Source organism: Nostoc sp. XA010, from assembly GCF_020829625.1.
GTDB lineage: Bacteria > Cyanobacteriota > Cyanobacteriia > Cyanobacteriales > Nostocaceae > Nostoc.
The window spans coordinates 1-57671 of the sequence record NZ_JAIVFX010000032.1 but is presented as its reverse complement, the minus strand read 5'-3'; the positions used below and the strand labels follow the sequence as shown (position 1 = coordinate 57671).

The 57671-nt window shown below is 41.8% G+C and carries 51 protein-coding genes and 3 pseudogenes (1 of these 54 running past the window's edge); 21 read left to right on the top strand and 33 right to left on the bottom strand.

The genetic code is table 11. The features are described from left to right. Positions 1-2356: the 5' portion of a DNA topoisomerase (ATP-hydrolyzing) subunit A gene (gene gyrA, locus LC608_RS29125; RefSeq protein WP_229556902.1), read on the bottom strand. It extends 269 nt beyond the left edge of the window; only the first 2356 of its 2625 coding nucleotides appear in the window; its start codon is at positions 2354-2356; the stop codon falls past the left edge of the window. A 597-nt stretch (positions 2357-2953) separates the two neighbouring features. On the opposite strand from gyrA, the gene trmB reads away from it, so the two are divergent. The 7 genes from trmB to LC608_RS29085 all read left to right on the top strand — a co-directional run bounded on the left by trmB (position 2954) and on the right by LC608_RS29085 (position 7215). Beyond that, the gene (gene trmB / locus LC608_RS29115; protein ID WP_229556900.1) at positions 2954-3607 is read left to right on the top strand and encodes a tRNA (guanosine(46)-N7)-methyltransferase TrmB; all 654 of its coding nucleotides are present in this window, start codon (positions 2954-2956) and stop codon (positions 3605-3607) included. Between the two features lie 474 nt (positions 3608-4081). Further along, a complete protein-coding gene (locus tag LC608_RS29110) occupies positions 4082-4303 on the top strand; it encodes a hypothetical protein (protein ID WP_229556899.1) in 222 nt (73 codons plus the stop codon). A 27-nt stretch (positions 4304-4330) separates the two neighbouring features. Continuing rightward, positions 4331-4768 (top strand): nitrogen fixation protein, encoded by a 438-nt coding sequence (locus LC608_RS29105; RefSeq protein ID WP_229556898.1) that lies wholly within the window; start codon positions 4331-4333, stop codon positions 4766-4768. A 134-nt stretch (positions 4769-4902) separates the two neighbouring features. Continuing rightward, a complete protein-coding gene (locus LC608_RS29100; protein WP_229556897.1) occupies positions 4903-5253 on the top strand; it encodes a Nif11-like leader peptide family natural product precursor in 351 nt (116 codons plus the stop codon). 50 nt (positions 5254-5303) lie between these two features. After that, on the top strand, positions 5304-5672 hold the full coding sequence (locus LC608_RS29095; RefSeq protein WP_229556896.1) for a Nif11-like leader peptide family natural product precursor: 369 nt from the start codon (positions 5304-5306) through the stop codon (positions 5670-5672). A gap of 79 nt (positions 5673-5751) precedes the next feature. Continuing rightward, entirely contained in the window at positions 5752-7014 is a 1263-nt protein-coding gene (locus LC608_RS29090) for a nif11-class peptide radical SAM maturase 3 (RefSeq protein ID WP_229556895.1), read from the top strand. A gap of 21 nt (positions 7015-7035) precedes the next feature. Continuing rightward, positions 7036-7215, top strand: coding sequence for a hypothetical protein (locus LC608_RS29085; protein ID WP_229556894.1), 180 nt, complete (start codon positions 7036-7038; stop codon positions 7213-7215). 803 nt (positions 7216-8018) lie between these two features. Here the strand turns inward: LC608_RS29085 and LC608_RS29080 are convergent. Both LC608_RS29080 and LC608_RS29075 read right to left on the bottom strand, forming a co-directional pair. Further along, complete coding sequence (locus tag LC608_RS29080) at positions 8019-8204, bottom strand: hypothetical protein (protein ID WP_229556893.1); 186 nt, start codon at positions 8202-8204, stop codon at positions 8019-8021. Between the two features lie 52 nt (positions 8205-8256). Then, positions 8257-8436, bottom strand: a complete 180-nt coding sequence (locus LC608_RS29075) for a hypothetical protein (protein ID WP_229556892.1) — start codon at positions 8434-8436, stop codon at positions 8257-8259. An 808-nt stretch (positions 8437-9244) separates the two neighbouring features. Here LC608_RS29075 and LC608_RS29070 point away from each other — a divergent pair. Then, a complete protein-coding gene (locus tag LC608_RS29070) occupies positions 9245-9382 on the top strand; it encodes a hypothetical protein (protein WP_229556891.1) in 138 nt (45 codons plus the stop codon). A 211-nt stretch (positions 9383-9593) separates the two neighbouring features. Here the strand turns inward: LC608_RS29070 and LC608_RS29065 are convergent, their stop codons facing one another. The 9 genes and pseudogenes from LC608_RS29065 to ppsA all read right to left on the bottom strand — a co-directional run bounded on the left by LC608_RS29065 (position 9594) and on the right by ppsA (position 21247). Further along, entirely contained in the window at positions 9594-10373 is a 780-nt protein-coding gene (locus tag LC608_RS29065; RefSeq protein WP_229556890.1) for a peptidylprolyl isomerase, read from the bottom strand. A 124-nt stretch (positions 10374-10497) separates the two neighbouring features. Further along, positions 10498-12021 carry an HlyD family efflux transporter periplasmic adaptor subunit gene (locus LC608_RS29060; protein WP_229556889.1) on the bottom strand — a complete coding sequence of 508 codons (1524 nt, stop codon included), beginning with the start codon at positions 12019-12021 and terminating at the stop codon, positions 10498-10500. A 65-nt stretch (positions 12022-12086) separates the two neighbouring features. Next, positions 12087-14816, bottom strand: a complete 2730-nt coding sequence (locus LC608_RS29055) for a peptidase domain-containing ABC transporter (RefSeq protein WP_229556888.1) — start codon at positions 14814-14816, stop codon at positions 12087-12089. Continuing rightward, positions 14710-15435: a helix-turn-helix domain-containing protein gene (locus LC608_RS29050; RefSeq protein WP_229556887.1), complete on the bottom strand. Its 726-nt coding sequence runs from the start codon at positions 15433-15435 to the stop codon at positions 14710-14712. The genes LC608_RS29055 and LC608_RS29050 overlap by 107 nt, the downstream gene beginning before the upstream one ends. A gap of 392 nt (positions 15436-15827) precedes the next feature. Then, positions 15828-15978: pseudogene (locus tag LC608_RS29045) on the bottom strand (ATP-binding protein); the annotation flags it as partial. Positions 15979-16007: 29 nt separating this feature from the next. Further along, positions 16008-17513, bottom strand: coding sequence for a dolichyl-phosphate-mannose--protein mannosyltransferase (locus tag LC608_RS29040; protein WP_229556886.1), 1506 nt, complete (start codon positions 17511-17513; stop codon positions 16008-16010). Positions 17514-17972: 459 nt separating this feature from the next. After that, entirely contained in the window at positions 17973-18332 is a 360-nt protein-coding gene (locus LC608_RS29035; protein ID WP_229556885.1) for a XisI protein, read from the bottom strand. After that, positions 18302-18736 carry an element excision factor XisH family protein gene (locus LC608_RS29030; protein ID WP_229556884.1) on the bottom strand — a complete coding sequence of 145 codons (435 nt, stop codon included), beginning with the start codon at positions 18734-18736 and terminating at the stop codon, positions 18302-18304. Before LC608_RS29030 ends, LC608_RS29035 begins: the two co-directional genes overlap by 31 nt. A gap of 12 nt (positions 18737-18748) precedes the next feature. After that, positions 18749-21247, bottom strand: a complete 2499-nt coding sequence (gene ppsA / locus LC608_RS29025; RefSeq protein ID WP_229556883.1) for a phosphoenolpyruvate synthase — start codon at positions 21245-21247, stop codon at positions 18749-18751. Between the two features lie 274 nt (positions 21248-21521). Between ppsA and LC608_RS29020 the strand changes: the two genes are divergently transcribed. Continuing rightward, positions 21522-21929 (top strand): hypothetical protein, encoded by a 408-nt coding sequence (locus LC608_RS29020; protein WP_229556882.1) that lies wholly within the window; start codon positions 21522-21524, stop codon positions 21927-21929. A gap of 463 nt (positions 21930-22392) precedes the next feature. On the opposite strand, the gene LC608_RS29015 is transcribed toward LC608_RS29020, so the two are convergent. Together LC608_RS29015 and LC608_RS29010 are read right to left on the bottom strand one after the other, a co-directional pair. Then, positions 22393-23139 (bottom strand): hypothetical protein, encoded by a 747-nt coding sequence (locus LC608_RS29015; RefSeq protein ID WP_229556881.1) that lies wholly within the window; start codon positions 23137-23139, stop codon positions 22393-22395. A 372-nt stretch (positions 23140-23511) separates the two neighbouring features. Next, positions 23512-25440: an alpha-amylase family glycosyl hydrolase gene (locus tag LC608_RS29010; protein ID WP_229556880.1), complete on the bottom strand. Its 1929-nt coding sequence runs from the start codon at positions 25438-25440 to the stop codon at positions 23512-23514. Between the two features lie 474 nt (positions 25441-25914). Here LC608_RS29010 and LC608_RS29005 point away from each other — a divergent pair, with 474 nt between their 5' ends. From LC608_RS29005 to LC608_RS28990, 4 genes are all read left to right on the top strand, one after another. Then, a complete protein-coding gene (locus tag LC608_RS29005) occupies positions 25915-26964 on the top strand; it encodes a hypothetical protein (RefSeq protein ID WP_229556879.1) in 1050 nt (349 codons plus the stop codon). A gap of 199 nt (positions 26965-27163) precedes the next feature. Further along, positions 27164-27334, top strand: a complete 171-nt coding sequence (locus LC608_RS29000; protein WP_229556878.1) for a hypothetical protein — start codon at positions 27164-27166, stop codon at positions 27332-27334. Between the two features lie 244 nt (positions 27335-27578). After that, positions 27579-29447 carry a serine/threonine-protein kinase gene (locus tag LC608_RS28995; protein WP_229556877.1) on the top strand — a complete coding sequence of 623 codons (1869 nt, stop codon included), beginning with the start codon at positions 27579-27581 and terminating at the stop codon, positions 29445-29447. A gap of 430 nt (positions 29448-29877) precedes the next feature. Next, positions 29878-30096, top strand: a complete 219-nt coding sequence (locus LC608_RS28990; RefSeq protein ID WP_229556876.1) for a hypothetical protein — start codon at positions 29878-29880, stop codon at positions 30094-30096. Between the two features lie 29 nt (positions 30097-30125). Here LC608_RS28990 and ribD read toward each other — a convergent pair whose 3' ends face one another. The 5 genes from ribD to LC608_RS28965 form a co-directional block, all read right to left on the bottom strand. After that, positions 30126-31376, bottom strand: coding sequence for a bifunctional diaminohydroxyphosphoribosylaminopyrimidine deaminase/5-amino-6-(5-phosphoribosylamino)uracil reductase RibD (gene ribD, locus LC608_RS28985; protein WP_229556919.1), 1251 nt, complete (start codon positions 31374-31376; stop codon positions 30126-30128). A gap of 602 nt (positions 31377-31978) precedes the next feature. Continuing rightward, positions 31979-32524: a GNAT family N-acetyltransferase gene (locus LC608_RS28980; protein ID WP_229556875.1), complete on the bottom strand. Its 546-nt coding sequence runs from the start codon at positions 32522-32524 to the stop codon at positions 31979-31981. Positions 32525-32628: 104 nt separating this feature from the next. Beyond that, positions 32629-33228, bottom strand: a complete 600-nt coding sequence (locus LC608_RS28975; RefSeq protein WP_229556874.1) for an MBL fold metallo-hydrolase — start codon at positions 33226-33228, stop codon at positions 32629-32631. 277 nt (positions 33229-33505) lie between these two features. Continuing rightward, positions 33506-35314: a molybdate ABC transporter permease subunit gene (gene modB, locus LC608_RS28970; RefSeq protein ID WP_229556873.1), complete on the bottom strand. Its 1809-nt coding sequence runs from the start codon at positions 35312-35314 to the stop codon at positions 33506-33508. Positions 35315-35477: 163 nt separating this feature from the next. Next, on the bottom strand, positions 35478-36380 hold the full coding sequence (locus LC608_RS28965; RefSeq protein WP_229556872.1) for a class I SAM-dependent methyltransferase: 903 nt from the start codon (positions 36378-36380) through the stop codon (positions 35478-35480). 277 nt (positions 36381-36657) lie between these two features. On the opposite strand from LC608_RS28965, the gene LC608_RS28960 reads away from it, so the two are divergent. Beyond that, positions 36658-38169, top strand: coding sequence for an FAD-dependent oxidoreductase (locus LC608_RS28960; RefSeq protein WP_229556871.1), 1512 nt, complete (start codon positions 36658-36660; stop codon positions 38167-38169). A 105-nt stretch (positions 38170-38274) separates the two neighbouring features. Next, the gene (locus tag LC608_RS28955; protein ID WP_229556870.1) at positions 38275-38640 is read left to right on the top strand and encodes a DUF6464 family protein; all 366 of its coding nucleotides are present in this window, start codon (positions 38275-38277) and stop codon (positions 38638-38640) included. Between the two features lie 68 nt (positions 38641-38708). On the opposite strand, the gene LC608_RS28950 is transcribed toward LC608_RS28955, so the two are convergent. After that, a complete protein-coding gene (locus LC608_RS28950) occupies positions 38709-39563 on the bottom strand; it encodes a fatty acid desaturase (protein WP_229556869.1) in 855 nt (284 codons plus the stop codon). 361 nt (positions 39564-39924) lie between these two features. Between LC608_RS28950 and LC608_RS28945 the strand changes: the two genes are divergently transcribed. Together LC608_RS28945 and LC608_RS28940 are read left to right on the top strand one after the other, a co-directional pair. Then, complete coding sequence (locus LC608_RS28945; RefSeq protein WP_229556868.1) at positions 39925-40116, top strand: hypothetical protein; 192 nt, start codon at positions 39925-39927, stop codon at positions 40114-40116. Continuing rightward, positions 40109-40369: pseudogene (locus LC608_RS28940) on the top strand (zinc ribbon domain-containing protein); the annotation flags it as partial. The gene LC608_RS28945 and the pseudogene LC608_RS28940, both read left to right, overlap by 8 nt. A gap of 115 nt (positions 40370-40484) precedes the next feature. Here LC608_RS28940 and fmt read toward each other — a convergent pair. Continuing rightward, positions 40485-41516: a methionyl-tRNA formyltransferase gene (gene fmt, locus LC608_RS28935; protein ID WP_229556866.1), complete on the bottom strand. Its 1032-nt coding sequence runs from the start codon at positions 41514-41516 to the stop codon at positions 40485-40487. A gap of 852 nt (positions 41517-42368) precedes the next feature. Between fmt and LC608_RS28930 the strand changes: the two genes are divergently transcribed. Then, the gene (locus LC608_RS28930; RefSeq protein WP_229556865.1) at positions 42369-43694 is read left to right on the top strand and encodes a hypothetical protein; all 1326 of its coding nucleotides are present in this window, start codon (positions 42369-42371) and stop codon (positions 43692-43694) included. A 146-nt stretch (positions 43695-43840) separates the two neighbouring features. Here LC608_RS28930 and minE read toward each other — a convergent pair whose 3' ends face one another. The 5 genes from minE to LC608_RS28905 form a co-directional block, all read right to left on the bottom strand. Beyond that, positions 43841-44128, bottom strand: coding sequence for a cell division topological specificity factor MinE (minE, locus tag LC608_RS28925; protein WP_229556864.1), 288 nt, complete (start codon positions 44126-44128; stop codon positions 43841-43843). Between the two features lie 36 nt (positions 44129-44164). Beyond that, the gene (gene minD / locus LC608_RS28920) at positions 44165-44971 is read right to left on the bottom strand and encodes a septum site-determining protein MinD (protein WP_229556863.1); all 807 of its coding nucleotides are present in this window, start codon (positions 44969-44971) and stop codon (positions 44165-44167) included. Positions 44972-45139: 168 nt separating this feature from the next. Continuing rightward, on the bottom strand, positions 45140-46180 hold the full coding sequence (minC, locus tag LC608_RS28915; protein WP_229556862.1) for a septum site-determining protein MinC: 1041 nt from the start codon (positions 46178-46180) through the stop codon (positions 45140-45142). A 148-nt stretch (positions 46181-46328) separates the two neighbouring features. Further along, positions 46329-47651, bottom strand: coding sequence for a four-carbon acid sugar kinase family protein (locus LC608_RS28910; protein ID WP_229556861.1), 1323 nt, complete (start codon positions 47649-47651; stop codon positions 46329-46331). A gap of 176 nt (positions 47652-47827) precedes the next feature. Beyond that, positions 47828-48490 (bottom strand): hypothetical protein, encoded by a 663-nt coding sequence (locus tag LC608_RS28905; RefSeq protein ID WP_229556860.1) that lies wholly within the window; start codon positions 48488-48490, stop codon positions 47828-47830. Positions 48491-48708: 218 nt separating this feature from the next. Between LC608_RS28905 and LC608_RS28900 the strand changes: the two genes are divergently transcribed. Next, complete coding sequence (locus LC608_RS28900; protein WP_229556859.1) at positions 48709-49617, top strand: hypothetical protein; 909 nt, start codon at positions 48709-48711, stop codon at positions 49615-49617. Between the two features lie 28 nt (positions 49618-49645). On the opposite strand, the gene LC608_RS28895 is transcribed toward LC608_RS28900, so the two are convergent. After that, a complete protein-coding gene (locus tag LC608_RS28895; protein ID WP_229556858.1) occupies positions 49646-50113 on the bottom strand; it encodes a DUF29 domain-containing protein in 468 nt (155 codons plus the stop codon). Between the two features lie 132 nt (positions 50114-50245). Next, complete coding sequence (locus LC608_RS28890) at positions 50246-50392, bottom strand: hypothetical protein (protein WP_229556857.1); 147 nt, start codon at positions 50390-50392, stop codon at positions 50246-50248. Positions 50393-50934: 542 nt separating this feature from the next. Here LC608_RS28890 and LC608_RS28885 point away from each other — a divergent pair. Next, on the top strand, positions 50935-52053 hold the full coding sequence (locus LC608_RS28885) for a Gfo/Idh/MocA family protein (RefSeq protein ID WP_229556856.1): 1119 nt from the start codon (positions 50935-50937) through the stop codon (positions 52051-52053). 222 nt (positions 52054-52275) lie between these two features. Here the strand turns inward: LC608_RS28885 and LC608_RS28880 are convergent, their stop codons facing one another. The 5 genes from LC608_RS28880 to LC608_RS28860 all read right to left on the bottom strand — a co-directional run bounded on the left by LC608_RS28880 (position 52276) and on the right by LC608_RS28860 (position 56887). Beyond that, positions 52276-53565 (bottom strand): Glu/Leu/Phe/Val dehydrogenase, encoded by a 1290-nt coding sequence (locus LC608_RS28880; protein WP_229556855.1) that lies wholly within the window; start codon positions 53563-53565, stop codon positions 52276-52278. Positions 53566-53782: 217 nt separating this feature from the next. Next, complete coding sequence (locus LC608_RS28875) at positions 53783-54928, bottom strand: beta-ketoacyl-ACP synthase (RefSeq protein ID WP_229556854.1); 1146 nt, start codon at positions 54926-54928, stop codon at positions 53783-53785. Between the two features lie 92 nt (positions 54929-55020). Next, positions 55021-55818: a peptidylprolyl isomerase gene (locus LC608_RS28870; RefSeq protein WP_229556853.1), complete on the bottom strand. Its 798-nt coding sequence runs from the start codon at positions 55816-55818 to the stop codon at positions 55021-55023. A gap of 163 nt (positions 55819-55981) precedes the next feature. Then, positions 55982-56551 (bottom strand): photosystem I assembly protein Ycf4, encoded by a 570-nt coding sequence (locus LC608_RS28865; RefSeq protein WP_229556918.1) that lies wholly within the window; start codon positions 56549-56551, stop codon positions 55982-55984. Positions 56552-56731: 180 nt separating this feature from the next. Then, positions 56732-56887, bottom strand: a complete 156-nt coding sequence (locus LC608_RS28860) for a hypothetical protein (RefSeq protein WP_229556852.1) — start codon at positions 56885-56887, stop codon at positions 56732-56734. 657 nt (positions 56888-57544) lie between these two features. Here LC608_RS28860 and LC608_RS28855 point away from each other — a divergent pair. Next, positions 57545-57671: pseudogene (locus LC608_RS28855) on the top strand (photosystem II D2 protein (photosystem q(a) protein)); the annotation flags it as partial.

Here is a 57671-nt window from a genome sequence, read left to right as displayed (position 1 = left end):
TTTGCAGGCGGAACTGGGCAACTGGTACGCGCTTACCATATCCTCCCATTGTAATTACCAACACCCAAGGGCCAACAATGCCACTGCTAGGCACTTCTGTGGACTCTTCATTAGTTTCAGTAATTTCGATATCTTCTGTTTCGATTGTTTCGATTGTTTCGATATCTTCTGTTTCGGCTATTTCGGCTTCTGTAACTATATCCAAAGTTTCAAGAATTGCTGCGGGGAGGATATCCATACCCACCAGTTCATCTTTATTTTTGAGTTTCATGGCTTTCACCCCACGAGTCGCCCTACTTAAAGGACGCAGTTGTTCGTGGTTGCACCGGAAGTTAATCGCCATCCCGTTACGAGAACCAATGATTACGCTGTCTTCTACTCTAGCGCGTCGCACCCAGCGCAGTTGGTCGCCTTCTTCTAAGGAAATGGCAATCAAACCATTGGCGCGAATGTGACTAAACGCTGCCAACTCGGTTTTTTTGATATTACCGCCCTTGGTGAGCATGACCAGATATTCTTCACTGCTAAACTCGTCAACCGGTACAATCGAGGTGATTTTTTCCTCTTTGGGAATCGGTAGCATCTGGACAATTGGTGTCCCGCGACTGGTACGCGAACTCGCTGGAATTTGATAAGCTCTCAGGCAATAAACAACACCACGCTCACTAAAGAATAAAATACTGTCGTGATCGCAGCAAGTTAAAAAATGCTCAATGGTATCATCATCTTTCACCTTGGCTGCGGCTTTGCCTCTGGTCGCACGGCTTTGCGCTTCAAAGGTGTTAACTGGCATCCGTTTGATGTAGCCTTGCTCTGTAACCAGAATTATTGCTTTTTCATTGGCAATTAGGTCACGGTCATCTAATTCGCCTTCCCCTGGTAAAATTACCGTGCGGCGAGGTGTGGCAAAGTTAGTTTTTAGTTGCGCGACTTCGGTTTCAATAATTTCTAGCACTCTCTCCCGACGTGCCAAAATATCTTGCAAGTCGGTGATTTTCACTTGCAATTCATCGTGTTCTAGACGAATTTTGTCTGCTTCTAAGGCGGTCAACCGCCGCAATTGCATTTGCAAAATTGCATCTGCTTGCACTTCCGAAAGTCCGTAAGTTGTAATTAATTCGCCTTTAGCTGTGGGCGCATCGGGAGCATGACGAATTAAGACAATAATTGGATCTAACTGGGATAGGGCAATCAATAATCCTTGCAGGAGATGATCGCGTTCCTCGGCTTTCCGCAGTTCGTAGCGGGTGCGTCTGGCAATGGATTCGATCCGGAAATCCAAGAAGACGGTTAAGAACTGTTTGAGGGTGAGTACTTGGGGTTCGCTATTCACCAACGCCAGCATGTTCGCGCCGAAGTTGGCTTGTAGCGGCGTTTGCTTGTAGAGGTTGTTCAGCACAACGCGGGGATAAGCATCACGCTTGAGTTCGATGACAACTCGCATCCCGTCGCGATCGCTTTCATCCCGGATATCTGCGATGCCCTCTAAACGCTTCTCGTTCACCATTTCGGCGATTTTTTCAATCAGCGCTGCTTTATTGGTTTGATAGGGCAATTCGGTGATGATAATTGCTTCTCTATCTGGCCGTCCCCGTTGTTCAACGGTTTCAATGTTAGCTACACCACGCATGGTAATAGAACCACGCCCGGTAGTGTAAGCTTCTCGAATGGCAGATGTCCCCAAAATTTGCGCCCCAGTCGGAAAGTCTGGGCCGTGGACATACTGCATTAATTCCAGATCGGTGATTTCTGGATTGTGGATTACAGCCACCAAAGCATCAATCAATTCGCCCAAATTGTGCGGCGGAATGTTGGTTGCCATACCCACGGCAATCCCAGAGGAACCGTTGAGTAACAATTGAGGAATCCGTGCCGGTAGCACTGTCGGTTCTTGCTGGGAACCGTCGAAGTTATCGGCGAAATCTACAGTTTCATACTCGATGTCGTGGAGTAGACCTGCGCTAGTTAAAGCTTGTAAGCGGCATTCTGTATACCGCATGGCGGCTGGCGGATCGTTGTCTACCGAACCGAAGTTACCATGTCCGTTAACTAGGGGCGATCGCATGGAAAAATCCTGCGCCATCCGCACCAAGGCATCATATACTGCTGTGTCACCGTGGGGGTGATATTTACCTAATACTTCCCCCACCACACGGGCGCATTTCTTAAAGGGGCGATCGTGGAGCAGACCTAGCTCGTGCATTGCGTAGAGAATGCGACGATGCACAGGTTTTAGACCATCCCTGGCATCTGGCAACGCCCGACCCACTATCACGCTCATGGCGTATTCCAGATAAGACTGCGACATTTCGGTTCGCAAGTCTATCGGGATAATCCTCTCCTGTGAGGTTGTCATAACCTAAAAATCTCCAAAAATCGTAGATTTTAGCTTGTTTACTCAACAAAGCGCAAAATTATTCTAAATTGCTCTTGAATAACTGCCATAATTTGATACAATTCTAGCATGTATTGCTTTTTTTTGCCTGGGTAGCTAACTCAAATATCTAGTAAAAAAAGGTATAATAAATTACGGTAAATAGCCTCTTAGCTAGTTAAAGAGAGCAATGAACTAAGAGCTTGCTTAGTGCAAATTTACTTAACTTGAAAGTATGACAAGGTAAATTTTAAGAGAACAATTTAAAATTGGCTTTATAGCTCTTACTTTTATAACTCTTATTTACCAAAAATTTCGAGGTTCTAATGACTTTCCAACAACTAGAAATAGGTGACTACTTTAGGATCGCTGGCATGATTTCCGATTGCGTATATAGAAAGGCTAACAGTTCACATTGCAGCCTAAATGCTTTATTACAGCCAATCCGAGGAGAAACAGAAGTTACACCGCTTACTTTTGCAGAGATTACTAACTATTTTGCGCTCAAGCAAGAGTTTCTTCAAAGTCTTAGGCAATAAAGGTTATATCAGGATATTTTCACGTAAAGGAGAGCAAATTTTGGCAGCAGTCCGAGTCCGCCAGCATGTTAATCCACTTGGTAAAAAGTATCAAACACCAGCAAGTCCCCTTGATTGGGAAAAAATTTATGCAAAGCCAAATCAACCACTACATTTAGATATTGGCTGCGCTAAAGGACAGTTTTTGGTAAATATGGCCAAAATAGAACCCAACTGGAATTTTCTCGGCTTAGAAATTCGGGAACCTCTGGTGGTGGAAGCGAATAAGTTACGTTCTGAATTAGGTTTCACAAACCTGCACTACTTATTTTGCAATGTGAATAACTCACTGCACTCCCTTTTATCTTCCCTCCCGCCAGGAAGTTTACAACGCGTTACAATTCAATTCCCCGATCCTTGGTTTAAAACCCGCCACGCTAAACGGCGTGTAGTACAACCAGAACTAGTGGCAGATTTAGCTAATTATCTTGCGGTTGGGGGAGTTGTATTTCTGCAATCAGATATGGAATTTGTTGCTGTGGAGATGCGCGATCGCTTTGCTGCTCACCCAGCTTATCAGAAAGTGGGTACAGAAGAATGGTTACCAGAAAATCCGCTACCAGTTGCCACAGAACGGGAAATAGGCACGCAAAAAAAGGGTGAGCCTGTCTATCGAGCTTTATTTGTCAAACAAGAAGTTGCAAATGAGGAGTAGTGATAAGGTGATCATGTAGCGCCACAAACACCAAGTTTGACTTGGTTTTGTAGAGATTGCATGATAGAGGCAGAAGTCACAAATGCAAACAACATTAGCTTTTTATCTCTTTTTGTTACTAAATTTTGTTAGTTATCGAGATTTGCTTGTCGTTAGATATTGCCTGTCAGCCAGCAAACAACAAACTTTTCGTGACATAAATGTTTTAGTTAATAGTCAAAATTTCTTAAAATATTCAATTTGGATTGGTGTACGAGAGTTTAGGTTTGAGTAGCTATTGCATACTCTTACAGAAAATAGGGACAAGAAAAATTTTTCATTGTTTCGTGACATAAAACTTATATTTATGTCTTCATTAGAGTTTTTACAATTGAGCTAATTAGTTTCCTCTTTTCCTAAAATAAGAAAATATTAAGCAATTAAATTGCTTAGTATTTAAGCCGAAAATAGTCGAAAGTTAAGAGGAAAATGAACATGGAAAGTCGAGAAAGGAAGTATAACGGTCAAATTGAAATTAACGATCTAATTGATGATGCAGTAAAAAATGCGGTGGAACGACGGAACCAAGGTTTAGGTTCAGAAGATGCTTTGTCTGATGAGGAAATGAAAAATGTTGCAGGTGGAATTTTTCAACTCCCTACTATGACGACGATGGGAATAATAGCACCAGATCAAGATCAAACCCTTTTAGCATAAAGCTTCTCTTCTTTGGAGGGTCAATTGATGGCAGAAATTACTGCTGATAAAACTACACTTTGTCCCAGTGCTAGACCCGAATCTGTGGATAGTGTTGTCTTTGGCGTAGTCGGTGGAACAGTGGCAGAACCCCGTGTAGCTTATCTCAAAAAGCCCCAACCTATCACGGATGAACTAATAGCAAAAGCTAGTCCAATTACACCTGCGGAAATTTTTCGGACGGCAGCACCTTGTGCTACCAAAGGTTGTCAGCATTTTGATGGACAAGATTGCCGTCTAGCAATGCGAATTGTAGAAAAGTTGCCACCAGTAGCAGAAGAACTACCACCTTGTTCCATACGCCGAGATTGTCGCTGGTGGCAGCAAGAAGGCAAGGCAGCTTGTATGCGTTGTCCACAAGTTATTACAGATAACTACAATGCATCTGAGTTAGCAGTGAAGGTGGCAACACCAATATCTGGCTAGAACCAATAAAAGCTCAATCTTTTTCAAAAAAATTATTGATTCACGCTGAACTGGACTGTATTGGCCTATTTAGTAGTTTCTCCTAAGTCTGTTCATATACTTCAACTATGTTTAAGTAATTTCGGGAGAAGATTATGTCCCTAGAATCTGTCAAAGCTTTCTACAACAAGCTAGCAAATGATGAAGCTTTTCGCGCTCAAATCCAAGGCGTTAAAAGTAAGGAAGAATGTAGCCAAATAGTTAAAGCGGCTGGCTACGATTTCACCCAAGAAGAATTTGAAGAATATACGGCTCAATTATTGGAGTCAGAGACTGCTGAGGGCAAACTCCAGGATTTAGGTGAAAAAGAACTTGAAGCTGTTGTTGGTGGATTCACTGCAAATGCCATCCAGATGATATACGGAGGCCCGATAGATCAACTTATTGATGGGTCCTGCCCGCCTGTTTCGCAGCCTTTGTATGGAGTTATTCAGATCACAGATTAGGTTTACGGGAACGCATTAGGTCTGTAATTAAATAATTTTAGGAGGAAATCATGTCCATAGAAAATGTTCAAGCCTTTTATGCAAAGCTAGCGAATGATGAAGCTTTTCGCGCTCAAATTCAAGGAATGACAAATAAAGATGAATATAGCCAAGTTGTTAAAAGTGCTGGCTACGATTTCACCCAGGATGAGTTTGAAGAATATACGGCTCAATTGTTGGAGTCAACTGCTGGCGACGATGAACTCAAGGATTTAAATGAAAAAGAACTAGAAGCCGTTTTTGGTGGGGCTTCATCAATTACTGGAAAGCTTACTATACAACCGATATATGGACTTCCTGTTTGGCCACCTATTGATTGGGGTAAGGGTAAGCCACCTGATGCTCACCTTATGTATGGAGTTATTCTGTCAGATACTTAAATGACAGACAGTTCAGGTTTATGGGGACGAATGACGATATATTCGTCCTTTTGTCAAGAAATTAATTGAGGGTATTCTAATGACTTATCGTCGAATTAGTTATGCAGTTTGGGAAATTACATTAAAGTGTAATCTAGCTTGCCAGCATTGTGGTTCTCGTGCTGGTCATACAAGGGCGAACGAACTTTCTACAGCAGAAGCTCTTGATTTAGTCAAGCAAATGGCGGAGGTGGGAATCACTGAAGTAACCATAATTGGTGGTGAAGCATTTCTGCGTCCTGATTGGCTGGAGATTGCCCAAGCAATTACCAAAGCTGGGATGCTTTGCGGTATGACTACTGGAGGTTATGGTATCACTCTCGACACAGCACGCCGGATGAAAGAAGCTGGTATTAAAGTGGTATCTGTGTCAGTTGATGGCTTAGAAGCAACTCACGATCGCCTCCGTGGTAGACAAGGCTCTTGGCAATGGGCCTTTAAGACTATGAGTAATCTCAAAGAAGCAGGTATTCGCTTCGGCTGCAACACTCAAATCAATCGTCTCTCTGCACCAGAATTTCCTCGTATTTACGAGCATCTGCGCGATGCCGGAATCTTCGCTTGGCAAATTCAATTGACTGTACCAATGGGGAATGCAGCAGATAATAACGAGATTCTGCTGCAACCTTATGAATTACTAGATGTATATCCTATGATTGCTCGTGTTGCTCAACGGGCAAAGCGAGAAGGGGTGCAAGTACAGCCAGGAAATAATATTGGCTATTACGGGCCCTATGAACGGATGCTGCGAGGAGGAGATGCTTGGTCTTTTTGGCAGGGATGTAGTGCTGGACTGTCTGCTATAGGCATCGAAGCCGATGGTGCTATCAAAGGTTGTCCCTCACTACCTACCACAGCATACACTGGCGGTAACATCCGCGATTATTCACTACGGACAATTATTGAAGAAACCGAAGAATTACGGTTTAATCTCGGAGCGGATACTCCTAAAGGAACATCACACTTATGGGGTTTTTGCAAGACTTGTGAATTTGCTGAACTCTGTCGAGGTGGTTGCAGTTGGACTGCTCACGTTTTCTTTGATAAGAGAGGGAACAATCCTTATTGTCATCATCGTGCCCTCACTCAGGAAAAACGGAGTATTCGGGAGCGTGTATATCTCCAACGTCGTGCAGATGGGAATCCCTTTGATAACGGTGAGTTCGCTCTGATTGAAGAACCGATTAATGCTCCTTGGCCTGACAATGATCCGCTTCACTTTACTAGCGATCGCATTCAATGGCCAGAAGGTTGGGAAGAAGAACCAAATCTAGCATCATCTTTAGTTAGTTCTAGTAATTAAAAACTGCAAAATACCATTTCTATGAATAATATCTCTACTGATATGCCTTCAGAAAATACGATTTTTAATGACTCTCAAACAACCCTATTACCTCGTTCACCTTGGAATAGTCAACTAGCTTATTTGAGAGTGCTTTTTCGAGCGAAGAAAGCTCTTGACCGCATCGAAAAAGAAGCAGGTGTTTTGAGAAATGAAAACTAGTTAGATTATATCTAGAAATTACTTAAGCTTGATTACACAATAAAGATCCGATCGCATATTATCGAAAACTTGGTTTACTGATTATAGTGGTATCAAAGTTTTATTGCTGTCGTAATCAACTGTAACCATAAAATAATGATGTTCTGGTTACATACAAATAATAGATAAGTAGCTGGACGCTAAAAAATACAACTAGATTAATAAATGTAAATCGCTTAAAAGCTTATATTCAAAGCATTTATGGTACTTTACATAAGTTTACGTAGTTTGCTTTAATTGTGCCTACATACTTAGTTCATACATTCAAAGCTTATGACATTTTTATTAAATTTTCATGAAGCCAGTAGAACGGTTGTGCCAAATGTTTCTACCAACTTCCGAGTTTTGTATTGCAGTCGGAACTTCGTCCCCTTTAAAAGTTGAATGTGGTTTTAAACCACGCAAAAGGCTACCCCTACTAAGAAAAAAGTTCCGACACTAACTGGAGTCAGAACTTTTTTCACAGGATATGACCAAGAAATAGCATTTGCAAGCGTCAAAAGGGGTAAAAAATGATTAAAGTTCTAATTCCAATAATAAAATTAGAACTTTAAGGTTTTACTTTGCATTTCCTCGTAGTTTCGCTTTCACTAAGGAATAAGAATTAAATAACATACAATTTATGTCCTTGGCTTACCTCACCCTCAATCCCTCTCCTTTATAAGGAGAGGGAAGCTAGATAATTGATGAAGTTTTGCATTTTATTTAATTCACGTTCCTAAGCTAGCTACGGTGAGGATGATTGCATTAGTCCAACTATAGACTTATAAACTCTTTACCCAATCTACAACATCCACTGCCGTATCGGATACAAATCTGGCTGTTCTACCAATTGCATAGCCTACATCATGTACTAGATTTTCACCACCAAAAATAAGGAACAACTCTTCTTCCTTCGCTTCTTCGATATAGTCTGAATGGATATCTTGGATACTGATTTGTCTTTCCATTGTCTTGCTCCATTATTACGTTGGGTAAAACTGTAATTAAAAACTGTAACTTTTACTTTTTGTTCCAGCCATCGCTAACGCCTTGTTTAAATTCCTCCCAGTGATCGTCAATCCAGGTTAGTAAATCGCTTACCTCTCCACCTCCTTGAATTAAAGCGAGTTCACTAACAGAAAGTTCATAAATCATACTTTCCACATTCAGATCACTAATTATGATTTTTGCTTTTTGCATTTTTATCCCTCAACTTCATTGATTACATTAGTAAGTATACATAAAAAACTTTGCTAAAAGTAATGTTTGAAACTATATTTAGTGATTTAACTAAAATAGATATGTCCCAATAAGTGCGCTATTTAATCGATTGGTAAGTGGTAGCATTTTGTAGTAATACAGCTTGGAATAGTCTTGCACCTTTAGTTAGAGCGCTTCCGGCTATTATGCAATATAATTTTCTCCTTACCCCTCTGCTATCATCGCTTTCATCTTTTAGGATGTACCTCATAGCTGCCGGAAGTGCTGTAGTAAAGTTTTTTAATTAAGTATTCTTTTGGTAAATAATTTATCTGAAATATTTTTGTCCAATAATCTATCTTATAGGGTCACAGACACGCAGTTTACGGCACGTCTTACCTGAGTGAGACAGATTGTAGCGAATAGCATAAGGTTTGCTGCTACTGCCAGAATGAAATAGCCCTAAATTATTATTCTTCAGTCTAAGATAATTCTTGGACTGATTTTTTATTGGTTTTTCTAATTTGAAAAAATGAAGTAAGCAGTGAAAAAGGAAAAAGGTCATAAATATTTCATATATGTCCTCAAAAAATAGTCGCTTTTTTCAAATAAGTATAATACTTTTATTTTTTGAACAATAGTGCAGTTATTTTAATAATTAACACACAAAAAACTGTATTACTTTTGTCATTTTTATAGTTATTTAGACCTTGAAATAACGGATAAAATCATAGATTATGGTAATGGGAGAAGGCAATTCAAAGTCTAATCTCAACTCATACAACTTTACTAAGGAGTAGATTTAAAAATGGCTAAGATTACAATTTCTGATCTGCATTCTTCTGAACTTGAATATCAACAACTGACTGAGATGGAATTGAAAGCTGTAAGAGGAGGCAGGGCAGCAGAAGACCCGGTAATTATTATTATTATAATTGTGCGATGAGACTAATAATCTAGTCTCCTAAAAAAGGAACTAAATTGCTGCTATCCTCGACTCCTAAAGGAAAAGATGGGTAGCAGCAATGTATCTGCTCAATCAAAGACAGGAGACAGGACTTACGCAACTGGCACACACTCACCGCCTACTGGCACCCAGACTCATGAAGTGCGATGGGCGCTGTGGGGAGCGCCATTGCCTAAGTCTTCAAAGAGTTTTAATCACTCTTGCTTTGGTTATAAACAACATCTGCAACTTGCTTGCTTCCGTCGAGATCAACCTCAACTTGCTCAACTTGTTGCTTCAGCCATTCTCCTAACAACTCTGACAGAATTTGATGGCGTTGCTGCTTATCCAATTGCGGTTGGATAATTTCCTCCATAAAAATTAGATATACTCCCGAAGATGTCACAATGGGTTTAAGAAGGTGGGGTGGTTTAGCAGCAAATACCGCAGCAGAAATCTCTGGCTTCAAATCCTTGCGCCTGACTATTCCCCGATATCCCCCTTTTCGGCGTAGTTCCGTATCCTGGATGTATTTGTGAGCAACATCATAGAAACTCATCTCGCCTTCTTTAATGGCATAGAAAAGTTCTATCGCCAAGTCTTCATCATCTAATACAATCTCATACATCACTACACTGGTATAGTCTAGTTGGTTTTCAAAAAAGTAGGGCTCAACTTTATCCGCAAACAGATGGGCAGCTAACTTTCCAGAAATCACGGCGTTGTCAACCATTTTCTCAAAATCATCTAGAGACAGACTATATTTTTCCAACCACGCCCAGGTACAATCAGCACTACTGAGTTTGTTAGCTAACCGCATTTGGTTTGCTGCTTTTTGCAGTTCCTCAATTTCTACTTTGATGCCAGCTTCTTCAACAGCAGCTTTAATAAGCTTGCGGGCAAGAATTTGCTCTATTATCTCAGGAATTTTACAAGAGAGCTTGACTTGGGTAATAATGTCTTCATTGGTAATGGTAATGGTTTGAGACATGATTTTTTCTTAAGTAGATAGATGAGATTAAACGTGAAATCGAAATCTATAGATGCTAGATTTCAGGAGGCAGAGGCTCCAAGAATTGCGTTTCTAGGTTCAGCCTGGAAACGAGGAAGATATCCTACAATTTCACCCCACCCTGCTGCAACTGCTTAAATGGGTCAAGCAGAAAATCAATAATCCGACGCTGGCGCACAATTACCTCTGCCGTCGCCGTATCCCCAGGACGCAGGGCAATACATTTATTAGCCGAGGGAATACAATTTTGTTTTAGGGCAATTTCCAAGTCATAAGCTGCGACTTTTCCATTAGCTGTATTCACTTCTATGGTAGTAGGAGAAATCTCTAACAATTCTCCTTCCAACACACCATAATCCTGAAACGGATAAGCATCAAATTTTAACTTTACTGGCAATCCTCTTCGCAAAAAACCACTCTCAGTTGTCGCCATTTGTGCCCGAATTATTAAAGGCGAACCTTGTGGTGCAATCTCCGCAATCATTGCTCCAGGCTGCACCACAGACCCAGCCCGTTGTATTGGTAACTGAAACACTCTACCATTTACGGTGGCTCTGAACTCTCGTTGTCCTAACTGAAATTTTAATGAGACAATCTGACTCTTACTTTGAGCAATTTCTGCCTGAAGTGTAGTAATTTCTGTCTCCAAATTCTTCTGTTGTTCGTCGATTTTTAGTAAAGCAAGTTTGCTGGAACGAGTTAAGGTCTGATAACTCCTTTCCTGTTCTTTCAGTCGCAACAGTGCCTGCTCAATATCTGCATTTGCTTGCCGAATAGTCCGCTCATAACTACTCTGTTGTTCTAACAAACGTAGTTTAGCCTGCTGAATATCTGACTGATTTTGTTCGTATAACTGTTGCTTGTCTTTAGCTATATCTTGCTTTTGCACAACATTAATTTCTGGAACAACTCCTGACTGCCAAAGACTGCGATAGCGTTCAACTTCCCGCTCGGTACTCGCTAAACTACTGTTTACTAACTTATTAGCTGTTTGACTATGCTCAAGAGTTTGCCGTGCCTGATTTACTTGAGCTAATTTTTCGTCTTTTTGTAAGTCATAGGAATTACTCAGAGCATTCATATTCTGTCGCGCTTGATCAATTTGAGCTTGCTTTTCTAACTGTTGAGATTGATTTTGTTGCTGTTGTGTTGTCAAAGATACAACTAACTGACTTTTAGATGAATTTAACTGAGAAAGTCGATTTAATTGCCCCTCCAACTTCTCCTGTGCCTGCCGCAATTCCGCTTTAACTAATTCCGATTCCAACACCAATAAAGTCTGCCCAACTTTAACTGAATCACCCTCCTTTACCCGAATTTCGGCAATAGTACCTGCCACCGCAGCATCCAACCTAACCGTCTTTCCCTTTGGCTCAAGTCGCCCTCTTGCCGTACCCGTTTCATCCACCTTAGATAGCATCGCCCAAGGTAAAATAATCGACACAAACACCACCAAAAAATATAGCAATCCCCTTGTCCAAACCTGGGGCAAGCTATCAAGTAAATCCTTGGTTGCGTAAGCCCAATCATCAGTTGATATGGCTGGTGTTTGCTCCCTGAAAATTTCCTCGCCCTGTTCTACCTCATAGATTTGGGTTTGAACCTTTCCATTTAATGTGTTTGGCATGATTTTTCCTGATATCAATTTTGGGAATGGGGAGACAACGAAAGCTTCCTGCTTATCTTCTTTTTTCACCCCGCAACATCCATCTGCTGATGATTGAGATAAAAATAATGTCCCCGCTTCGCCATCAACTCTTTGTGAGTTCCACTCTCAATCAACACGCCGCGATCTAGCACTAAAATCAAATCTGCATTCCGCACTGTTGAAAGGCGATGGGCAATTACTAAGGTGGTTCTGCCCTTGAGAATTGTGTTTAAATTCGTCTGAATAATCCTTTCTGACTCTGCATCCAGATGGGAAGTCGCTTCATCCAAAACCAACAGCTTGGGATTGCCTAACAATGCCTTAGCGATCGCAATTCTTTGTCGCTGTCCTCCCGACAACATCCCGCCTCCTTCACCAATCTGGGTTTCATAACCCATAGGCAACTTTTTAATAAACTCATCAGCACCCGCCAATCGCGCCGCCTCAATAATCTCTGCCAAATTTGCCCCAGGATGTGCCAAGCTAATATTTTCCCGAATTGTTCCGCCAAACAAAAAGGTATCTTGGTCAACTACCCCCACTTGTTCGCGTAGAGAACGCAACGAAAGACTGGTAATATCATGCCCATCAATCAATACTTTGCCATCCGTAGGGGGATATAATCCCAAAACCAGCTTAGAAATCGTGGTTTTACCCGAACCACTCCGTCCCACCAGGGCAACCATTTGCCCACTTTGTATTTCAAAACTGAGATTTTCTAAGATATTGATCTCGCCTTCAGGGTGATAGCGAAATGTCACGTTATCAAAGCGAATGTTACCTTGAATAGGTGGTAAAGATTGCCGCGCTTGGTGTTGCAAATCCTCTTCTGGTTCCGCATCTAACACATCATTAATGCGTTCTATGGCAATCACCACTTCTTGCAATTGATTCCACAAAACTGTTAATCGTTGGAAGGGTCTGATAATATTTCCCAGCAACATATTAAATGCCACCAATTGCCCAATGGTTAGCTGGTTGTGAATTACTTGGTATGCCCCAAACCATAGCAAGATAGTAGTTACCACTGCTTCAATTGTGTTGCTGAATATTTGCAAGCGATTGCTGATAATTTGCCCGGAAAAGTTAGTTTTGACTTCCTTACTTAATAACTCTTCCCAATGCCAACGCACTGTCTGTTCTACTGCTGTGGATTTAACTGTTCGCACACCAGAAAGGGCTTCGATCAGATAGCTGCTTTCATTAGCAACAGCATTAAATATTTCTCTAGAAATCTTTTGTAAAAAAGGTGTAGCAATCAATGCCAGCAGGAAAAAAGGCGGTACAATTACCAACACCAACAACGCCATTTTCCAACTGTACCAAAACATCAATCCTAAATAGATAAAGACAGTGACTAAATCTAGTAGGATGGACAACGCCTCACCGGAGAGGAAGCGTTGAATTTTGCGGTTTTCCTGTACACGAGAGATAATATCCCCCACATAACGGGACTCAAAGTAACTTAAAGGTAGGCACAGTGTATGGCGAATAAATCCCACAATTAGTGCTAAATCGAGCTTATTGGCCGTGTGATCTAACAGATATTGCCGCAACCCCGTCATCGCCACACGGAATAAACTAAAAATTAGTAACCCTAACCCTACCGCCGTTAAGGTTAGTTCAGAACGCTGCACTACTACTCGGTCTAAAATTAGCTGGGTAAATAAGGGAGTAACAAGTCCAAAAATCTGGATAAATAAGGAAGCGACAAACACTTCCAGCATCACTAAGGAGTGAGGCTTCATTAATTCAAAGAATTGCCAAAAAGGAGTAGAAGTCTCTTTGGTATCTTTCAGCATAGCCGTCGGTTGCAGCAGCAATGTGTAACCAGTCCAGTTGGCTTTAAATTCTGCGTGGCTGAGGCTGCATTGCCCAATGGCGGGGTCGGCTACAATGACGTGTTTGGGGGTAATTTCGTAGACAACGATGTAATGCTTGCCTTCCCAGTGAGCGATCGCAGGCAATTTTTGCTTCGCTAATTGGTCAAGACTCGCCTTCACAGGTCGTGTGGAAAACCCAATACTTTCCGCCGCAGCCGATAACCCCCGCAGTGATGAGCCATTGCGGTCAACATTGGCGATATCCCGCAGGCGATTGACACTAAAGTTTTTCCCCCAATAGCGAGACACCATCACTAAACAAGCTGCACCGCAATCCGATCCACTCTGTTGGGCAAAAAACGGATAGCGCCGAATCACACGCTGTAATAAATGCCCTACTCGCTGCGTGGAGTTGGGAAAATAGGCTTTGCTTATTTTTTTCTCGCGTGGCTTTACTGCTGACGTTGACAAAATCTTTGTTTCATGACCCTGTTTTGAGTCAGATGGCAGTACTGGGGGGTTATCTGAGTCCACCTGTTGGGGATTACGGGATAGCGCCCTAGCCCACAAATGCTCCCGAATTTGGGGATATTTAGCCATCAATGGCCATAACACTTCACCCGAAACAAAGCATAATTGTAAGTTGACTGAAGCCCTTGCAGCGTAAGGTCTAAAATCACCCTCTTTAAACAAAGTAAATTCCCCAAATGAGTCACCTGCCTCTAAAGTGGCAATTAACTCATCGGCGCTATCTAGCAACCTGACCTTGCCTGCGATCGCAATATAGATTCCTGGTTGAGCATCAGTTCCTTGCCAGAATTTGCCGACTTTCGGGTTGATAAATTTAGCTTGTTGAAGACAGTGTTGAAATTCCTCTCTCGAAAGAGAATAACCCAGAGTATTGTTGAACTGTTCTAGAGAAACCAACTGAGCAGATATATCTTGCGCCATAGATGTCTGAATCCTTTCCTAATGTTGCGAAGTTCAAAGACAAAAATTCTGAATCATCTGGAATAGCTGCTGATTTCAGGTCACTAATGAAGATTTTGGAACTCTTAGCCTGCTCATTGCTGTTTGCTTCAGAATTGCTGGGTTTTGGTAGTGTGGATAATCCCATCTGTTTGAGTAGTCGCTTGATATGGCGATCGCTCACCTCAATCCCAAATTCTTTTGCTAGATGTTTCCCTAACCAGTTTGTTGTCCATCGACGAAAAGCATAGCCATGATCGCGGGGACTACTTTTAATTAGTTCTTTTAAACGTTCTAAATACTCCTCATTTACTGCCTTCGGGCGACCAATAGGGCAATCTTGCCATTGGTGCGCCATCCCTGTCCGGGCTATGTGCATCCAATGCCTTGCTGTAGCTGGACAACACCCCAAAATTTGATAAATTTCTGTTTGGGATTTTCCCTCATCTGCCAACAACATGATTTCAATACGTTGTCGGTAAGATTCAGGTAAACTTTTTTCCAAACTTACTAGCAGCAATTTACGCTGAAATGACGTTAAATACTTACCGCTAGTTACTTTTATATATCTTGTTTCAATTGTCGTATTGTATTCACGCATATACGTATTATTCACTAGGGTTTAGGACACACGAATATCTTATAAACGGTCATAATCTGGCAATTATCTTTAAATTAAGTATAAACATTGCAAAAAATAATTTTTCTTGCAACTGTAGTACTTATCACCTTTTAGTTTTTATCTTATGCAAAAAATAATTTAGTTAAGTTATATTTCTGACAATTTTTGTGGAATATTGCTTTTGTAGATATAGATTAGGCTACAAATCCAATTTATAAATTCCGAAAATAGTCGCTAAATTTTAGTAACGTTTTTGTAAAGATCAATTTCTGGTGAGCAGAAAAAAAAGAAGTCATAACAGAGGGCACAATAATATATTGTGCCCCAACAATGATTTTGTATTCCCCAGATGTGACAATTGCTGTAACCGCTTAAGCTTCTACTAAGGGAAGGGTGACGGTAAAGGTTGTACCGACTCCAACTTGACTAGTGACTACAATCTCGCCTCCCTGTGCATCGACATATTTTTTGGCGATCGCTAGCTAGCCTCAAACCGCTACCTGGAATGGCTCCAACATTATTCTTTTAATACCCAATGCCTAATACCCCTATCAAATCCAAGAGTTAAACCACATTCGCAGCTTATAATTGTGAGGTGAGAGGGGTAAACCCAAATAAATGGGCATCCAGAAAATAAAAGCAGCCAGAATGATAAAAGTAATGGTGACACCTAGCGCCCGGAGTTGTTGATAATAACTGCGAAGGCACTGATCAACAAACCAAGCGATCGCTAAAAATATAAACACCACTGCACACATATAGTGGTAGATAAAAACGCACCTTGTCACTTTTACCCAAGGTAATAAGTTAGCAGCATAATTTATAACTAAATACAAGGCAATCCAAGTATCAACACTAAGAGTTGCAGGTACTGAAAAACGCTTTTCTTTCACCCAGTGAACTACGGCTTGTGACACGAACATCCCTACTAAAAACAACATGGCAGCAACACCAAACCACCACAAAAATGGATTGCCCATTGCATGGACATCATAAATAACTTGTCCAACACCACTAGGCAAAGGCGGCCCCATCACAGGTAAGGGTTCGGTGATACTTTTAGCCGTTTGATAATAATATGCCATTGGTCGAGTCATCAACGGCCATTTGTACCAGGCAGCACAATAAGGATGCACGTTAGGACTATTGCCACCTAGCTGTAAGTGAAACTTCAAAATTTGCTGATGTACTGCAATAAATCCATAAGTTTTATCTAGTTGCAGGTGAGGAATCCAGATAATGCTGTAAATCAAAGCTGGGATAATTCCTAGATAAAACAGCATGTGAAAAATATTTAGCTGAGTTAGGTTTTGTAGTGGTGTTTGAGATGAGGATGATGAGGCAGAATAAGTACTAACCCCTGCCTCCCCTGCCTCCTTCGATGAAGAAGATGCAAAAAAGAGTTTGGAGTTAAGAAAAGAATGTATCAAATAGATTACCCAAGCTGCTATCCAAATGAAATAAGCACCTGAGAGGAACCATAAACCGTTCCACTTAGTACCGACTGACGCACCAAAAGCAATGCCAGCAAAAACTAACCAAAAAGAACGTCGCCGATTTTGGTTATCTAATGCCAATAATAAAAACCAGTGCCCTAACAAACCAAAGATGACGATATAAATATTACTTAAAGCATAGCGAGACTCAACTAGAAAAATGCCATCACAAGCTGTAAACAAACCTGCAAGCAGAGCAAAGGTACGGCGATAACTTAATTGATAAGCGATCGCAGCTATAACTAAAGGGATAAATGAGCCGGTAAGGGCATTAAACCACCGATAAGTCCAAGGCGATCGCAATGATCCTGTCAGTCCATTTACCGTATCGTGCCAAAAAGGAATGTGGCTGCCAATCCAAATGCCAATGCCGATCATATATTGACTCAACGGCGGATGAGCATTGAAAAATGGCGTATGCGTGAGATAATTATTACCAAATTTGGCAAAGTAAACTTCATCAAATACCAGAGTGTTGAATCGCTCCAGCCCCCAAAACCTTAAGGCGAGTGACAGAATAAATACACTCACCATCCCAATTCGGAACCACTTTTTAGTCATTAGTCATTAGTCATTAGTCATTGAGCATGGGGGATTGGGCATTGGGCATAGGGAATAGGCAATGAGTCTTTGATACTCGCTGACGAGTCCTTCAACTCCACTCCTTTGCCCCCCTGCTCTCTGCTCAAGAACTGCTCCCGTGTTCCCCCTCCACTTTTCAAGTGCATCTAGTTGAAACAGGAGTAGTTGAATATTGTAATACTTGTGTGTTCGTCCCTTCAGGGTCACTGTAAATTACAAATGCTTGTTCGGCATCGCATTTGGGTATCCAACTGCGAATGATCAAGTGTTCGGTTTCCAAAAGATTTGTCATCTTGCTTTTGGCTAAACTAAATTGCTATTCTGCAAGATAGTAAGATACTTATGGTTGAGCAGTCAAAATTTTGTAGAAGATTACACAAACAAAATATGGCGATCGCTATGCTATGGGCAATTATCCAGAAGTTTAACTACCGTTGGTTATGCAACAGCATATTCTGAATCTTTCCGCAGTTCCTCAGACCGAAATCCCAATACAATCCGATCCTTTGATATACCAGCCCTAACGAGTTCCGTTGCTACCCCCTCTTCAGTACCATCACGTTGAATCCAAATTTTGCCATCAATAATATCAATGTGAATCATACAGCCGTGAACGCGACGAGTCACAGTAGGAGACAAGTCATAGGCTGGTTCTCTTCCCAAAATCATCAATAGGTAGCGGTCTTGTTCGCTGTCGAAAACTGTCTCAAATTGAATATCGCCAGCGCTGAAGGGAATTTTTGTATGTTCAATCAGAATATTCCGAATCAACTGCCTGTATTGCTCCAAGGTATCCATTTAAAAATAACCTCTTGCTCTAGCTGAAATAGAACAATATGAACTTTGTAATCTTCTACCAAAAGTTTAGCAATTGGCTCATCAAAGATATCGGCGTATACTTCGTCCCGAACGGCGAGATAGAGGACGCGATCGGGATTGGTTCTACTCATCACAGAGCGGTATGCAAGATACTGTCCCAGCGCGTGTTCAAGATCAGTCATATCCGATACGCTGCGAAACGTTTTAATCTCAACGGCTATCTGCTGTCCTTCCTTTTCAGCAGCAATCAATTTCTCTGCACCCAGGTCAACATACATATCCCTTTTTCCCCACTTCAAATGAAATGGATCGTCGGTAATCGTCCAGCCATCTTTGATTAGGGCATTTTTGAGGTTCTGGTGGTAGCGGTCTTTAGCTGGCATAAATTACTCAAATTACGAATTACTACCCTCGACTTTTGCGACTTCCAGCATCGTCTTTAAAACTGAATCTGGATTGAGACTAATTGAGTCAATTCCTTGTTCAACTAAAAACTGAGCAAATTCTGGATAGTCGCTAGGTGCTTGTCCACAAATGCCGATTTTGCGATCGCATTTTTTTGCCGCTTCTATGGCCATTTTTACCATTCGTTTCACAGCTGGACTGCGTTCATCAAACAATCTCGCTACCAACGCCGAATCCCTGTCTATCCCCAGTGTAAGTTGAGTTAAATCATTAGAACCAATAGAGAAGCCATCAAATACCTCAGCAAATTCCTCAGCCAGAATAACGTTACTGGGCAACTCGCACATCACATAAACCTGCAAGCCGTTAACACCCTGCTTTAAACCATTTTTTGCCATCTCTGCTAAGACCAAACGCCCTTCATCGGGAGTACGACAAAACGGAATCATCGGGATAACATTTGTCAAACCCATTTCTTCCCGTACCCGTTTAATAGCATTACATTCTAGGGCAAAAGCTTCTCTGTAGCCTTCATCATAGTAACGCGCTGCCCCTCGCCAACCCAGCATTGGATTTTCTTCATGGGGTTCAAACTGTCGCCCACCTAACAAGTTGGCATATTCATTACTTTTGAAATCTGAGGTTCGGACAATTACTGGTTTGGGATAAAATGCCGCCGCAATTCTACCAATACCTTGGGCTAATCTATCTACAAAATACTGGGGTTTATTGTCGTAAAGTGCAGTAATTTCAGCAATTTTAGCTTTGGCAAATTCATCTTTTAATAAATCAAAATGAATCAATGCCATTGGATGAATTTGAATTTGGTTAGCGATGATAAATTCTGTCCGTGCTAAACCTACCCCATCGTTGGGAATTGCCGATAAACTCAATGCTTCTTGGGGATTACCCACATTCATTAAAATTTGAGTGCGAGTGCGGGGTAAGTTCTCTAAAGGAACTTCTTCCACTTCAAAAGGTAATAAACCTGCATAAACTTTTCCCTCTTCCCCTTCAGCGCAAGAAATTGTTACCTCTTGACCAGGTTTTAAAATTTCTGTAGCATTGCCACATCCGACGATCGCAGGTACACCCAATTCCCGCGCAATAATCGCTGCATGGCATGTTCTGCCCCCAGAATTAGTAACAATTGCACTAGCGCGTTTCATAATCGGTTCCCAATCGGGATCAGTTCTTTCTGTCACCAAAACTTCCCCAACTTGGAATTGTTCGAGTTTCTGAACATCTAAAATTAGGCGTGCTTTCCCTTGACTAATCGCTTCCCCAATCGCCCGTCCTGTAACAAGGGGGAGTGGGGATTGGGAATCAGGAAGTGGGGAGTGGGAATTTTCTCCATTCCCTATTCCCCATTCCCTATTCCCCAATAACAACCGATAACTCCGCAACACATTTCCCGTCTTCTGCGACTGCACGGTTTCGGGACGTGCTTGCACAATAAAAAGTTGATTAGTAATCCCATCTTTTGCCCACTCGATATCCATTGGCGTGGAAATACCGTGGACTTGGGAATAATGGTCTTCAATTAAACACGCCCAATTTGCTAGTTGTAAAATTTCTTCATCATTCAGGGCAAATTTACCTCTTTCACTAGGTGAAACAGACACATTTTTCGTAAGTTTGGAACCGTCATCATAAATCATTTTCAGTTTTTTACTACCCAATTTTTTATCGATAATTGGGCGGAAACCAGCTTTTAAAGTTGGTTTAAAAACATAGTATTCATCAGGATTTACAGACCCCTGGACAACGTTTTCGCCTAAACCGTAGGCGGCTGTAATCAGCGCCGCATCCTTAAATCCGGTTTCTGTATCAATGGAGAACATCACCCCAGAGGTTGCTAAGTCAGAGCGCACCATTTTTTGCACACCCACAGCCAGAGCAATGCTAAAGTGGTCAAATCCCTTGGTGTGACGATAAGAAATGGCGCGATCGGTAAATATGGAAGCAAAGCATTTATGACAAGCTGCTAAAACTCCTTCAGCGCCGACAACGTTGAGGTAAGTTTCCTGCTGTCCAGCAAAACTAGCATCTGGAAGGTCTTCGGCGGTGGCACTGGAGCGGACTGCAACATCTGTATCTGCGTTGTATTGTTCACAAAGACTTTGGTAAGCTTTAGCGATCGCCTCTCGCAATTCTACAGGAAATGGGGTGTGGATTAATAGCGATCGCGCTTTTTTTCCCCGTTCTCGTAAATTTTTGACATCTTCAACATCCAAGTCAGCAAAGAGTTTGCGTAGCTTTGCTTCTAAACCTGCTGATTTGATGAAATGACGATAAGCGTAAGCAGTGGTGGCAAATCCTGTGGGAACGTTAATACCTTTGGGTGTTAGCTGTTGAATCATTTCGCCCAGTGAGGCATTTTTACCACCAACTACCGGGATATCAGCAATACCAACTTCATCAAACCACAAGATGAGCGATCGCTCTTGAGAAGATGGCGATAATGTGCTTTTAGATACTGTAGTCATAATTACCTTTTAAGTTTATACTCAGTTTGTCAGTGCGTAACCGCTAACCGCAAGGCGGAAGTCAAAAGCCAAAAGTATTATGGAATAAGCTATTTAGGGATTTTTAATGGTTGCTCTATTTCCGCCGTGGTGTACTAGTATATTTTTCCTATATTCAATTTTATATTTTGCAGCCATTGGCGTGATTTTAGATTGTGTAATTAAATACCATATAGTCTAAAAATAACAATTATTCGGGATAATGGCTTTATCGTAATATCGGATACAATGCACAATGGCGCAACTAGAACGACTGTTAAAAATGGCAGAAGATGAGCTAACAGAGTACAGCACTGATGCCCGCAAAATTGAAAAACTACGGCGCAAAATAGGTTTGTCAGTGTCCGCAGCCGAACAGAGGCAAGTCAAAGAGGCATTACTCGCTAGTAAGAAATCTTCTAATATGATTACTCAAATTGTGGAAGAACAAAGACAAACAGCAGCTTTACCATTTTGGGGAATTGCTGGATTAGGTTTGTTATTCGGAATTTCTTTAAATCAACCTGTATGTTTGTTAGCTGCTATAGTTGGAACTGTATTAGCTTTTAGAATTCAGAAATGGGGTTGGCAATTACAGGCAAGTCGTCTATTGTTACAAACATTAGAAGATATTGAAGCGCGTATTGCCCAACCGAATAAGTAACAAAACAGATCCAGTTTATAGAGATATTTTCTCTATATATTTGTATATTAAAATACAAAGTTATTGACTAGTAACTTGATTTACACCTCGTAATTACTTAACAATTACTTTGGGATCACCATAGCAAAAAAAATTAGATATTGGATTTGATTCAGATATTTATTCATATAGTTTGCGTATAATGAATGCTACATGACTCTTTCTCAGTAGGTATTTATTATAACTACGCATTGTTTCACCTCCAAAGCCCACGCGCTGGAGTTCACTTTTAACTAGTACTACCCACCTCTCTCCTTAAGTAAACCCCTTGCTTGTATTTCACTGTGCGACTTGTCCTGTCTTGCAATGTCGAATATGAATACACTCCCAGGAGTTAAGATATTATATATGCGGTGGAATTGAACAAGAATTTGGCGATCGTTGTCTGAATCAAAAGGTAGCAGAGGCATTCATCAATCGACAATTATTGCCTCTTCACAGCAATAGTATAACTAGGTAAATGTGAGGGATCTGTTTGGGTTTTCACAAGCCGCAAGTCATTATCTATATATAAATGCTCAAACACTTGAGAAGTTATTAAAGATGTTTTTTGAAATCCATTAACATGATTTATCTCTATATTTTCTAATTTTAGAGCTTTAGGTAAAAATCCGTTCGAGGCGTTCAGTTTAACTTTAGTATTAACTACATGAGTAAACCAGTTGTAGACTGATTCTAAAGTTAGAGGAATTTCTCTATTTGTAAAAGCCTGAAATCTATCAATATTTTGAAGATACCATTTCCCATTTTGAACTTCATATTTTTGGATTACCATGAAATCATAAGCTGGTAATCTTGATTGAAAATTCTCGGATAAAGACTGCTCTTTTCCCATTATATAGCGAGCTATACTGGCACAGTAACCATCATGCTGGAAAATTTGGAAGGACTGCTCTTGTATTCTTTGCGGTAAACTTTCATGAAACGATATGGTAGACCAGATTGGTGTCCAAACACCCGCTAAAAGCCGTAATTGCTCTGTCACACTAAAAACAGGATTCTGTTGGCTCAACTTTATAAAATAGGGAAGCAATTCAGTTTTATAGAATTTTATTTCGTCATTTAAAGCTTCTGAACTTCGACCTTGAACTCGTGCCAAAATTTCCTTTTTAAATTTTAGTTTTTTTGGAGCACTTAATTGATTTTTCAGTAAGAGGTCGAACATTACCATTTACCTTTTTCTCATTTTTTTAGATGACTTGGTTGGTAAGTATTAAAAACTGCTGAGTTTAGCGATTATAAAGGTATGATCTATTCTTTTATTCTGTAAAAGCTAAAGCCTTTCTGCCCCTCTTTTTAACAGTTTTTGGGTGCTTATCTGCTTGATATTAGTTATTTTAACTCACAAAGTGGTGTGATCCAGATCACTGTAAACTAAATTATATTGAAGAAATATTTAGAAAATATCTAACTACTATACTATGGCGCACACTGTGGTTAAATACGCTTGTTTGTGTACTTTTTGTTACTTAAAGTTCATAAATAATAAAAAGTGAAGAATCAAAATTTTAATCATTGACTCTTCACTCTTCATTCGATATTTCTACGATTCTCTTCCCGAAGCCCAGGTATCACGCCATTTTACAGTACCTTCTTTGGCAATCACCCAACGGCGATTTACGAGATTTTCCCGCAGGGGCGATCGCCCTTCCCGCCACATGGCATATTTATAAGCAATTAGCTTACCAGTACTTTCATCAAAGGGAATCTCCGCAGACCAGGTATTCGAGTTAATGTACTCTAAAGGATATGCTTTGCTGATATCCCAGTTACCCAACTCTGGGCAATCTCCTGTCACCACAATGATTTCACCGGGTTTGGTATCCACGCCAGTGAGTTGGACGCGCACAATTGTCTGTGCTTTTATCCGTTCCCCAACGTGGCTGAAAACAAGCACTCCGCGTTCTTCTAATACCAGGTTATAAATCTTGCCGTCTTTCACCTCATACTTATTGCGAGTCACTACGCAAGTATGTTCTCCATCGGGCAATTCTGTTTCTACTTCTGGTAGAGTAACTCCTCCTCCCCGGTTTAAAGCTACAAAACACACAGAGTCACGATAGCGGCGTACATAACAGTAAATATCTGCTGTTAAGTATTTTTGCCAGTGGCTACCCATTGACACGGCTGGATTCAGTCGCCGTAAGCCAGACAATAACCTGATGCAACGATAAATTTCACTCTCAGTATCCCAATTTTCCATCATCGGGCGGTTATACGGGTCGTTACCGCCATCGGTATCGTCATGCAGATATTGTTCTGTACCGTAATAGATGCAGGGAATACCGCGACAGGTCATGATTAAAGCGATCGCAACCTTCAACATCGCTGGATCGGGGTTCAGCGATTGGAAGCGGGACATATCATGATTATCGATGAAGGTAACTAGCTCTGTTGCCCCGTTGTAGCGATAATCTTGGTCAAAAATGTATTGAATTGTCTGGAATCCCATTTCTGAACCTTGCCCTAGTGCGGCTCGAATTGCCACGCACAACCCAAAGTCTAGCAGTGTCATGCCTGAGTGGTTAACAAATTCCACCGAGCGATCGTCAGTAGGATTACTGTAAATCCATTCACCAAAAATGAATATATCTGGTTTGTGATTGGTCATATCACCAGTAAATTCTTGCCAAAACCAGATAGGCATGTGCTTGACAGTATCCACCCGTAGTGCATCCACACCCCGGTCTAGCCATTGTTTAATGGCTGACTTAATATATTCTCGATATTCCGTATTGTTCTCATTAAAGGTTGCTAGACCAGATAGTTCACAGTTCTGTACTTGCCAATCGTCTTCCCAGTTTTGCACTTCGCCATAGTGGTGATACCAATGATTCACATCATCATTGAAATCAGCAATTTTGACGCCATCATCATACAATTCACCTTTACTACCGCTAGTGTCAGGGCTGCTATGGTTGCAGACAATATCTAGCACCAGCTTCATATTGCGCTTGTGCAGTTCTGTAACTAACCGATCAAAAGTCGTATTTTTTTCTTCTTGCGTAGCGTTTAAAGAAGGATTTTCTCCATCAGCAATGTAGCGAGGATTGAGCCGCTTAAAGTCTTTTGTCCAATAGCCATGTAGCGCTGCATTTCCAACAAATAACTCTTCAACCTGCTCAAACAGTGGAGTTAACCAAAGTGCTGTCACTCCCATGTTTTTGAGATAATCTAACTTATCGATGACACCTTGCAAGTCGCCACCCCAGTACTTACCCCAATTTTGTCTAGTTGGATCGTACAGTTCTGAGTTTGCACCTACGCTGTTATCTGGATCGCCATCATAAAAACGATCGACCACAAGAAAGTAAATGGTTTCCTGACGAAATTCAATATCTCTAGTGTAAAGAAACTCTAAGTCAATCTCAGTATCTGATGATGGTGTTTCTATAATAGCTTCTACTTTTTCTTGTGCAGAATCAACTTTATATTGATCTGGTGAAAACTGAGATGGAGGGGTTTGTACCATAAAAAACTCAAAATTTCATGTAATTCATACTTGTAGACCAACAGTACAACGTTTCGAGTATTGTATGTCACTACAAACTTTGGTATTGTGACATCCCTCCCACGGTGTAGGTATCTATCGGTAGCTAGTTTATAATTCTATCGATAGATATAATTCATCTGCTAGAGGATAAAAATAAAGGAACATAGCAGTTATTAATGATAATTGCTTGATTACAAAAATTTACAATATTTAATAAAGCTGACTTACGGTAAATATTGAGCCTAACTCGTGTTTAAGTGTATATTCGACAACAGATTTTAAAAGACCTCAACTCCTTGGAGATTAGCTGTCAACAAGATTTTGTTATACCTGAGCAATAGTAAGTAAACTACCTGTTAGCCAATTTCTCTAGAAAATTCGCTTCATTGGTAAACTGACCATTGTCACTTTCAATCTGTTATTACTATCAAGGAATTAATTTAGGTAGCATTTATGACCAAGTATGACAAGGTTTTTAACTCACCAAAGACATCAGAGGAATCGCTAAGTCCAGAGGAAGCGGTGGCGGCGATCGCAACTGTGACTGCGATCGCTGATTCATTGATTGAAGATGTCGATGCAGATAGTTTGGCAGGTATCCTCTGGGAATTTGAGGTTTTTGAGGAATACTCAGAAGATGAAATCGCTGAAATTGTTGATAGACTAATCTCCATTGCACAAGAAGAGGGAATTGGGCCTTTGTTTAATGTCGCCAAAGTATCTCTCTCAGATGAATTAGTGCTGGATGGTTTTGCTGCTGGGGTAATAGTGCTTTTAGACGATGACCTCGCCATCCCCAAACCGAAACAAGCCTACCTCAAAAAGCTACAAGCAGCATTAGACCTGGAGGATGAAGAAGCAGAGGAAATTATCAAGGAGGTAATCGCAGCCTTTCAAGAAGCAGAAGATGAAGAATATACAGACGATGAAGATGAGACAGTAGTCATAGAAGATTTTAGTGAACAGACATATCAATCCCCTTTAGGTAATTTTGCTGTGCCGATTCCGGTTGATCCGCAGCAGGGCGGTAGAATTCAAAGTCAGGAAGGAGTCGTTGGCTTTTCCGATGACATTGGTACTCTGCTGAGAATCGATTATTATCCTTTCCCTCTAGAACAGTTAGAGGAATTGGAGTCTGTTGGACAAGAAGAATATTTACAAACAATTTTAGTAGACAAATATGTACCCCAGGCGATTTTTGCAAATGTCCCAGATGCTTCTGTGGAGTATACCGAATATCTGGCAGACACTTTGCGAGGCGCTTACTACGTATTAATTGATATGCCCAAAGGTTCGACGATTTCTAAGCAAGAAAATAATGGAACTGCGATTAGATTAGACGCTTACCGGGGGCTACTCACCTTTATCAGTGGTGAATTTTTGTATATAGTTAGTAGTCAGCACAGCTTTATTAACGGTGAAACTCCCGATTCCGTTGAAGAAGAAGCTGAAGATATCAAGGAGAGTATTTTAGAGTTTGTTGAGACTATAGAGTTTACTTAGTACATAAAATGTTGGCTTTGTCACCCGCCTTAATCCCCCCGTTTATTGGGGAGAAACAAGAAATCTAGTTCCCTCCCCTTTATAAGGGGAGGGTTAGGGTGGGGTAAAACCTTGGTTAATCAGCTATTTCGTTTTCGGATGAACGCAACAAGCAAATGCTGACGCTCAACAAGCAAATGCTGACGCTCAACAAGCAAATGTGATCGCTCAACAAGCAAATGTGATCGCTCAAAAAGCAAATGCGATCGCTCAACAAGCAAATGTGATCGCTCAACAAGCAAATGCGATCGCTCAACAAGCACAGGACTTACGCATTGAAAACCTGAAATCTCGATCCCCCCTAACCCCCTTAAAAAGGGGGGGATCTTAAAAGCCCCCAATTTATCGGGGTTGGGGATCTCTTGTGCGTAAGTCCTAAAGGAAATGCGTAGGCGTAGCCAGCCGTAGGCATCGCTCAACCTGACTTTTCACAGGATGTGGAAAAGGGGATAGACTTTTGCAAGAAGTTTAGTATTCATAACTCATTAACTCATCTGATGTACATTTGGAAAGGGCCATGTCTGACGACAAGCCCAGAGACGAAATGTCTCCGGTGTCTACGCTTGTGATTTCTCATGACAATAACCCTGCTAAACAATCGCTATCAAGTTATCCAGATAATCGGCGCTGGTGGGTTTGGCGAAACCTTTCTGGCTGAAGATGTCCACATGCCTTCTCGCCGTCGCTGTGTAATCAAGCAACTAAAACCGATAACCAATAATGACCCGCAAACCTACCACATTATCCAACAACGGTTTGAACGGGAAGCAGCAACCTTGGAGTTTTTGGGTGAAAGTAGTAACCAAATTCCGAAACTCTACGCCTACTTTTCTGAGAATGGGCAATTTTACCTCGTCCAAGAATGGATTCACGGCCAAACCTTGACAAAAATTGTCGAAGCCAAAGGATTTGAGAGTGAAACTGCTGTTCGGCAAATTCTCTTGAGTCTACTTTCAGTTTTAGATTATGTCCACAGCAAAGGCATTATTCACCGGGATATCAAGCCTGAGAACATTATTCTCCGTTCTGTTGATGGCAAGCCAGTTTTGATTGATTTTGGTGCAGTCAAAGAAACAATCCGTTCGGTGGTGAATTCTCCAGGATACCCGACGCGATCGCTCGTCATGGGTACGCCTGGTTATATGCCTAGCGAACAAGCTGTTGGCCGCCCAGTTTACGCCACTGATATCTACAGCCTAGGCTTAACGGCGGTTTATCTGCTGACTGGCAAACACCCGCAAGAACTACAAACTGATCTCAAAACTGGGGAAATACTTTGGCAAGATCACGCTCCTCATGTCTCTTCCCAATTGGCGGGGGTACTCAATCAAGCAATTAAGCCTCATGCTGGCGATCGCTACAGCACTGCTAGTAAAATGCTACATGCTTTGCAGTCTCCTACTAATATACCTACTGAGTTAGCTGCAAATACTCCCACAGTTAGTTTTTCTCCCACTACATCGAGACAAACCCAGGTATTGCATTCACCGCAAAAAAATTCTGCGTTAGCGAAGCTCACCGAAGGTATCGCACCGTCTTCCTCTGGTAGAAACTGGCAAAAACCTGCTGTAATTGTTGGTAGTTTACTCATAGGCGGCTTGCTTAGTGCAGTAGCAATTTCTAATATGACTCGTCAGCAACAACCAGAAACAACCATTGCCACAAGCCCCACCCCATCGCCAGAATCTTTGCCCTCTCCTGCATCTACTGAACCGCCCGTTTCGTCTCAAACTTCTCCAGTCCCAGTTGTACCAACTTCACCAGCACGACGGCGAGTAATTTCCAATCCTTTGCCAACCTCTGATCCCCCAGTTGTATCTATACCACAGCCAGAAGAAGAGCCTGTAACTTCAGATACTCCAGCGCCAGTAGTATCCACACCACAGCCAGAACCAGAGAATGAGGCGATACCTGCTTTGGGCAATGCCAGCCCAGTTCCCACACCAGAAATGCGTTCCACGCCACAGAAGAAGCCACGTACTAAATTAGCTGCCACTACCAGCAGGCAAAGCGTTCCCGCATTCCCTACAGGTACACCAAGAAACATCGTAGAAGCTACCCTCGGCAAACCAAATCAAGATTTAAGAGGCGCATGGGGCAAGACTCGTGCTGTCGTTTACAAACTAGTGCCAGACAAAATTGACCTTGGCTACTTATTTGATCGTAATTCTAAAGTGCTGCGTCAAACTGAGGTATCTTTTGCCGAATCGGTAGACCCGCAGGTAATGGAGACTACCTTGAATGGAATGTTAGGTGGACAAGCCACTGAAGATATAAAGCAGGGACTAAAACAAGTACAACAGCGTCAATCTGATAATTTTAGTTTTAATAATGGCTCAGTTAAGGGTCAGATTATCCGCCAACAATGTAATTTTATTTACATTAGCATTTGGGATGAAAATTTACATGATTTTGTGAGTCCATCTACAGCCAAAAGGTGTTAATTTCCTGGGAAACATTGTCCTCAAAATTTAGATTTTTGTATTTTACAAGACAGATTTAGGATTCAATATAGTTAGTCATTAGTTAAATTATGAGCCGTAACTAAGTAAGTCGGCGCCAATAAATTTAACTATGTTAAATTATGTAAAATTATTGTAATCGAGTGCGTATTAAGGGCTTCAGTCCTTCTTTTAGGACTAAAGTTCTTACTACAAACCTTTAATTATTTACGCCGTTTTACTTAATAGCCAATTCCCAATGCCCAATTCCCATTTTCAAAACTGAGTTTCAAATTCTTAATCTTCATAAACTTATAAATACGATTATTAAGTTTTTAATAATACTTGTCTCAACTTCTACATTCATGTCGTAAAGTGCGATTGTAATTGTGTAATGTAAAGACAGCAAAGCTAATTATTCAATTGAGGTCTGATGACTCCTAAAATCATGCGTCAGCTTTGGTCAGTGGTTGAAACTGCCCAAGCCAAGCTCCTCTTACAACTTGATGATGCTAGCTTGGTGCAGTGGTTAGTGAAACAAACCGAAACACAAGTGTTGTTAGATTCTAACGAAACTGATTATCTGTGCCACTACATTCAATCTCGGCTAGCCCTTATACGTGATATTGCCCATGAACGTCAGTGTTCATGATAGCAAAATCACGATAAATTAATTGATAGTCAAGTGTTATTACTATTGACTATTGGCTTTTGGGGAAAATAACCTTCCACTAAGCAGTCAGAGCCGACTACACGCCAACGAACACGTTCTAAAGACAAGGCCTCAGTCATGGTAGTAAAACCTAAGTCGCCCACAGGTGTGGGAGCAATGCTACCACCAATGATTTTTGGGGCAATAAATGCCAAAACTTTTTGTACTGCTCCTTGAGCGATCGCACTAGCAGCTAGGGTTCCACCACATTCCCACAAGACGCTACAAAAACCGCGCTCATACAAGTACGCCATAGCCTTATCTGGTGTAAGTGATGTTAATTCCACCACCTCCACCCCCTGCTTGAGCAACAGTTCTTGGAAGTCGGGATTAGCACCCTTCTCTGTCAACACCAAAGTTGGAGCATCCGCAGTTTGCCACAGATGGGCATTTTCCGGTAGTCTGAGATGGCGACTCATCACCACCCGTAGGGGTTTATGTGCTTCCACCTGACGAGTGGTTAAGTAAGGATTATCTTGTCGAACTGTATTACCGCCGACAATTATTGCATCGCAAGCCGCCCGCAACTGATGTACTTCACTGCGGGCTTCTTGGCTTGTTACCCAGGCACTATGACCAGAGGTAGTAGCAATTTTGCCGTCTAAAGTCATGGCATATTTTAAAATTCCTAAAGGTCGTTTGTAGAGAATGCGATGCACAAAAGCTTCATTTAGCTGATGACAAGCTGCTTCTTCTACTCCTACCAACACCTCGATCCCTGCGGCACGTAAACGGGCAATACCACCTCCAGCTACCAGGGGATTGGGATCAACCATACCCACCACCACCTTTGCCACCCCTGCTTCGATCAATCCTTCTGAACAAGGGGGAGTACGCCCATAGTGATTACAAGGTTCTAGGCTGACGTAAATTGTTGCACCACGAGCGCGATTCTCCTGGGGAGAGGCTGCGCCAACCCCTGCTGCCCTCAAGGCAAACACTTCTGCATGAGGCTCACCTGCACGAGGATGAAACCCTTCGCCTACAATCTCGCCATCCTTGACAATCACCGCTCCCACTAGCGGATTTGGCGAAGTCCGTCCTAAAGCGCGGCGAGCAAGTTCTAAACACCGCAGCATCATGCGAGAGTCAAAGTCACTTCCGATCTTTTCCTTTGGTGGTGAATTCAATCCAACTGCTGACTCCACTAGATGTATATTTTCCTGAGTGTAATTTGCTAAGGATGCATCTGCTTGAGCGACTACTGGGGAATTATCCATAATTTTAGGCAACACTTTGACACTCCCCATAGCTACACAAACCTCGCTATGCTGGGTTTGTTAAAGCTAGAGGATTCTTGGCTCAACGAAACCACTTAAACTAAGTACCTTGCAGTGCCTAGCCCCGAGGTGGGATTCTCCCCAAGCGTTAATTTGGGTATGCCCTACCCTATTCGCATTGCTGCGAGTCCTTTTTGAAATTGAAACAAAATAATATATATGTCTCAAATACTGTTCGTCTAGCTCCTCTGAATCTTTTACCTACTGCGAGGTGGAGTCTAGAAAAATGCAGTAGAACCGTATAGATTCAATTTTCAAGGTTCAGCGCTTTGTCTTTCAACAGCTAGGTTTTTAAACAGGTTGAATACCTTACCTGTTCATGTCAGTATATCATTTGTAAGCGACTAAAGTCGCAAACTGCTTACACCCCCTAGCTTTAGCTCTTTTTTCGGTAAATATTCTGCACGCGATCGCACAGCCTTTTCACAGGAGAATCGCGCTATTATTCGCTATCTCAGCTTATGTGATATTTCACTCAACTGTAGCGTTAACTATCCACTTCTAGTCAGGAGATATCAACATTCACTGCACAGACAACTCTTTCAACCAGATGCACCAGTCCAAGGCCCAATCGGTTTCTCTGGTAGTTCCTGCTGATAGATTTCCTCTTTGTAGAATTGGAAACCTCTTGCTTGGTAATTGGCAAGTGCATGACTACTATCCAAACTGCACGTATGAACCCACACTCGCTTTGCTCCCATCGCCCAAGCTTTTTCTACACCAACACTCAGTAAATGTCCACCAATAGATTGCCCGATAAACTGTCGTAGTAAACCGAAGTAGGCAATCTCAACGTTATCACCTGGTTGTGCTTCTAACTCAACATAGCCTGCGGGTGTTCCTGAAAGATATGCTACCCAGGTTTGGAGTTCTGGACGGTTTAGGTATTCTAACCAGCTTTCGTAGCTCCAGTTTAAACGGTTTATCCAATACCAGTCGCCACCTACGCTTTGGTATAAAAAGCGATTTAACTCAGGGCATGGAATCTCCGCACGGATGACCGTAAGTTTTGGATTGCTTGAAAAAGTAGGACGAAGCTGACTTGGATCAAGCATTTCTAAATACCAGGTGGTCACATCAATTAACATCTAGGAATCCGGTTTGACTACTGAAAAGGTTTTAAATTACAATTCTTCCTATTTGAACCACAACCTCCTGTAAGGTAGCACAGCTAGCTGTGCTACCCAAGCATTTACAGCGTTGCTGCAAGTTCCTTTAAGCGATCGCGTCCATCGCGGAAGACAGGCCAACCATCCCCCACCAACACTGCTTCTATGTGACTCAGGTCTGCTAACCTGCGAACAGAAGCAATAGCCTCCTCTCGATTCAGCAGCTTGTCATCTGGTAAAATTGTTAAACTACCTGCTTTGCGTGCCCTGACTAAATCCCCTGTGATTAAAGTTGTCTCCTCCAGCAACAGAGCCAATTCACCGGGAGTTTTCGAGCCTTGGAGTTCAATTACTTTTAACCCAGGTACGAACTCTTCACCATCAGACAGCCAGCGATCGCAAGGTATAGGGAAAGTATCTTTTTCTGCCACAGGACCAGCTATTTTAGCGTATGTTTGATCGGCAATTTCTTTACTTGCCCTGACATGCTCAGAATTCGTCAGCACAATCCAAACCACACCACCGAGGGATTTGAGATGATTCCAATCATGGTTTGATAGGGCTACTGGGTCAATCAAGATGTTGCCATCTGGGCGAATCCAGGCAATCCCATTGAAATCAATATTTCTTGCCGGATTGAAATTAGACCAGCTATAGAGATCGGGACGGTGCAAAGATTTCATGATGATTCTGGATCAGTACTTCAGTAATTGACTATTTATATCAATAATTAAGTATATAGATAATAAGGTTGCATTCCCTCTGAATCTCAAATTAGAATATACAACGATAAGTCTATCGATATTATGTTTTTAATCTTGTTTATAGAAATTCCCGTATAACCGCAATTAGACATCAAGGGAGGTATAAGGGCGAATGAGATTGAGCGCCAAAAAATATCAGCGAGTGTCTAGTGAATATAGAGGTTCTGCACTTCCCCCGTATGGTGCATCTCTGCGTTCATTCCATCAAAATCAACCGCAGAGGATCTAAACGCACATACCAAGGAAAAGCTTGGTCTTTCATAGTCGCCCATTTTTCTTTGAAGACTTCAGCTTGCAGATGATAATCTTGAGAATTCTTGCTAGCCGAATGTAGTTTGAGAAACAACGTCATCCGGTGAGGCGTTTCACTTGTTCGTACTACCCAGCAAGGAAAGGTATTTTCCTGTGATGAGTCGTTGGTAAAAATGAACTGATGGGCACGAATGCCGATGTGAGATAATTCGCTTTTGACTGGTTCAATTACTTTCAAGGTACAACCCCAATCAATCGCTTCCACTTGTTGCGATGACTGAGGAATAAGGCGGGAGAAGTTTTTACATCCGGTAAGTTGGGCGACACTAACAGTACTAGGATGCTGAAAAATATCGTGTTTTGAGCCATAATGAACGGCTCTACCATGCTCCAATACCAATAGATTCGGGCAAATCCGATAAGCTTCTTCCATATTATGGGTGACAAATAGAGTCACACCTTGATAGCCAGCAAGAGTTTCTGTCATTTGCTGCTCTAATTGACTACGCAGATGGGTGTCAAGTGCTGAAAACGGCTCATCTAAAAGTAATGCTTCCGGTTGACTTGCTAATGCTCTTGCTAAAGCTACCCGTTGTTGTTGGCCTCCTGAAAGTTGGTGCGGATAGCGATCGCCTAATCCCTGCAACTGCATTGCTATTAGTTGCTCCTCTACCTGCACTCTAATACTCCCAGCCGATAGTCCTTTAGGCAAGCCAAAAGCAATATTTTGCGCCACACTCATGTGCGGAAACAGAGCATAATTCTGCACTAAAAAACCAATGCGGCGATCGCGGCTGGGTAAATTAATTCCTTGCTCTGAGTCAAACAGAACTCTCCCATTTAAAACTATGCGCCCGATTGTGGGCGTTTCTATCCCCGCAAGGCAGCGTAAAATCATGCTCTTACCTGCACCAGAACCCCCCAATAATCCCAAGGGTTGCTCATCAGTAGTAAAAGCAACTTTTAAATCAAAGCTAGGAAGTATTTTTTCAATGTTGACAAACAATCCACCAGGTTCAAAGCTAGAGTCCGGGGTATAAAGAATTCCTGCCCCTGCTCCCTGCCCCCTGCCCCCTGCTCCCCCTCCTCTCCCCTTTTCCCTCAATTCTTGCCAGAAGTTGACTGCAATAATTCCAGATAGAGAAATCACCATAATAGCGATCGCCCAAAACCACGCCTCATTCATTGCTCCCCCTTCCACAGCAAAATAAATCGCCATTGGGATTGTCTGCGTTTGTCCGGGAATGTTACCAGCCAGCATCAACGTCGCCCCAAATTCTCCTAAAGCACGGGCAAAAGCGAGCATTGTGGCGGCTGCAATTCCGGGTAATGCTAGGGGAAAACTAATGCGCCAAAAGATTGTGGCTTCAGTTGCACCAAGGGTTCTGGCTACTCGCAGCAAATTACCATCTATTTGTTCAAAAGCTCCCAATGTAGTTTTATACATTAAAGGGAAAGCAACTACGGTAGCTGCGATCGCTGCACCATACCAAGTAAAGACAATGCTGAAGTCAAAAACCTCCATGAATTTCCCTACGGGGCCATTTTTGCCAAAAAATAGCAGCAACAAGAAACCGACAACCGTAGGTGGTAAAATCAGTGGCGCAATAAAGATACTCTCAATCAACGATTTCCCTTTGCCACGATATCCCAGCATCCAGTAGGCAGCAGCGATACCCAAGAAGAATGTGATAAATGTAGCAAGTAATGAAGTTTTGAGTGATATCCAAAGAGGCGATAAATCCAATGGCATAGTTGCGGAGGGAAGAATTAGCTCAACTAATCCCTAATTTACCAACTTTAGTTGAAATATGTTGTTAAAAGTTGGTAGATTACATTTATTGGAAAAATAAAAGCACAACATTGTTGTGCTTCCGTAGTTTCTTTGTATTCAGTTCATTGTGACAACATCTTAATTAGTCCAGTTGAGTGCTGTAGGCACTAAAACCATAAGCGAAAGTTTCTTTTAAAGCATCTGATGGCTTAAGGCTTCTATTGATAGCATTAGCAAAAGGTACTGGAATTCCTTTAATTGTTTCCGGCAAAATTGCATATTCTTGCGTTGGTTCGACACTGTATTGGGGACACTTAGCCTTTATCCCAGCAGTCGCTAACATTTCATTTATTTCAGCAGATGTATATTGCTTTAGATAAACTGGATTTCTCACAAATGGATTCAGCCTTCTGATAAAATTATGGATAATATGAGAAGGACAAGACTTGTTGTGAAAGGAATGATTAAAAACGAAAATTCCACCAGGTTTTAGCACACGAGATATATCAGCTAGCAAATTTCGTAATTGTGCATCTGGGATATGCATAAAGACGCAGTTAGAAATTACCAAATCTATAGAATTATCTTCTAAAGGCAATATTTCAGCAGAATTACAAATCAAGTTAAATTCAGCTTCAGGAAAAAAATTGTATTCTTGTTTAACCTTAATTAAACGCCGCAACAGAGGTTCAGAAATATCAATCCCATAATATTTTTCGCATCTCAGATTTTTTGCTTTCGAGAGATGTAAAGGTGCGCGACCATAACCAGAACCAATTTCCAGAATAGAGCCAACTGATTTATTCATAGGAAATTTGTTCCAAGTACCTCCAGGTGTGCCAGTTAACAGAGTGTAATCTTGTTTGATGGGCGATGTATCTGCAAGTTTTTCAACTTTTTGGGAACCATAGTATGTTTTACCAATTGCGTCCCATTTTTTCTTATGTTGAGTATTATTCAATTGTTCATAGTCGTTAGGAAAATAAATGCCATCTCGTAATTCAAAATCATTCAAACTGGATTTTATATTTGCTAATTGAGACATTATGATTATTCCTCATCAATAGTTAAGTCTGTTTCCTGTTATACTCTTAACTCAGCATTAACCGCAAGCGATTTTTACTGAATTACTCCACCTTAGCCTTTCTCAAAGTCTATAACTGTTTTTAATTCAATGGAATATGGTTCGTAGGGTAGCACAGCTATCCTACCAAAGCACGTATTGTATCCAAAGGAAAACCGTTGTAATAGTAAGCCGTCATCTGATGAGAGCGGCAAGTTCGTATACATTAGTTGATAGACTGCAACAATTGGAGGCTAGGATGGTAGAAGGGTCACAACAAAAACGGGTGGTAGTTGTAGGTGCAGGTTGGGCTGGTTTAGGAGCAACCTACCATTTGGCAAAACAAGGTTATGATGTGACACTTCTCGAAGCAGGCCCCTATCCTGGTGGATTGGTGGCAGGTTGGCAAACAGCCGCCGGAAAATCTGTTGAAGCTGGGATTCATGGCTTTTGGTATCCTTACAAAAATATTTTTTCCCTAATCAATGAATTAGGAATTAATCCTTTTACTACTTGGACTCGTTCTTCCCAATATTCGCCAGCAGGTTTGGAAGTTGAATCACCAATTTTTCAAGACTTACCACGGCTTCCCTCGCCACTAGGAACTTTTCTCTACACTCAATTTAAACGGTTGCCATTAATTGACCGTCTCAGCGCCTTACCTTTACTTTATGCTGTTGTTGATTTTGACAATTCTGATGCAGCTTGGCGGCACTATGATTTTGTAACTGCCCGTGAATTGTTCAAAGACTTTAATGTTTCTGCACGACTTTACCGCGATGCTTTTGAACCAATGTTATTGGTGGGGTTATTTGCCCCTGGCGAACAATGTTCAGCCGCCGCAACTTTAGGGATGCTTTACTTTTTTATTCTGGCTCATCAACCCGATTTTGATGTAGTTTGGTGTCGAGGAACTGTCGGGGAAAAGATATTTCGTCCTTGGGTGGAACGTATCGAAAAAGCTGGTGCGCGAATATTACCCAAGCGCCGAGTTACAGATTTAATTGTTGATAGTAATCATCGAGCCAAGGGTGTAGTTTGCGGTGATGAAGTAATTGAAGCAGATGCGGTGATTTTTGCGGTTGGGATCACGGGTATGAAGAAAATTGTCTCAACTAGCCCTAGTTTACAAAGCCATGAAGAATTCCGTAATTTGAGCAATTTAGGAGCAATTGATGTTTTAGCAACGCGACTATGGTTTGACCGCAAAATTGATATTCCTCGTCCTTCTAATGCTTGCTTTGGATTCGACGCAACTACAGGTTGGACATTTTTTGATTTGAATGCTCTACATGATGAATATCGGAATGAGCCAGGAACGGTGATTGAAGCTGATTTTTATCACGCAAATCAGTTTCTCCATTTGAGTGATGAGGAGATTTTAGCAATAGTTCAGGGTTATTTAGCAACTTGCATACCGGCGTTTCGAGAGGCAAAAATAATTGATAGCAGTGTAATTCGGCTACCTCAAGCGGTGACTCACTTTGCACCTGGTAGCTATCGTTATATGTTGCCCGCTAAGACAAGTTTTGAGAATGTGTTTATGAGTGGGGATTGGATTGTGAACCGTCATGGTTCCTGGTCACAAGAAAAGGCTTATGTTACTGGTTTGGAGGCGGCGAATTTAGTGGTGTCTTATTTGGGAGAAGGTCAGCCATCTGAGATTTTAGCTGTAGAAGAGGATGAGGCGCATATTCAAGTGGCGCGATCGCTCAACCAAACTTTGCGTGACTTGGGCAAATCTATTCTACCAGACTTTTGGTTACCCTAATCTGTAGACGCGAAGAGTTAATCATTAATTGTAATCTAAATTCGGTAAGCTAAAGAAAGCTATTGCGATACCATCCTTATAATGTAAATCAAATCACATAAGCTTATGGAGCCAGACTCTTTACAAACTGAGGTGATTCTGACGCATCCGCGTGAGTCACTCGGTAAAGTGCAACTTGATTGGACACCCCAACCCGGAAACTATCTCGATTTTGAAGGTAAAACCTACGCGGTTTTAGAACGCCGCCATCGATACCAACTTAAAGGTGGGCGCTACCGCTTGCATAATATTGCCATTTATGTGCAGTCTGCTAAACGACCATCTGAGAAAAGTTTGGTAGCAGGACGTTGGGTAATTGGTGATGCCACTTGCTCTTACAATGCTCATTCAGAACTCATTCGCTGTGCAGTTAACCCAGATGGCCCTTGCGAATCTTGCCGCTTTTATGAAAAGTTAGAAGTTACAAGTTAGGAGTCAAAAAGTTCAAACATGGTTTTGTAGCCAAGTCAGGAGGATGACCTCCTAACTTAGGCATCTACTTAACTGCTTGATAATTGTCTTGATAACTGTCTATAGATATCAAATAAACCGTATGAAATGTCTGAAGTATCTGGGCACAAAACCTGATGTGACTCTGGAAGTTTATACCAAGGAATAGTCGGGTAAAGATGGTGAAGATAGTGATACCCAGTATTATGAGTTAAAAGATTAATTATCAAGTTAAGGTTTGATCTCGTACCGGATACAGTATTAAAGTGTTCATGTACCTCAGACCAACATGAATAACAAGAATAACACCATAGTAGCGGGACAAACCAGTACAACAGTAAGATTTGGATATGTCCTGATAGAAAGAAGCTGAGAACGACAACGAACCAAAACAGAAATATCTTAAAGCTGCTTTTGAAAGGATGCCAGTCCAACTCTTTCATGTGAAGGTAGGCATCTTCAAAGAAGAGATAGACCCCAAATCCCATTATAGGTTTAATAAATAAGACAAATAACAAGTTTTTGTTTGGTTTATATAATCCCAACATTTCATAATATTCAGGTATATAATCTTTATCGCTCCCAAAATAATTATGATGAGGAAGGTGGTGCTTACGATAAGTAGCTACTGTTCTAAAGACAGGAAAAGCATAGAGAAACTCTAACTTTTCATTCCAGTTTTTTCTCTGAAATAAATTATTGTGTGTTGCTTCATGTACTAATCCTTCTCCGATAGCAAATTGAAAAAGGCCGATCGCCCATACTGAAATTAAATAGACAAATATATTATTTATCCAAATGCTAAAAGCAGCAATCATAAAAATTGCCATCCAGTCTCTCAGCAAAGCTAGGAAAGCTTTAATATCGTTTCGTTCAATAAAGTCAATTGGTTTACTTTGATACATTTGTGCGTTTTTTAACAAATCAAACTACTAAACTGTTGAAGGCTAAGACGAGGGCGGTTAAGGAAGAGCATACAGAGCACACTATTATATACTGCTAAATTGTGTTGAACTCAGTAAAGTGCCGTAAAAATCAGGATATTATTCCAAATTGTTACAAGAAAGATTGGGAAGTTTGAAAGCCACTGAGTAAGCATTGCGTAGCAATGTCTTACATGCGTCTCCCAGAGGGAGACGCTGCGCGAACAGACAGTGGATGAAAAACGACTCAGGTGGTTTTAACCACCGTCAAGATTTTGCAAGACGCAAATATATTTAGTCATTTTATACCAAATATGTTGGTATAAGATAACAGGTAAAGCCAATGCTTGTTTTTGAATTTAAAGCTTATGGAAAGCCACCGCAGTTGGCGGCAATAGATGATGCAATTCGGAGTGCAAAGTTTGTTCGCAATAGCTGTATTCGGCTATGGATGGACGTTAAGGATACAGGTAAAAATGATTTGCAGAAATATTGTGCTGTACTTGCGGCTAACTTCCCCTTTGCAATTTGGTAAAGTATTTAAACGTGTCACGGTTGCGGTTAATCCGCAATACACAACCCAAGAATGCTCTAGCTGCGGTGAAGTTGTGAAGAAAACACTATCTACTCGAACACACGTATGTTTGTGTGGTTGTGTCATGGATAGAGATGAAAACGCAGCCTTAATTATCCTTAGTCGAGGATTGGGTACGGTAGGGCATACCGGAACCTTTGCACTAGATGCAAGCAACGCTTGGGGAGATGAAACCTCTACTCATGAAGAGTGAAAACCTGCATGAGCAAGTTATGTCTTAGATTCAAGAATCCCCGTGCGTACCCGAAGGGTACGCCAAGGGCGAACACGCCGGGGAGTGTCAATGATTTCAATTGACTAACTCCCCGTCAACTTCCCGCACCAAAAACTTCTCCCACAGTTAAGCGGGTACCATTAACAAAATCCCATCCCGACTGGGGACGTTTACCAGCTAGCTGAACCTCTCGCAACAGCAACAAACCTTCCCCAGTTTGGACGATCGCACCAATTCCTTTAACAATGCTGACTACAGCCCCCGGTTTGTCTGATATATTTGACAAATCAGGCAACTTATGCATTAGCTCTTGTAATTCTGGTGGTAGATCGCGTAGACGCGGAGCGGCTTGTCGCCAGACATCGCCTACAGAATCAAGGGGAGCAGAAGCAGTGATTTTAAACAGGTTGTTACGAAAGGTAGCGGTGCAGTTGGGGTAAAAACCTCTGATTTGATTGTGTAATTGGATAGCACTTTTTGACCAATCCAAACCATAATCTTGTTTTTGAATCAGAGGTGCATAAGTAGCTGCTAAATTATCTTGGGGGATTGGTTGAATTTCCTGGCGTTCCAACTTCAATAGAGTTTCCACTAACAAATCCCCACCGATCGCAGCTAGTCTTTCAGCTAAATCTTGGGCAGTATCTAATAATCCAATCGGTGTAGTAGCTATTTGTAGCATTGGGCCGGTATCCATCCCCACATCCATTAACATGGTCGTGATCCCCGTTTCCTTCTCACCGTTGTACAAGCACCACTGAATCGGTGCTGCACCCCGATATTTGGGTAAAATCGAGCCATGCACATTAATGCAGCCCAATTTTGGCATATTCAATATTTTTGACGATAATATCTGTCCATAGGCGACAACAACAAACACATCTGCATCTAAGTGTTTGAGTTGGGTTAAAGTTTCGGTGTCTTTTTTCACCCGTTCGGGTTGCCATACTGGTAAGTTGTGAGCAGTAGCGATCGCTTTTACAGGTGAAGGCGTAAGCTTATTTCCGCGCTCCCGGCGTTTATCTGGTTGCGTGACAACTCCCAACACTTCAAATTCTGGGTGATTCAATAACTTTTCCAACGTGGGTACAGCAAACTGCGGTGTACCAAAAAATACAATTTTCATTAATAATTAGTTGTTAATCGTTAGTGATTAATTAATGGTAAATAATATCGGCTGTTTGGTGGTACAATATTTTCGTATTGGTAAAACAAAAGGCTTCTTGATTAACTTAATAGTTAAGTTGACAAGTGTAATAACTCGTATCAACTGCATCTACCTTTAGTGAGCCTAATAGTTTAGTGGTGTCTCGTCACGAGCCGCTAGAGCATCTACCGAGTAAGTTTTGTTGTGTTCCTGATAATTTGACCCAAATTGCCGTTAAATGCAATTGGGTTTCTGAAATACTATTGCGTCTTCTAGCTATTTTTGTAGTAGTTGAGATTGCAGTTTATAACTTTGGGTTGCTGACAGCAGTATTTTCTGAGTATGATGTATTGTGCGTCTGCTTTAAGAGCTTTTTACGTAACGCCTCACGTTTACCATTATGAGGGTTTGCCCTCTTATATTAGTGTGTAACCTGGCTTGTTTATTGTGTACTAGCTATCGCTAGTACGATCCCCAATAGGCGATTATCTAACTTTTGGTTGCCAGCGTTACTATACGCTGAATATTCCTTGACTAATACCTGTTTTTGGTGTGGTTAGGTATAGCAACAGCAACATTACATATTGTGTAGTAATTACTGTCTTTTCAGCATATTTACTATACTCGCATATTCCTGTAAAAAACATTCACTACCTGAGTAATAAAAAGTGTAGACAATGATACTTAATTATTTTTGTAAAACTCTGCAAACTTTGCAGAAAAAATATCGTCAAAGTTTTTAGTTTCTTGTTATACATATAATTACCGTCTGCCCATTGCTGCATAGGTATTGCTTCTCACATAGCAACCGCCCCTCTAGAGAGTCTACAAATGCTTAAACCCCTTTTGCTGTCAGGATGGTTCCGCGCCCAACCATTTCTCAACTACGTTGTCGCTGTAATAATAATTGCACCCTTACTAGGGGCATCGGCTCACTCGTTCCCGGTAAAATCCGAAGTATCTAAACTCACTTCGATGACTGGAGATTCTGACTCTGTATCAAAGGAAATAGCTGTAGTTGGGGAACCTGAGATAGCTGAAATATCAAAACCAGAGCAAACCAACTCCTTAATAGAAGAATTTGACTCTGTGTCAACACAAAGTACTGCTGTTCAGGAACCGCAAATATTACCAGCCGATAAAATAGAGTCTTTGGCTCAAATACATAGTTTTGTGTCAAGCAGCGATTTAACTATTCCTGACTCTTTGGCAGCAGTTGAACTCGCACCATTAACAGATGTTCCTGTTAGTCAGCTTAATTTAATCCGAAAACTCAAAGCTGCTAATATCAATTCTTTGAAAGGAGCAGAAAATTCTCTTTCCAGAGAAAAATCTTTAACTGAATCATTGACAGCTACTCAAGTAGGGCCAACTCTTAGAGAATCACAACCAAGCACAACAACGGAAATACCTGTTTCTGAACCACGCGATGAGTCCCAAGCAGAACAAATAGATCCCATAGGTAGTCCTCATCCTATTCCTTGGAAATGGATTACAGCGACTCAAGAAGCTATTGGTTCTAAGGGTGGTTCGGGAGTGCGTCACTATCGCAGCGTACCCGTGGTTTCTCCAGATGGGAAATATGCAGTTTATAGCCGGGTGCAACTGGAGGTAAAACCAGAAATGTACAACAGCCGTGTAACCAGCGTGCTGTTTGTCCAAGATATGCACACCAAGAAGTTGTGGGTGATGGCTTCAACTACTCCTGTTAGCGATCCTTTATTACAGGTAAAGGCTGTAAAGGTTGCGTCGTCTGAAGAAACTGATCCGAGTGGTAAAATTGGGGTATTAGTTCCAGTTAGCTGGTCAGAAAAAGGCGATCGCTTCTTAGCACGTAAGTTTGAAGGTATATTTAATACGGGTGATTCTACAGATAGTGCAGTGATCTGGGATCGGCTAAAAAATCACGCTAAGACAGTAGCTCCTGCTAATGCTAATGAAGAAGAACATGACAAAATTGCAGTATTGTTAGGTTGGAGTAAAAGGCAACCGGATCATGTGTTGTTCCGTGCAGGTGAATTAGGTGAGGAAAACTGGCCGTTAATGCAAGTTGCTAATGATGGCAAGACTATACCCACAACAGACGAAGATCAGCCAATTACTTTTGGTAAAAAGGTTACAGAAATTTGGGCAGGGCCACAAGTAGCCTACCGATAGTTTATAAGAAATCTTATATACTCCCGTTGTCAGCAGTAACGACAACGGGAGATTTTTTTATTTAGGGACTTCCAAGAAATAAATTAATGTGATGTGTATTTAACTAAAACTTTAAGTAAAAATACTTAAAATTAAAACTACAGAGACTAATCACCCCTTTCCCATTCAGGTATGGCTCCTTTGACTCGGCGGATGGGCAAATTAGCAATTAAAGCTGTCGTTCGTTGGTTGCTTTCTAAGGAGAACTCTAAGCCCTCCGTCTCAACTTCGACATAGCGACAGACTACATCTAAAATTTCTTTCCGCATTTTTTCCAACGTTTGAGGGTCTATATCAGCGCGATCGTGAGCAATCACCAATTGCAGGCGACGTTTGACTTGAGTTCGACTGCTATCAGTACCGCGAGAAAAAAGTCGTTCTAGAAGTTCAATCATTACGAATAGGTCTGGCGCGGAGACTGGAAAAGTAAGTTAAACAATCTTTGTCCTGAACAACCTTCGTATACGGGCGAAGAAGCTGTCTTGGGACGAGTCGATCTCCAGAAATTCGACACTTTCCCCTTCTAATCTACGAGCAATGTTCTCAAAGGCTGTGGCAGCTAAAGAGGGATTTTCCGCTAACACTAAGGGTTCGCCGCGATTGGTAGATACAATAACACGCTCGTCGTCAGGGATTACCCCGATCAGGGGAATGGCGAGAAGTTCCTGAACATCTTGCACTGACATCATATCATTTGCCTGCACCATTGCGGGTCTGATGCGGTTAATTATTAAATGAACACGCTTGATACCTTGTGCTTCAAGTAACCCCACTACCCGATCAGCGTCACGAACTGAGGAAATTTCTGGTGTACTGATAACTAGCGCTTCTTTTGCTGGGCCGATCGCATTTTTAAATCCATTTTCAATGCCGGCGGGGCTATCGATAATCACGTACTGATATTTTTGCGCCAGTGCATTCACCAATAACTTCATCTGTTCAGGCGTGACTGCATCTTTGGAGCGATTTTGGGCTGCCGGCAAAAGTACGAGATTGGGTTGGCGCTTATCTTTCACCAAGGCTTGTTCTAAGCGGCACTCTCTGGCTAAGACTTCCACCGCAGTATAAACGATGCGGTTTTCTAGCCCTAGTAGCAAATCCAAATTTCTCAGACCAAAATCCGCATCAACCAAGGCAACTTGACGCCCCATTTTGGCTAAAGCCATGCCCAGATTTGCTGAAACTGTGGTTTTACCCACTCCTCCTTTGCCGGAGGTAATCACTATAATGCGAGTCATGATAGAAATGCGATCAATAAGGGTTCAGAAAATATAAAACAGTAAATTGCAGTATAAAGTATGAAGTATCGTATCAAGTATGAAGAAATATCTGTTCTCCCTCATCAGGGCGAGGCATGAATATTTGCTTTATTTCATCTTTATCTACTTCATCCTTTAAGTAAATATTTATGGCTCTTGATTGCTCTTGGTGAATTGGTTTCTGGAAAAATCAGTAGCCCTAGCGATGCGGATTCCTTGGGGCGTAATATGTGCCACCTCTGGAGAAAACTGCATTGGCGGTTTTTCTGGTGCCCTAGCTACAGCATCTGCGATCCGTAGTTGGGTTGGTTCCATTTGCAAGGCCATAATCAGACACTCACGATTGCCTCCAGCACCAGCATGAGCGATTCCACGTAGGCGACCCCAGATGATAATATCTCCATCTGCAATTACAATACCACCTGGATTTACATCTCCCAAGATAATTACTGTACCAGGATGACGAATTTCTACTCCAGAACGGACTGTTATTTCTAAATAAAGAGCATCTTCTTGGGGTATGGCTGTGGCTTTTGGCTCAGAATTCAAAGAAGTTACGGGCTGTAGTTGTTCTACAGAATACCCAGATGTGACGGCAGCGATCGCAGTTTGCCGACGACTAGTTGAGACTGATATTAGCCGCAGTTGGACTTCACTCAAAGCCTCGGCAAGTTCTTGGAGTTGTCTGGCATCTACTAGGCGGTCTTGTGCCATTAGATGCACAGGAGTATTAGATATTCGGAAGCGATCGCCTGCATTTAAACGCTGTCTTATTTGTTGCCAAATATCAGACCAACTCAGTTCTGAGGCAGATACTTGAGATTCCGGGGGCAGAATTAATGACAGCCGTCCCTCCTTACTTTTTAACTGGACTTGACTATTGTCATTTACGCGATACCCTGATATTGCTGACTCATTAGGATTTAAATCAGTAAGAATAAAATCTGATGCCGGATCAGTATTTGACTCTGCATCTGGGTTAGCAGGATTTGACTCTACATCTTCAAGGACAGTATTTGATTTTAGATAAAGGAGGACGGATTTTAACTCCGCATCAGGGGGAATAGGATCTGACTCTACATCAGAAACAGTAGGATTTCCCTCTACCTCCGAAAGGATAGAGTTTGGTTCTGCGTTAGGAAGTGCAGAATTTGACTTTAGATCGGGAACAGCAGAATCAGAAGTCATGAAGTACTAGCCAAAAGACAAAGAATACACAGATTTTGGATTTTAAATTTGGGATTTTAGATTTGTGTTACCCACAAGGGCTGAAAGCGCGTAGCAAGACGTTAGTCTGGCATGAACCAAAAGATTATTTAATCTCAAATCTTAAATCTCAAATTGGTACAGTCAACCTCTGATAAACTGTCCCCAAGGCATCAGCATCGCCGACATTACCGGGAAACAGCACCACAGGTAAATCAGGAAACTGGGGATGATCGGAAGGCGTTAACACCATTGAACAACCAGCTAAAATTTGACCGAGTAAACGGGCTGAAGTTAAAGCTAGTCCAGTACTCAAGACATCATTAGAAGTAATGCCACCCTTGCTAATTAAGAATCCTATATCAGATGGTAAACCGCGTACAATATCCATCAATAAACCTGAAACTTTTTCCCCAAACTCCAATCGTGTGTTGACATCTTTAAAATTCAGTTCCTGACGGCTAGTATAAACCACTGGTGTTTTGCCAGCTTCGTGTGCCGCCCGTGTACTTTCTTGAATTTCAGTTAGCAATGCCGCAGATTGATTTGCATCATCAAGTAATTGCGCTACATTCACTTCAATTCCCACCGTTCCTTCTACTTGCAATAGCGCCTCTAATTGCTGGGTAGTCTTTTTCACATGGGAACCAACGATCACTGCGCCTGGTTTGCCTTGCCGCACGTACTGAGCCATATTCTCGGCAGCAATGGGTTGGGGTGGTAAAGCGGCTAAAGCTGTTAAAATACTTGCTGCACTGCGAAACAAAAAGCGTTTCCCTTGACTTGCTGCTGCTAATATATCTACTGCAAAGTGGTTGAGATCATCTTGAGTTTCACCATCTACAACAGCGCACTTATTACCACTCAGTTGTAACAAGCGTTCTAAACTACCAGTGCGAATATCAGCTAGGAGAAACCTTTCTACAGCTTCGGCACTAATTTGTCCTTGAGTCTTTTCTTCGACATACTTGGGTAAGTAACTGTGATGGTAGCTGAAGACTGAATCACGGGCAAACTCAGTTTCATGCACTGGAGTGGGTATACCGCCAATAATTAAATAATGCACACTGTCACGAGTGATGCGTCCGCCCTCAAAAAAAGCTGGTACGAGAAAATGAGCATCAAAAGGGCCGAGTTCTTGTGCGATCGCATCAGTTTCAATGGGATAATGTCCCCGCAAAGTAGAATCAGAACGGCTAACAATCAAAAAATCGTTAATTCCTTCAGCATTCAAAGCGATTTTCAGGTTCTGGCAAACTTCTGTGGTGACAGATGCAGCTGACTCTGGCGTTAGGGATCTAGTATTAGTCAGCACAAAGAAAATCGGCGAATCATCCTGCAACCCGATGCGTAAAGTGTCCACATCCCAGTGCATTAGCAGCAAGCAGCTGTGGACTGTTTGAGAACCTGTAGGGTCATCATCCAGGACAATTATTTTTGGTTTGTTGCTCATTTAGGTCAACGGGGCGATTGTTTTCTGGGAAAGTATTGGGCGACTAGAAGTCGCTACTACACAAGCAAAGTCCACCTCCGTGGACTAATCAAAATCAAGTGTTTTCTAACCTGCGGAGGCAGGTTTTGTCTGTGTAGCCGTGACTTCTAGTCGCCCAAGCTTTTACAAACATCCACTCAGCCTTTATGCAATTTTCTGATTTCTGCTTGTACATCGATCGCAATTTGCAATGATTGATTTAGCAGTTGAGCATATTCGCCTGCTTGACTACTAACTTGTAAAGCTTGCAGACTGGCTAAATTATTCACAAATAACTCTTGGTTATTAGCAAGCAATTTTTTATTATCCCGCAAAATTCGTTCCGTTTTCAGAGCGCGGACTAAATCTTCTCTAATTAGTTGCAGGGCCGCGATTACTTGATCTCGGTCATGGAAACTACTTTCTACGTTTCCTGATGCTGCTAATTGGTCATTAATATCGATGGCGCTAACCAGGTCATGATATTTATCAACTTCGTCTAAAAGTATTGTCAGTCCTTCAGGACAGGTCAACTGCCGCCACAGCCATCGCCCCACTAATATTGGCATTGGCACTAAAATTAGTAAAAGAATTCCTAGTCGAATTGAAGAACCAATTGTTGGCAGAATAATAAATGCGTAAACAAAACCAACAATTATTGGCGTTAGCGCCAGTGTCACTAGCATTTCATTGATAAAAAACCCTAATCGCTTCTTGCTATCTCGCAAAACCGAGGGGCGAAAAACGTCTTCTGGATCGAACCCAGTCAAACGTCTTAATTCCCCCTTACTAATTTCCAAGCCTATTAAGTCCGGCTGCACGGCTGGATAACTCCTATGGAAGCCCAAGTTGCGTATTTATTTTAATCGGGTTTGGTAGATAAGCAATGGATGGTTACGTATAGTTATGATAAAAAGCAGACTGGGGAACACGATTAGATCAAGCTAAAAAGCATTTGTACTTATTTTTTGCTCTATTTTGGATACAATACAGTACTTATGTAGGCGATCGCGTTTAAGCGCACATCAAGTTGAGTATTATGACCATAGAACCACGATTAATAACTTTTGATGTTGCAACTGCTGAAGATGCCTCTTCACAGAGAGACGCAAAACTAAATTATCGACCGCAAGCCGCCGATACCAGCATCGATGCCGATATTTATCTGTTTTCCCGGTTGCGAAACCTCTCACTTGAACAACGAATAAAAATGTTCGCGGCTCATGAACGTGGGGTAAAAAAACTTTGCCTTGCAGGAATTAAATCACGACATCGCAGTGCTTCCAAGGAGGAAATTCGTTGTATATTTGCCCGTGCTTTGTTGGCAGAAAAATTTTTTCCAAACTTCCAGTTTATTGGTGTTGATGAAAGTATGTGGATTCAAGATTCCATCTCGCTAGCAGGCGAACTCCATCAACTTTTTGAATCAATAAATATAGCTTATTACGTTAGTGGAGGTGTTGCTAGTTCAATTCATGGCGAACCTCGCTCGACACGGGATTTAGATTTAGTGATTTCAGTTCAACCCGACCAAATCGATTTGTTAGTGACGACACTGGAAATAGCAGGATACTATTGTCCAGCAGGGGCGGTTGAAGATTTGAAGCGAGGATATGAGCGAATGCTCAACATCACACATACCGAAACCATCGCTAATGCCGATCTCTACATTACTGATGATTCACCATTTGCAGTATCGCAGATGGCACGTCGGATATTGCCTGATTTAGATGGGATACCTCAATTCTGGGTGGCTTCGCCAGAGGATACGATTTTACAGAAGTTGTGGTGGCGGCAAAGTAGTCAATCTGAAAAACAGTGGCGTGATGTATTGGGCATATTCAAGTTACAAGCACAAAGTTTAGACTATACCTACCTTATAGAGTGGGCGGAAAGTTTAGATTTGGTTGATGCGTTGAGTCTGGCATTGACTGAGGCTGGTATTTAATCATCATATTTGCCAAATCGTACCACTTCTACTCAGGAAACCAGTTTTCATCTAAAATTTGTTCTAAAGAGCCAAGCAGTGCAACAGGGAATGTATCAATGGGAAGTTGAGAGCGATCGCTTGCTTCTTTCCTTGCGTCTTGATAACATTCATCAAATATTTCTAAAATGTAAGGTTTAAGGCTAGGACTATCTTTCAGAGCTTTTTTAATCTCTCTACGAAAAGTCCTGATTTCCCCTTTCCAATGTCCTAGATTACGTTCTCGCTCTTTATCCCAACACTTGAGTTTTAGTAGATGTTGAAGAAGCTTAATTAATAAACTTTCAATTGCTCGCTTCTCCCTTCTACCCATAGTTTCTAATTCTTCCAACAAATTATCTAAATCAACAGCAGAAAACTGTCCAGCACGAAGTTGATTGATAGTTGTCCTCAGCCACAGGTAATAATCTTGGTCGTATAAGGTTTGAGTTACTGATTGGATTATTGGTTTTACCATACACTAGCCGCATTCCTAGTATTTTTTTAATTTAGCCAGATCGACTTAAGGTAAACGCCAACTCAGTTTAACTTGCACTTGTCCATCAGGCAAAGCTGACATTTCCCATGCACCATCTGGAAGTTCAGAGGCTTAGGCGTAGCCCGCCGCAGGCATCGCATTCATCATCTTACTGCCATAGCCACCTTTTGGACGTTCACAAGCGGTAGGTTTGATAATTGAGGCATCGTTGGCGATCGCTAAAATACATCTGACTCCCCGTGGGCTGTTCAAAATCATATCCAACACCTCAAAGTAAAATTAGGTATCGATGAAGTTGAGCAAAAAGATATCAATTCCCGCATTGCCCTTTGTATGACAGCACTTCAGAAAAAACTATTATCGTTTTGATTTAGTAGCCTTGGGCTGCTAACGCTACATACTCACTATCCATCATTCTGAGGTTATGAATTTCAGTTAAGGTGCAATACCGCAAATATTCCTTAAGTCTAAACTAAAGCTTACTAAAAGAATGAGGTTTTAATTTACCAAGTCATTGAGAATAGACGAGATCCAATTATCAACCGCCAAATTTTCAGCCCTATAAATTGATTATTACCGAAGGGAAAAGGCTAAAACTAAAGCAACAGACATTCTTTCATTAATTGAAGCAGAACATCGCCAAGTTGAGAAACTTTAGCTAAATTGATGCCCGATATAGAAGCTGCATTAGCAATGTAACAATACACTTTTTCCAAATGTTTGTATAAGCATTTAGTCATATTTGCACGTAATTAGTGCATGGAAATTACAAAATTGTTCCTTCATCAGGGAGTAGAAAAATGACTGCTACAAATGGTAATCGCAAAATTCGCTACGCTGTCGTTGGTTTAGGTTGGTTTGCCCAAGAAGCTGCCCTACCTTCGTTTGCCAACACCGAAAACTCAGAATTAGTGGCACTAGTTTCAGATGACGCCACTAAAAACGAAGAACTGAGCAAAAAGTATGGTATACATCATACTTACTCCTACGAGGAGTATGAGGACTGTCTGGCAAGTGGCGAGATTGATGCAGTTTATATTGCGCTGCCCAATCATTTGCATTGCGACTACACTGTGCGGGCTGCTAATCAGGCAATTCATGTATTATGTGAAAAGCCAATGGCAGTGACTGAACAAGAGTGTGAGGCAATGATTAAAGCTGCCAATGACAATAATGTAAAGCTAATGATTGCCTACCGTTTACATTTAGAAAAAGCCAATTTACAGGCAGTCGAAATTGTCAGATCAAAGCAAATTGGTGAAGCACGGATTTTCAACTCAGTTTTTACTCAGCAAGTAGAAGAAGGCAATATTCGTTTACGAAATGTTACAGGTGGTGGGACGCTCTATGATATTGGCATCTACTGCCTTAATGCTGCACGTTACCTATTTCAAGATGAACCAATTGAAGTATTTGCTGTAGCTGCCAATAATGGAGAACAACGCTTTAGCGAAGTGGAAGAAATGGCTAGCGTTATCTTGCGTTTCCCGAATGAGCGATTGGCAACATTTACCTCTAGCTTTGGAGGGGCAAGTGTTTCAACCTATCAGATTATAGGTACTCAAGGCGATTTACGAGTAAATCCTGCATATCCTTGGCAGGGAGAAATCAAGCATTACCTGACAATTAATGGTGAAACCCAAGAGCGTACCTTTGAAGATCACGATCAACTAGCGGCTGAATTTACCTACTTCTCTGATTGTATTCTTGAAGATAAAGACCCAGAACCATCTGGGACGGAAGGGTTGATTGATGTTTCGATCATCCAAGCGCTTTACGAGTCAATTGAGACGGGTAAACCTGTGCAAATCCAAACTAGCGATCGCCATCAACGCCCCACATCGGATCAAACTATTGAGCGTCCTCCTAGTGACGAGAAGCCAGATTTGATTCATGCTGCTGCACCTTCTGGGCAATAATTACTAATACCAATTCTTTGTGAAGTAGCACAAAATTAACCTTGGTCAGATAAAGAGCGTACTAAGTGTATGATTGTCAGATAGCAGACACTTAGTACTAGTCATTTTGTAGCGATCGCTTAACAAAAATACTCGCTATTAATAATATATAAGGGCACAATATTATATTGTTGTGCCCTTACCAATCTATTCAATTAAAAACCTGCTGTGTATGCCTAAATCTTAAGGATAAAGACCTCTGTCAGTCAGCGCCTGAGCCACTCTACCTACCCCTAAAGTGTAAGCAGCTAATCGCAGAGGAATTTGCCGTACCTCCGACTGCTGAATCACCCGATGGTAAGCTTGTACCATTAAATGCTCCATTTCGCGGTTAACGCGTTCCTCATCCCAAAATACATAGGAAAGGCCCTGCACCCACTCTAAATAACTGACTACCACACCACCAGCATTCGCCAATATATCGGGTAGCACTGTCACACCCCGTGCCTCTAACGCCAAGTTAGCCTCAAGGGTAATCGGCCCATTAGCCGCTTCTGCGACAATTCGCGCTTGCACTTGATTCACATTTTCTTCAGTGATTTGGTTTTCTAAAGCTGCCGGTATTAAAACATCGCAGGGCAAAGTTAATAAATCTGCATTGCTAATTGGTACAGATTGCGGGAAACCTATAATACTCTTGCGATTTTCAGCAGCATAGACTTTCAACCTGGGAATATCAAGACCGACTTCGGAAAATATTCCTCCAGCACCCGTTGAAACAGCAATAACTTTCGCGCCTGCTTGATGTAATAATTCTGCTGCGGCACTACCAACATTACCAAAACCCTGAATAGCTACTCGCACTCCTGCTAAAGATTTACCTTGCTGTGCCAGCGCCTCACGGACAATAATCATCACGCCGCGTCCGGTTGCCATTTCCCGCCCCAGTGAACCACCAATAGAAAGCGGTTTCCCAGTTACAACCCCTGGTACAGCATGACCAACATTTACAGAGTAAGTGTCCATCATCCAAGCCATCTCACGGGATGAAGTACCCATATCTGGGGCAGGAATATCTACGGCAGGCCCAATATCTTTAATCAACTCGCTGATATAACGGCGGGTGATTCGCTCTAATTCGCCAACACTGTAGCGTTTTGGATCTATGGGAATGCCACCCTTCCCACCACCGTAAGGAATACCTAACAAAGCACATTTCCAGGTCATCAGCATTGCTAAAGCAGATACTTCCCGTAATGTCACAGCCGGATGGTAACGAATTCCCCCCTTGTAGGGGCCTAAAACATCGGAGTGCTGCACCCGGTGTCCAGCAAGAACCTGTATTTCCCCATTATCTAATTTCACGGGGATGGAAACCGTCACAACCTTACGTGGGTGGCTAAGAATTTCCAGCAAACCCTGATTTAAATTTAATTCTTTAGCTGCCGCTTCTAAGTAGCTACAGGCTTGATCAAATGGGCATATATGCGCTGGAGAAGCAGGTTCTGGCAGCAACAGGGATTTTGAAATCATAAAATTTTCTCCTAATCACGGTATCTTTACGAACCGGATATCATCTGTATTTAGCTTATCCTTTTTTTTTAGGAAAATAGAAATTTTGTAGTTTTTGTTACAGTTTTATATTTTATGTTCTGCTATAGATACAAAAGTAGGAGAATTATATATCAAGAGCAAATACTTAAGTAAAACTTATATATGATGTCGGTCAGATAGTTAAACTGACAAGTTTCTACCTTGCTAGTGCGATCGCGGTATTCTGTCCCCCGAACCCAAAACTACAACATAGTACCTGCCTAATTTTACTTAAACGTGCAGATGTAACGATATCTAAATCAAACTCTGGCTGCTGAAATCCTACACAAGGTGGTAAAATTTGATGCTTTAATGCCATGAGAGAAAAAGCTACACCTAAAGCTCCAGAGGCCCCTAGTGTATGACCTGTGCTTCCTTTGGTGGAACTAACCGCCACACCTTGGGGAAACAAACGCTGGATTACCATGCTCTCCATCTGGTCATTTAGCTGGGTAGCTGTGCCATGAGCATGAATATAATCAATATCGCCTGGTGAGAGACAACTACGTTCTAGACATTGTTTGATAGCAGCGATCGCACTTTTCCCTTCAGGTTCTGGTGAATTACCATGATATGCGTCGTTGGTTAAGCCAAAACCGAGAATTTCACCATACACTTTTGCTTGACGCTGTTTTGCCAACTCTGCTGATTCCAAGACAAACACAGCTGCGCCTTCGCCCAACACTAAGCCTTCGCGGTGCAAATCAAAGGGATAAGCCCCAGTTTTCGCCAAAGCACCCATCTGCTGAAACCCAGCCAAAGTTAGGGGTGTAATCGGGGCTTCCACTGCGCCAGCGATCGCCTGTTGACATTGCCCAGTTTGTATAAGCAAAGCTGCTTGAGCGATCGCCCAAATTCCAGTTGCACAAGCTGCCATCGGTGCTAAAACTATACCTGATGCACCGATTTGTCTTGCAGCAGCGATCGCATTCATGTGAGGTAATATATTTAACCAATTTTCAAAATCAGAAACGGGCAAATTTTCCGCATCTTTATACATTTGCCGCGCCAGCCTCTCCCAAGATGCTTGATAAGAGCGACTCGATCCAATGACTACAGCACAATCAGCTGCATGTGGAACTAACCCAGAATCTTGCAAAGCAGAAGCAACAACCATCTGAGTCAACATTGTTAACTCAGATGGTTTTTGACCAATCAAACCTAGAGGAAGTGGTGTAAGTTCTGGAAATGGTTGATGTAATCGAATTCCAGATTTACCTGCAATTAAATTTTGCCAACTATCCTCTAAGCTTCCACCCAAGGCGGAAATTAGACCAATACCAGTGATACAAACTTTAACCAATTTGCAATTTCAGGGGATGAGGGTGATGAGGAAGATGAGGATAAATAATAGTTTGTTTGCTCCCCCTACTCCCTTATCTCCCCCTGCTCCTCCTACTGTCCGGGTACTTTCAGATTTTCAGCACCTTGGGTGACTTTAGCGGAGTCAATGCGATCGCCTTGCTTAATTTTGTTCACTACATCAAAGCCTTGAGTGACATTGCCAAACACGGCATAGTTACCATCTAAGAATGCCAAATCTGCTAAAGCAAAGTAAAACTGGGCAGAAGCCGAGTCTGGTGCTTGCGATCGCGCCATCGCTACTGCACCCTGTTTATGGGGCAATACGACAGGTTGAGCAGTAGCATCAAAGGGTTTATTGTAAGTGGGAGTATCTGAACCTTTCGCCTTAACTTCTAAAGGTATATAACGAGCATTTCCCGTTTTTGGGTCAATATAACTACCTGTTCCCAGTCTATCTGCTGAAACTTTCGGGTCTTTGCTTTGAGGATCGCCCCCTTGAACTACAAACGGTTGGGGTTCGCGTACAACTCGATGAAAAGCTAAACCATCGTAAACACCCTTCTGCACTAAATCTACGAAGTTGCCAGCTGTAATGGGGGCATCAGTGCCGTCTACTTGGATAGTAATAGGTGAGCCTTTAACCGTGAGTACCACAGTAGCCTGGCCTTCGAGGCGTGGTAAATCTGCCAGTCCAGGAATATCACTATTAGTTTGAGATACAGATGTTGCTTCAGTAGTTGTCTTGGTGCTTGCCTCGCTTGTGGTCGAGGTAGCTGTCGAGATTGGAGAAGATGTATTAGAAGCGACTTGCTGTGTTGAACATCCTCCCAACATCAAGGCACTGATAATCACAAGAGAAAGCAAAAATTGTGAGATTTTTAACCGCATTGCCTGTTACCGATTTAACCAGAGTATCTTATCGTTTCGAGGGTCATTGGGAATGGGGAATTGAAAAGAGGCAGAGGGGCGGGGAGCAGGGGGCAGAGGGGAAAATTCTTCTCCCTTGGTCCCAGCGAAGAGTTTCCCTGCTTCTTCCCCACTCCCTAGCCCCTTAAAGTCCTTCTAATGACACTCCCAAAAAGCGGGCTAATTTTGCGCCTTCTGTTTCTAACTCTGTTAAAGATAACGGTTGTCCAATCCGTGTTAAGGGTATATCTCGCCGGCCCTTAATGCGTAGATAGAGGGCGCGAAGCGGATTAAGACCTTCTTTGACGGTTATTCGCACGGACTGGACATCTTCTATACGGCCGTCAATCTCAATTCGACGGTTTTTGCCAGGAAATCCCCAACGGAATATTTTGATTGTGCCAGTTTCCTGATTAAATTCGTTGTAACCGCCTCCTACGTCCCATAAAATCACTAGCCACAGGTATGTAGCTAATAGCAAGCCAGCAGTACCATATAAACCCATCACCAATCCTTGGGGGACGAATACCAGTTGAGTTGGATCGGAAACTATGAGTAAATTAACTTTTAAATAACTGGATATCCCAGCTAATAAAAAGCCGCTTGCTCCCAACGTAACGATAGTTGCCCAGCAGTAATTACTGAACCGACGAGAACCGAGAACATTTTGATGCAGGAGGCGATCGCCTTTGTTAATCGTTGTTGATGCCGTCATTGAACTACCATTGCCCCGTGAGATACTTGCTGTCACATATTTGCACACTTAATGCTCTTGCATAGAGTGTATGCTTCTATACCAATCCGGCTATTGCTTAGGAGGCATTGAAGCTCTGTTTTAAGTCCACGGTATACTTTACCGTAGACGATGAATTTTTTACCCTGTACCCTACAAATTTTACTGTCCCGGATGATGCCTTACTTGCACTAAGGGACAAACCACATAGGCTATTTGTATTAGCCAAGATGTGCCAACTTCCTTTTTCCTTGTCCAACGTTTCACATAGTTTTCCAGAGGTGTATCAACGACTGTGGCGGCGAAGTAACCATCCACATTTTACCAAACATTGTTGACAAAAACTCAACCGCCCCCTTCCCTGTTCTTGCTACTTGTATAATTTGTTAGGGTACTAAGTCTTAAATTTCTTCACTCAATGGCTGATAAAAATTCTTTTTCTCCAAATACGGTTCGGATAAGCAGGAGAGGCTCTTGAGCAAAGAGGGTTATTGTTCAGTAATTCTTTTCTCCCCCTGCTTCCCCTGTCCCTTTGTCCTCTTTCTCCCCTGCTCCCTGCCTGTTTTTCACCTTTTGGGAATGAGTTCCCTATCTACGTCGAGGTAGACTAAATTTTTTTACATTTCTGAGAAAAGTTGTGTCAAATTGTAAAATTTCTGATATTCATATTATTTATAAGGTTTGTGTTTCATAACTGATTTGCTTCTGTGTATCAGGCAAAAACCCTGAGTAGTATGATAAGTTAAGAATCATTAAGTTACTACAAGCTAGATTACTAGCCGATGGTACGTGTAATGGCATAAAGAAAGAGAAATGCTGATTTCACTAATGAGCATTTCTCTCAGAATCTCAGTTGCTTTTACGCTGTTGAGATTGTCAAAAAAAACGTTAATTCCTCACGGCAGTCGGTTACACTGGCTCTCCGCACTGTCTTAGAAACGTTGCAATTTTAGTAAAAAGAGGATTATTAGTCCGATGACCATCGCAGTTGGACGCGCCCCTAGTAGAGGGTGGTTTGACGTTTTAGACGACTGGCTCAAGCGCGATCGCTTCGTATTCGTAGGTTGGTCAGGGATACTATTGTTTCCTTGCGCCTTCCTAG

What these genes read in the sequence shown, in the direction of transcription:
- LC608_RS29110 (WP_229556899.1), top strand. Translation starts at nt 4,082, where the DNA reads ATGGAAAGTCGAGAAAGGAAGTATAACGGTCAAATTGAAATTAACGAT.
- LC608_RS29105 (WP_229556898.1), top strand. Translation starts at nt 4,331, where the DNA reads ATGGCAGAAATTACTGCTGATAAAACTACACTTTGTCCCAGTGCTAGA.
- LC608_RS29100 (WP_229556897.1), top strand. Translation starts at nt 4,903, where the DNA reads ATGTCCCTAGAATCTGTCAAAGCTTTCTACAACAAGCTAGCAAATGAT.
- LC608_RS29095 (WP_229556896.1), top strand. Translation starts at nt 5,304, where the DNA reads ATGTCCATAGAAAATGTTCAAGCCTTTTATGCAAAGCTAGCGAATGAT.
- LC608_RS29090 (WP_229556895.1), top strand. Translation starts at nt 5,752, where the DNA reads ATGACTTATCGTCGAATTAGTTATGCAGTTTGGGAAATTACATTAAAG.
- LC608_RS29085 (WP_229556894.1), top strand. Translation starts at nt 7,036, where the DNA reads ATGAATAATATCTCTACTGATATGCCTTCAGAAAATACGATTTTTAAT.
- LC608_RS29080 (WP_229556893.1), bottom strand. Translation starts at nt 8,204, where the DNA reads ATGGAAAGACAAATCAGTATCCAAGATATCCATTCAGACTATATCGAA.
- LC608_RS29075 (WP_229556892.1), bottom strand. Translation starts at nt 8,436, where the DNA reads ATGCAAAAAGCAAAAATCATAATTAGTGATCTGAATGTGGAAAGTATG.
- LC608_RS29070 (WP_229556891.1), top strand. Translation starts at nt 9,245, where the DNA reads ATGGCTAAGATTACAATTTCTGATCTGCATTCTTCTGAACTTGAATAT.
- LC608_RS29065 (WP_229556890.1), bottom strand. Translation starts at nt 10,373, where the DNA reads ATGTCTCAAACCATTACCATTACCAATGAAGACATTATTACCCAAGTC.
- LC608_RS29060 (WP_229556889.1), bottom strand. Translation starts at nt 12,021, where the DNA reads ATGCCAAACACATTAAATGGAAAGGTTCAAACCCAAATCTATGAGGTA.
- LC608_RS29055 (WP_229556888.1), bottom strand. Translation starts at nt 14,816, where the DNA reads ATGGCGCAAGATATATCTGCTCAGTTGGTTTCTCTAGAACAGTTCAAC.
- LC608_RS29050 (WP_229556887.1), bottom strand. Translation starts at nt 15,435, where the DNA reads ATGCGTGAATACAATACGACAATTGAAACAAGATATATAAAAGTAACT.
- LC608_RS29040 (WP_229556886.1), bottom strand. Translation starts at nt 17,513, where the DNA reads ATGACTAAAAAGTGGTTCCGAATTGGGATGGTGAGTGTATTTATTCTG.
- LC608_RS29035 (WP_229556885.1), bottom strand. Translation starts at nt 18,332, where the DNA reads ATGGATACCTTGGAGCAATACAGGCAGTTGATTCGGAATATTCTGATT.
- LC608_RS29030 (WP_229556884.1), bottom strand. Translation starts at nt 18,736, where the DNA reads ATGCCAGCTAAAGACCGCTACCACCAGAACCTCAAAAATGCCCTAATC.
- ppsA (WP_229556883.1), bottom strand. Translation starts at nt 21,247, where the DNA reads ATGACTACAGTATCTAAAAGCACATTATCGCCATCTTCTCAAGAGCGA.
- LC608_RS29020 (WP_229556882.1), top strand. Translation starts at nt 21,522, where the DNA reads ATGGCGCAACTAGAACGACTGTTAAAAATGGCAGAAGATGAGCTAACA.
- LC608_RS29015 (WP_229556881.1), bottom strand. Translation starts at nt 23,139, where the DNA reads ATGGTAATGTTCGACCTCTTACTGAAAAATCAATTAAGTGCTCCAAAA.
- LC608_RS29010 (WP_229556880.1), bottom strand. Translation starts at nt 25,440, where the DNA reads ATGGTACAAACCCCTCCATCTCAGTTTTCACCAGATCAATATAAAGTT.
- LC608_RS29005 (WP_229556879.1), top strand. Translation starts at nt 25,915, where the DNA reads ATGACCAAGTATGACAAGGTTTTTAACTCACCAAAGACATCAGAGGAA.
- LC608_RS28995 (WP_229556877.1), top strand. Translation starts at nt 27,579, where the DNA reads ATGACAATAACCCTGCTAAACAATCGCTATCAAGTTATCCAGATAATC.
- LC608_RS28990 (WP_229556876.1), top strand. Translation starts at nt 29,878, where the DNA reads ATGACTCCTAAAATCATGCGTCAGCTTTGGTCAGTGGTTGAAACTGCC.
- ribD (WP_229556919.1), bottom strand. Translation starts at nt 31,376, where the DNA reads ATGGATAATTCCCCAGTAGTCGCTCAAGCAGATGCATCCTTAGCAAAT.
- LC608_RS28980 (WP_229556875.1), bottom strand. Translation starts at nt 32,524, where the DNA reads ATGTTAATTGATGTGACCACCTGGTATTTAGAAATGCTTGATCCAAGT.
- LC608_RS28975 (WP_229556874.1), bottom strand. Translation starts at nt 33,228, where the DNA reads ATGAAATCTTTGCACCGTCCCGATCTCTATAGCTGGTCTAATTTCAAT.
- modB (WP_229556873.1), bottom strand. Translation starts at nt 35,314, where the DNA reads ATGCCATTGGATTTATCGCCTCTTTGGATATCACTCAAAACTTCATTA.
- LC608_RS28965 (WP_229556872.1), bottom strand. Translation starts at nt 36,380, where the DNA reads ATGTCTCAATTAGCAAATATAAAATCCAGTTTGAATGATTTTGAATTA.
- LC608_RS28960 (WP_229556871.1), top strand. Translation starts at nt 36,658, where the DNA reads ATGGTAGAAGGGTCACAACAAAAACGGGTGGTAGTTGTAGGTGCAGGT.
- LC608_RS28955 (WP_229556870.1), top strand. Translation starts at nt 38,275, where the DNA reads ATGGAGCCAGACTCTTTACAAACTGAGGTGATTCTGACGCATCCGCGT.
- LC608_RS28950 (WP_229556869.1), bottom strand. Translation starts at nt 39,563, where the DNA reads ATGTATCAAAGTAAACCAATTGACTTTATTGAACGAAACGATATTAAA.
- LC608_RS28945 (WP_229556868.1), top strand. Translation starts at nt 39,925, where the DNA reads ATGCTTGTTTTTGAATTTAAAGCTTATGGAAAGCCACCGCAGTTGGCG.
- fmt (WP_229556866.1), bottom strand. Translation starts at nt 41,516, where the DNA reads ATGAAAATTGTATTTTTTGGTACACCGCAGTTTGCTGTACCCACGTTG.
- LC608_RS28930 (WP_229556865.1), top strand. Translation starts at nt 42,369, where the DNA reads ATGCTTAAACCCCTTTTGCTGTCAGGATGGTTCCGCGCCCAACCATTT.
- minE (WP_229556864.1), bottom strand. Translation starts at nt 44,128, where the DNA reads ATGATTGAACTTCTAGAACGACTTTTTTCTCGCGGTACTGATAGCAGT.
- minD (WP_229556863.1), bottom strand. Translation starts at nt 44,971, where the DNA reads ATGACTCGCATTATAGTGATTACCTCCGGCAAAGGAGGAGTGGGTAAA.
- minC (WP_229556862.1), bottom strand. Translation starts at nt 46,180, where the DNA reads ATGACTTCTGATTCTGCTGTTCCCGATCTAAAGTCAAATTCTGCACTT.
- LC608_RS28910 (WP_229556861.1), bottom strand. Translation starts at nt 47,651, where the DNA reads ATGAGCAACAAACCAAAAATAATTGTCCTGGATGATGACCCTACAGGT.
- LC608_RS28900 (WP_229556859.1), top strand. Translation starts at nt 48,709, where the DNA reads ATGACCATAGAACCACGATTAATAACTTTTGATGTTGCAACTGCTGAA.
- LC608_RS28895 (WP_229556858.1), bottom strand. Translation starts at nt 50,113, where the DNA reads ATGGTAAAACCAATAATCCAATCAGTAACTCAAACCTTATACGACCAA.
- LC608_RS28890 (WP_229556857.1), bottom strand. Translation starts at nt 50,392, where the DNA reads ATGATTTTGAACAGCCCACGGGGAGTCAGATGTATTTTAGCGATCGCC.
- LC608_RS28885 (WP_229556856.1), top strand. Translation starts at nt 50,935, where the DNA reads ATGACTGCTACAAATGGTAATCGCAAAATTCGCTACGCTGTCGTTGGT.
- LC608_RS28880 (WP_229556855.1), bottom strand. Translation starts at nt 53,565, where the DNA reads ATGATTTCAAAATCCCTGTTGCTGCCAGAACCTGCTTCTCCAGCGCAT.
- LC608_RS28870 (WP_229556853.1), bottom strand. Translation starts at nt 55,818, where the DNA reads ATGCGGTTAAAAATCTCACAATTTTTGCTTTCTCTTGTGATTATCAGT.
- LC608_RS28865 (WP_229556918.1), bottom strand. Translation starts at nt 56,551, where the DNA reads ATGACGGCATCAACAACGATTAACAAAGGCGATCGCCTCCTGCATCAA.